Source organism: Roseococcus thiosulfatophilus (genome assembly GCF_017311575.1).
Classification (GTDB): Bacteria; Pseudomonadota; Alphaproteobacteria; order Acetobacterales; family Acetobacteraceae; genus Roseococcus; species Roseococcus thiosulfatophilus.
Genome location: NZ_JAFFQY010000061.1, coordinates 107554 through 164830, shown reverse-complemented (window position 1 = coordinate 164830; position 57277 = coordinate 107554). Strand labels below are relative to the sequence as shown.

Here is a 57277-nt window from a genome sequence, read left to right as displayed (position 1 = left end):
CCAGCAGCGAGGCGTCGCGCGGGCCGTCCAATATGTCCAGGCTGCGGCGGGTGGCGGCGTCCAGCAGCAGCACGCCGCGCGCGCCCTCCGGCATGGGCGGGGCGAGGCGCGGCAGGGCGCCGTTCTGCACGCCGCGCACATAGTCCACGGCCATGGCGGCGGCGGCGATCTCGGCCGGGCTGAATTGGCCGAAGCCTTCGAGCGAAGCGACGCCCAGCGCCTCGGCCAGCCGTCCGGGGGCGTCCTTGGGCACGAGGCACGGGGTGGCGCCTTCGAGCTCCAGCCCTTCCTCCGCCAGGATTTCGGCGGGGGCGAGGCGCGCGACCAGCGCCGCCACCTCCGGCGCGTCCTGCGTGTGGAAGGCGCCGGTCGAGACATCGAGCCAGGCGGCGCCCCCGCGGACCAGGGCCAGCAGCCAGGCGGGGCGGGCGGCGTCCAGCAGGGCCTCCTCGGTCGCGGTGCCGGGGGTGATGATGCGGACCACCTCCCGCCGCAGCGTGGCCGATTTGCGGGCCTTGGCTTCCTCGGGCGTCTCCATCTGTTCGCAGATCGCGACGCGAAAACCCCGGCGGATCAGGCGGGCCAGGTAGGATTCGTGGCTGTGGTGCGGCACGCCGCACATGGGAATGGGGTGGCCCTGGTGTTCGCCCCGATGGGTCAGCGCGAGGCCGAGCGCTTCGGCCGCCGCTTCGGCATCCTCGAAGAAGAGTTCGTAGAAATCCCCCATGCGGAAGAAGACCAGGGCGCTGCCCGCCTGCTCCTTCGCGGCGAACCATTGGGCCATGGCGGGCGTGGCGCCCGCAGCTGTCACGCGATGCTGCACCCCGCAGCTTTAGCGGGGCGGGCTGGGCCCGCGAAGGGGTCGCTTCGCAGCGCCGCCCTGCGGGGTTACAAGAATGACAACCAGACCGACCAAGGAACAGAAACGCATGTCCGACACGCGCCCCACACCCCCCAAGGACACCCGCACGGCGCGCGTCACGGGCGAGGAGGCGCTGGCCATGCACGCCGCCGGGCGCCCGGGCAAGCTGGAAACCCGCCTGACCAAGCCGCTGGTCACGGCGCGGGACCTCAGCCTGGCCTACAGCCCCGGCGTGGCCGAGCCCTGCCTGCACATCCACCGCAGCCCGAACCTGGCTTATGACTACACCTCCAAGGGCAATTTCGTGGCCGTGGTGTCCAACGGCACGGCGGTGCTGGGCCTGGGCAATCTGGGCGCGCTGGCGTCGAAGCCGGTGATGGAGGGCAAGGTGGCCCTCTTCAAGCGCTTCGCCGATGTGGACGGCATGGACCTCTGCCTCGACACCGAGGATGTGGACGAGTTCGTGAACTGCGTGCGCTTCCTGGGCCCCTCCTTCGGCGGCATCAACCTGGAAGACATCAAGGCGCCCGAATGCTTCGTCATCGAGCAGCGGCTGCGCGAGTTGATGGACATCCCCGTCTTCCATGACGACCAGCATGGCACCGCCATCGTCGCCGCGGCGGGGCTGATCAATGCCGCGCACCTGACGGGCCGTGACCTCGCCACCACGCGCCTCGTCATCAATGGCGCGGGTGCTGCCTCCATCGCCTGCGCGGAACTCCTGCGCGCGATGGGGATGCGGCCCGAGAACATCACCATGTGCGACACCAAGGGCGTGCTCTATCGCGGCCGCACGGAGGGCATGAACCAGTGGAAGTCGGCCCATGCGGTCGAGACCAAGGCCCGCACCCTGTCCCAGGCGCTGGAGGGGGCGGACGTGTTCTTCGGCCTCTCGGTGAAGGGCGCACTGACGGCCGAGATGATGCAGGCCATGGCCGACAAGCCCATCATCTTCGCCATGGCCAATCCCGACCCCGAGATCACGCCCGAGGAAGCCAAGGCCGCCCGGCCGGACTGCATCATCGCCACGGGAAGGTCGGACTATCCCAACCAGGTCAATAATGTCCTGGGCTTCCCCTTCATCTTCCGTGGCGCGCTGGACGTGCGCGCCAGCACCATCAACGACGCCATGAAGGTGGCCGCCGCGCAGGCGCTGGCGGAGCTGGCGCGCGAGCCGGTGCCGGAGGAGGTGGCGCGCTCCGGCGCGGGCAAGCGCCTCGTCTTCGGGCCGGAATACATCATCCCCAATGCCTTCGACCCGCGCCTGATCAGCCGCGTGCCGGTGGCGGTGGCCGATGCCGCCGTGCGCTCGGGCATGGCGCGCAAGCCGCTGGTGGACCCGGCCCGCTACGCGCGCGAACTGACCAACCGCCTCGACGCCGCCGCGAATGCGCTGGAAGCCATCCATGAGCAGGTGCGCGCCAACCCCCGCCGCGTCGTCTTCGCCGAGGGCGAGGAGGAGGCGGTCATCCGCGCCGCCATCGCGTTCGTGAACGCGGGCTACGGCACCCCCATCCTGGTGGGGCGCGAGGAACGCATCCATGCGACGGTCGCCGGCATCGGCGTGCGGCTGCCGGAAGGGATCGAGGTGCACAATGCGCGCCTCTCCTCCTCCAATTCGCGCTATGCCGACTGGCTCTACGCCAAGCGCCAGCGCGACGGCTTCCTCTACCGCGACATCCAGCGCCTGGTGAACAACGACCGCAACGTCTTCGCCGCCTGCATGGTGGGGATGGGCGATGCGGACGCGCTGATCACCGGCGAGACGCGCAGCTATTCCGTGGCGCTGGAAGGCGTGCGGATGGCGCTGGACGCGGAGGGCGTGCTGTTCGGCATGACCATGATGATCGCGCGGCGCTCGGGCACCGTGCTGGTGGCGGACACCGCCATCCATGAACGGCCCGATGCCGCCACGCTGGCCGCCATCGCGACGCGCTCGGCCGGGGTGGCGCGGCGGCTGGGGCTGGTGCCGCGCGTGGCCTTCCTCTCCTTCTCCACCTTCGGCGACCCGAAGGGCAGCATCCCGGGCAGCATCCGGGACGCGGTGAAGCTGCTGGACGCGGAGGGCGTGGACTTCGAATATGATGGCGAGATGGGGGCCGATGTGGCGCTGGATGCGAACCTCCGCGCCAGCCTCTATCCCTTCTGCCGTCTGACCGGGCCGGCCAATGTGCTGGTGATGCCCGGCCTGCACGCCGCGCATATCCTGACCAAGGCGGTGCCGCATTTGACCAGCGCCTCCACCATCGGCCCGGTGCTGATGGGGTTGTCGCACCCGGCGCAGATCGTGCCCACCGGCTCGGGCGTGAACCAGTTGCTGGATATGGCCGCACTCGCGGCCTACCAGGCCATCAGCCGCTAGCCCGGCTTGTTCAACTCCTGGAGGAGGGCTTCCACACGCTCCTCCGGCAGGTCGCGGATGCGGCGGGCCAACTGGTTCGCCAGCTCCGTGGCGCGCGGGCTGAGGCCCGATGTGTCCACCACCACCCGCGGGTGGGAGATGCGCGCGAGGCGGACCAGCTCCTCCGCCTCGTCCCAGATCAGGCCGAAGAACTCATTCACCTGGTGCACCAGCCCCGCCGAGGGGCGGCCGCGCTTGCCGTGTTCCAGCGCGGAGAGATAGGCGGGCGAGACATGCACCGCCGCCGCCAATTCGCTGAGGGTGACGCCGTGCTGGTCGCGCAGCGCGCGCAGGCGCAGGCCGAAGGGGGTCATGTTTCCGCCCTCAGGCGCCGGGCGCGGCCTCCGGCCGCTGGGCTTGCGCGCCGCGCGCTGGGGCGCCCAGCGCAGCAGCGGGTCTGGGCGCGGCGGCCGCCCTGCGGCCGCATCCTGGGAGGGAGGTGCCACGCCTCACGGGTCGCGCTGCTTGCAGCGGCAGGCTCGGAAGGCAGCGCGTGCGCGGTGTTGTCGCGCCGCTCGCACGGAGCCTGGCTCACCTGGCCCTTCGCAGCAGCAGGTGCACCGCGCCCGCATTCGCCCGGTGCGGGTGGGCGGCGCCGAGGATGACGGCGCGCAAATCGGGCGCATTCAGCCAATGCGGCAATTCGCGGCGCAGCACCCCGCCCTCCGTGCTGCTGCCCTTGCCGGTGACGATGCACACCACCCGCGCGCCATCCATCTGCGCGGCGCGCAGGAAGGTGCGGACGGCGGAGTGGGCGCGTTCGGCGGTCATGCCGTGCAGGTCCAGCTTGCGCTCGGGCCGCAGCGTGCCGCGCCGCAGGTCCCGCCAGCGTTTCGCATCGAGCCCGTCGGGCTGCACGCCGACATTCAGCTCGGGCGGCGGGCGGCGGGGCGGGGGTGGCGCGGGCGGCGCCGGGGCGCGCGGCGGCGGCGTGATGGTGACGCTGGGCGGGGCTGGGGGCGCTTCCGGTTCGGCCAGCGCCTTGCCGGGCAGGGGGGTGATGGTGCGCGCCACCGCCGCCCAGGCCGCGCGGTCCTCGGGCGAGAGCCCGCGGCGGCGCTTCACGACGCGGGGAGGGACGCGGGGTCGGCATCCAGAAGCAGGATGTGAAGCCGGCGCGGCCCCCTGCCCGCGGAGCGGGCCTCAGCTTCAAGCATGGGCCGCGGCCTCGCGTTCGTCATCCAGAAGCAGGATGTGAAGCCGGCGCGGCCCATGCGCGCCCAGTTCCAGCGTCTGCTCGATGTCGGCGCTGCGCGAGGGGCCGGTCACGAACATCACGTTGCGGGGCATGAAGCCGCCGGTGCGGGCGTCCTGGTTCTCGGCGCGCAGCAGGTCCCAGGCCTCCTCATAGGCGCCCACGATGCGGCTGGCGCGGAGGAACACCATCTCGGTGTCGGGCAGCAGGTTCAGCGTGGTGGGGCGCTGGGGCGAGGAGGGCAGCATCAGCGTGCCCGTCTCCGCGATGCCGGCGAAGCCGTGCTGGAGGCTGACGGAATCCTCGGGGTCGCCGCGCCGCGCCTCGACCTGGAGCATGGGGCGCGAGGCCCAGTCCAGCCCCTGCAATTCCGGATGCGGCGCGATGGCGATGCGCTGGGGCAGGTTCTGGGCCGCCAGGTATTCGGCGATGGCGGCGGGGATTTCGGCGGCGTCGGCCACGCGGCGCACCGTGCCGAACTCCTTTTCCACATTGCGGATGAACAGCGCCACCTGCTCCGGCCGCGCCACACGGGAGCGCGCGGGGATGAGGTGGCGCGGATGCGTGGCCAAGCGCCCGCCCAGCATGGCCTGCTGGTCGGCGGGCAGGGGGCCGCGGCGCAGGCCGCGCCGGATGGCGGTGAGGATGGCGTCCTTGCTCATCGGTTCCGCATCCGCTTCGCGTATTGCGCCATGAAAGTGCCGCCCTGCGGCACGGGCAAATCCCGCCCCGCCGTCCAGCCGCCGGCCAGCGGCAGCGACTTGAACGCGCCCTTGCCGCGGCCCAGCAGCCCCATCAGCGCCACGCCCAGCCGGGATGCGAAACGGTAGGCGCCCGGCCGTTGCGCGAACCAAGCCCAGAGGCCGAGCCCGCTGCGGACCCCCTGCGGCGAGAGGTGCCGCTCGAACTCGCGCTCGCGCCAATGGCGCATCATCTTGGGCAGCGGGATCTTCACGGGGCAGACGCTCTCGCACTTGCCGCAGAAGGTGCTGGCATTCGGCAGGTGCCCCGCCTTCTCCACCCCGATCAGCGAGGGCGTCAGCACCGAGCCCATCGGCCCCGGATAGACCCAGCCATAGGCGTGCCCGCCCACCGCGCCATAGACGGGGCAGTGGTTCATGCAGGCGGCGCAGCGGATGCAGCGCAGCATCTCCTGGAACTCGGTGCCGACCATGCTGGAACGGCCATTGTCCACCAGAACCACATGGTATTCCTGCGGCCCGTCAATTTCGGCCTCGCGCCGGGCGCCGGTGCTGAAGGTGGTATAGACGGAGAAATCCTGCCCCGTGGCCGAACGCGCGAGCAGGCGCAGCAGGCTCACGCAATCCTCCAGCGTGGGCACCACCTTCTCGATGCTGGCCAGGGCGATGTGCACGCGCGGCAGGGTCTGGGTCAGGTCGCCATTGCCCTCATTGGTGACGATGACGGAACTGCCTGTCTCGGCCACCAAGAAGTTGGCGCCGGTGATGCCGACATCGGCCGCCAGGAATTTCTGGCGCAGCCGGGTGCGCGCCTCGGTCAGGATGTCGCGGCGTTCGTGGAAGACGCGATCGGGGTCGAGGTCCGTGTGGGCGCGGCGGAAATCCGCCTCCCAATCCTCACGGTTCAAATGGAAGGCCGGCGCGATGATGTGGGACGGCGTCTCGCGCCGCAGCTGGATGATGTATTCGCCGAGGTCCGTCTCCACGGGCTCGATCCCGTGCTTCTCCAGGTGGTCGTTGATCCCGAGCTCCTCGGAGATCATGGACTTGCCCTTGGTGACGGTGCGCGCGCCGGCCTTGCGGCAGATGTCCAGCACGGCGGCCCGCGCCTCCTCGGCGGTGGAGCACCAATGCACATGCCCCCCCGCGCGCTCCACATTGGCGGCGAAGGTTTCCAGGTAGAAATCGAGGTTCGCCAGCGTGTGGTTCTTGATGTCACGGCCGATGTCGCGCAGCGCCTCGAATTCCGGCAGGCGGGAGACGGCCTCGGCGCGGCGTTGCAGGAAGGCGCCCTTCGCCTTGCCCAGCGCCTTCTGCAGCCCGGCATCGTCCAGGGCGCGCGCGGCATTGTCCTTGAAGGCGGGGGAGGTGGTGAGCATGCCCCCAGCATAGCGCAGCCCCGCCGCGACCGGAATGCTGCGCGCGCGGCCCCCTGGTGCTAAGCCGGGCCGCATGGAAACGGAATGGCAGCGCCTGAACCGCGCGAATTGGGATGAGAGGGTCGGGGTGCATCTCGGCCCGCGTGGCTATGACCTGACCTCGCACCGGGCCGGGCGGGGGCGGCTCGACGCGATCGTGACGGGGGTGCTGGGGCCGTTGGCGGGGCTCAGGGTGGCGCATCTGCAATGCCATATCGGCCATGACAGCATCGCCATCGCCCAGGCCGGCGCTGTGGAGGTGCTGGGCGTGGATTTCAGCCCCGCCGCCCTCGACGCGGCCCGCGCGCTTGCCGCGGAATGCGGCGCCTCCGCCTGCCGCTTCGCCCTGTCCGACGCCCAGGCCTGCGCCGAGACCCTGCCCGCCGAGGCGGGGCGCTTCGACCTGGCCTTCGCCTCCTGGGGCACCATCACCTGGCTGCCCGATGTCCGGGCCTGGGGGCGCAGCATGGCGCATTTCCTGCGGCCGGGCGGCCGCCTGGCCTTTGCCGACGCCCATCCCTCGGCCCTGGTCTTCGACGGGTGGGAGGGCAGCCACCCCCGCTGGTCCTACCCCTATTTCGCCCGCGCGCCGCTGCCCTTCGACAGCACCGAGGACTATGCGGACCCGGAGGCGCGCCTCTCCCACTCCCGCACCATCGAATTCCAGCACCCGCTCTCGGACATATTGGGCGCGCTGCTGGAGGCGGGCTTCCGCCTGGACCGCTTCGAGGAGCATGACGCCCTGCCCTGGGCGCTGTTTCCCGGCCTGCCGCGCGGCCCCGACGGCTTCTGGCGCTGGCCGGACAAGGCCTGGCTGCCGCTTTCCCTTTCCCTGCGCGCCACGCGCATCGGATAGGCCGCGGACGGGGGCCTGACGCGGGCCGCGACAGGGCCTATCGTGACCGGCGAAGGAGCCCCCTGCCATGAACGAGATCTCGGTCCCGCGTCCGAACAACCTCGACGCGTTCTGGATGCCCTACTCGGACAACAAGTATTTCAAGGGCACCCCGCGGCTGCTCGCCCGGGCGGAGGGCATGAACTACTACACGCCCGAGGGCCGCGAGGTGCTGGACGGCACGGCGGGCCTCTGGTGCTGCAATGCCGGCCATGGGCGGCGCGAGATCGTGGAGGCCATCCAGAAGCAGGCCGCCATCCTGGACTTTGCGCCCACCTTCCAGCTCGGCCACCCCATCGCCTTCGAGGCGGCGGCGCGCGTGGCGGACCTGACGCCGGACGGGCTGGACCGGGTCTTCTTCACCAATTCGGGCAGCGAGAGCGCCGACACGGCCCTCAAGATCGCGCTGGCCTACCAGCGGGCGCGCGGCCAGGCGCAGCGGGTGCGCCTGGTGGGGCGCGAGCGCGGCTATCACGGCGTGGGCTTCGGCGGCATGTCGGTCGGCGGCATCGGCCCCAACCGCAAGCAGTTCGGCGCCATGCTGCCTTACGTGGACCACCTGCCGCACACCCATCTGCCGGCGCAGAACGCCTTCGCCAAGGGCCAGCCCGAGCACGGCGCCCATCTGGCGGACCATCTGGAATCGCTGGTGGCGCTGCATGGCGACACCATCGCGGCCGTGATGGTCGAGCCGGTGGCGGGCTCCACCGGCGTGCTGGTGCCGCCCAAGGGGTATCTGGAGCGGCTGCGGGCGCTCTGCGACAAGCATGGCATCCTGCTCATCTTCGACGAGGTCATCACCGGCTTTGGCCGCATCGGCACGCATTTCGGCGCCGAGCGCCTGGGTGTCACGCCGGACATCATGACCATGGCCAAGGGCCTGACCAACGCCGCCGTGCCCATGGGCGCGGTGGCCGTCCGCAACGAGATCTACCAGACCATCGTGGACGGCACCCAGGCGGGCATCGAGTTCTTCCACGGCTACACCTATTCGGGCCATCCGCTGGCGGCCGCCGCCGCCATCGCCGCCATCGACATCCATGTGCGCGAGGATTTGCCCGGCCGGGTGCGCGCCATCGAGGGTTATTGGGAAGAGGCGACGCATGCCATGCGCTCCGCGCCCAACGTCATTGACACGCGCAACCACGGGCTGATCGCGGGGGTGGAGCTGGCGCCGCGCGAAGGGGCGCCCGGCGACCGCGCCATGCGCGTCTTCCGCCGCTGCTTCGACGAGGGCGTGCTGATCCGGGTGACGGGCGACATCATCGCCCTCTCGCCCCCGCTCATCATCGAGAAGCCGCAGGTGGACCGCATCTTCGGCACGCTGGCCGACGCGATCCACAAGGAAGCCGCGTAAGCGGAGCAGCGCCCGGGGGGCTCAGTGCGGCTCCCCATGGCGGTGCGCATGCGCCTTGCGCGCCGCCTCCTTGCGGATGCGCTGCTGTTCCGCCGCGTCGCTGAAGGCCGCGGCGAGGATGCCCGTCGGAATGGCGATCAGCCCGATGCCCAGCGCCGCGATGAAGCCCGCGCAGACACGGCCCAGCCAGGTGATGGGCGCCACATCGCCGTAGCCTACCGTGGTGAGCGTCGCGATGGCCCACCACATGGACCTGGGAATGGAGCCGAAGGCCTCCGGCTGGGCATCGCCCTCCACCACGTAGAGCAGCGTCGCCGAGAGCACGAGCAGCCCGCTCGCCACGCAGAGGCCCAGGAACAGCTCGTGCCGGCGTGAGGCGATCGCCTCCTTCAGGAAGGCGAAGGCGCCGGAGAACTGCCCAAGCCGCGCGAAGCGCAGGATGCGCAGCATGCGCGCCAGGCGCAGCAGGAAGGCCTGCGGCCCCATGTCCTCCAGCAGCAGCGGGCTCAGCGCCAGCAGGTCCAGGATGCCGGCGGGCGAGGTGATGAAGCGCAGCCGTGCCCGCCAGGCGGGGCCGTCCGGGTCGGCCTCCGGCGCCACCCAGATGCGGGTGAGATATTCCCCGAGGAAGATGCCGCCCAGGATGATTTCCAGCCAGGAGAAGATCGCCTCATTGCCCTCATAGATGGTGATCTCGCTCTCCAGCGTCGCGACCGCCACCGAGAACAGGATCAGCGCGCCGATCGCCTTGTTGGCCGGGGACATGCCCTCGGCCGGCCATTGCCGCGGGCTGAGCTGCACGAAAAGGCGGCGACGGAGGGAGGGGCGTTCGGGGGCCAAGACGAGCCTTCCAGTGGGGTCGGTTCAAGGGCGCAACCCTGTCTCTACCGCTCCATGGCCCGGCCGTCACGCGCCTGGGGCGGGGCATGGGTTTCCCATTCGGGCAGACGCTGCTAAATATTCCGACAATCCATCAGGTCATGCGGGACGGATTTCCTGAGAATCCGCCCCCGCGCGGCCCAAGGCCGACCAGTTGTCGAATCGGAACGACGGTCAACCTGCCGTCGAGAAATTCGCCCCTGATTCGATGCATCTGTTGTTGTTGGTCGTGCGTTGGGCTCCGGAAGCATGGTGTTTCGGTCGCTTCATCTGGGGTTGATTTTTGTCCGCGGATGATACTGGGCGTCCCACCGTGCTGCCCGATCCTGGTTCCCCGACCCAAAGGGAGCCGCCGTCATGCCGGCCCCGCCGGCGCGGCGAAACTGCGCGAATGGAGGTCCGGATGGCGGAAGCCCGCCCGAGCAAGTCGAAGACGGCCCAACCGAAAACCCGTGCCGCGGGGCAAGCACCGGCGCGCGCCAAGGTGGCGCCCAAGCCACGTCCCGTCGAAGCTGTCGCTCGCGCGCCTTCGCCTCCCGCCCAGCCCGCGCCTCGGCTCTATCTGCTCCATCCCCTGCTCGTGGGCGGGCTGCCGGCCTGGGATGCGGCGTTGGACCGTGCCGCGGCGCTCGGCTTCAACGGCGTGCTTGTGCCGCCTCCCGTGGCACCCGGCGGGGCGGGCAACCTGTATCAGATGGGCGACCCCGATGCCGCCCACCCTGTGCTGGACGCCACGGGCGACAGTGCCGCCGCGCTGGGTCAGCTCGCGGAGAAGGCGCGGGCGCGCGGCCTCGACCTCTACATGGACCTGGTGCTGGACCGCGTGGCGGCCGATGGGCGCCTGGCCCATGACCATGCCGCCTGGTTCGAGGCGCCCGGTGAGGATGCGCTCCCGGACCCGCGCCTGCCGCCCCCCGACCGCGCCATCGCGCTCGCCCGGTGGAAGGACGAAGCTTCCTCGGAGGCGCTGGGCGCCTGGTGGGAAGAGCGCCTGCGCCGCTTCGTCCAGGTGGGCGTGGCGGGTTTCCGCTGCGACGCGCCGGCTTCCGTGCCGGCCGGCATCTGGCGCCGGCTGATGGCCGCCGTTCCGCAGGCGCGCTTCCTGGCCTGGACGCCCGGCCTGCCGGCCGAGGCCGTGCCGGGCCTCGCGGGCCTCGGCTTCGCCGGCGCCTTCAACAGCTTGGCCTGGTGGGATCTGCGCGGCGGCTGGCTGGCGGAGGAGGCGCAGCGCCTTGCCGCCCTGGGCCCCACGCTCGCCACGGTCGAGGCGCCCTTCGGGCCGCGGCTCGCGGCGCAGGAGGCCGACCCCGGCCTCGCCCGGCTGGCCGCGCTGCGCCATCTGCGCCTCGCCGCCGGCATGGGGGCGGGGCTGCTGGTGCCGATGGGCTTCGAATTCGGCGCCCGCCGCCCGCTGGACGCCGCGCGCGACCGCCCTGGCGATTGGGAATGGCTGCGCCGCAATGCCGGCTTCGACCTGGAAGACGAATTGCGCGCCACGAACGCCGCCCTGCAGGGCCAGGCGCTGGCGGCGGGCGAGTTGCGGCCGCTGACCGGTCCAGGTGCGCCGGTGGCCGCGCTGCTGCGTGCCCATGGGACGGATGCGCGGGGGGCGGAGGGAGCGACCCTTGTTCTCGCCAATACCGACCTGCACCAGGCGGCCAGCGTGAGCGCGGCCGCGCTGCTGCCCGCCACGGGGGGCGTCTTCACCCGCTTCACGCCCTCCTGCCCGGAAGAGGGCGCGCCCCTGCTGCCGGGTGGGGAAGTGACGCTGCGTGGCGGCGAGACCCGAATCTATCGCGCCGACGCGTCGGCGCCGATCCGTGGCGCGGCCCTGCCCGCCGCGACCGAGGCGCCGCGCCTGGGCATCGAGGCCATCACCCCGAGCGTGGAGGATGGCCGCTTCGCCGTGAAGCGCATCGTGGGCGAGGTGGTCGAGGTCACCTGCGACATCATCTGTGACGGGCATGACAAGCTGGGCGCCGCCCTGCTCTGGCGCGCGGTGGACGAGGCGGAATGGCGCGAGGTGCGCCTCACGCCACTCGGCAACGACGCCTGGACGGCGCGCTTCCCGCTGGAGCGCATGGGGCGCTACGTCTTCGTGATCGAGGCTTGGCGCGACGCCTTCGCGAGCTTCCATGACGAGCTCCAGAAGAAGCACGCCGCCGGTGTCGCCATCGGCGTGGAGCTGGAAGAGGGCCGCCGCCTGGTCGAGGCCGCGAGCCAGCGCGCGGGCGGGGAGGTGGCGGCGCTGGCCGCGCGCATCACCGCGGCGGGCGAGGCGGAGAAACTGGCCCTCTTGCTGGCGCCCGATACGGCCCGGCTGATGGCGGCCGCCGATGACCGCCCCTTCAAGCTGCGCTCGGCCGAGATGCCGGTGGAGGCGGAACGCACCGGCGCGGGCTTCGCCAGCTGGTACGAAATCTTCCCCCGCAGCCAGTCCGGCAGCGAGACGCGGCACGGCACCTTCGACGACGTGATCCGCCAATTGCCGCGCATCCGCGGCATGGGCTTCGACGTGCTGTACTTCCCGCCCATCCACCCGATCGGCACGAAGAACCGCAAGGGCCGCAACAACAGCCTGACGCCGGGGCCCGATGATCCGGGCAGCCCCTATGCCATCGGCTCCGAGGCGGGCGGGCATGACGCGCTGCACCCGGAACTCGGCACGCTGGAGGACTTCCTGCGGCTGGTGCGCGCGGCGCGCGAACACGGGCTGGAGCTGGCGCTGGACTTCGCCATCCAGTGCAGCCCCGACCACCCCTGGCTGCGTGACCACAAGGACTGGTTCGAGTGGCGGCCCGATGGCTCCATCCGCTACGCCGAGAACCCGCCCAAGAAATACGAAGACATCGTCAACGTCGATTTCTACGCGAAGGGCGCCAAGCCCGCGCTGTGGAACGCGCTGCGCGACGTGGTGCGGTTCTGGTGCGAGCAGGGTGTCAGGCTGTTCCGCGTGGACAACCCGCACACCAAGCCCTTCCCCTTCTGGGAGTGGCTGATCGCGGACATCCGCGCGGAATTCCCCGACGCGGTGTTCCTGTCCGAGGCCTTCACCCGGCCCAAGGTGATGTATCGCCTGGCCAAGGTCGGCTACAGCCAGAGCTACACCTACTTCACTTGGCGCAACGACAAGGCCGGGCTGACGGAATACCTGACGGAGCTGACCACGACGGCGCCGAAGGATTTCTTCCGCCCGCACTTCTTCGTGAACACGCCGGACATCAATCCGAAATTCCTGCAGCAATCGGGGCGGCCGGGCTTCCTGATCCGCGCGGCGCTGGCGACCACGCTGTCGGGGCTCTGGGGCCTCTACCAGGGCTTCGAGTATTGCGAGGCGCGGGCGATGCCGGGCAAGGAGGAGTATCTCGACAGCGAGAAATACCAGCTCCGCGTCTGGCCCGACCGCGCGCCGGGCGACATCATTGACGAGGTGACGCGGCTGAACGCCATCCGCCGCGGCAACCCGGCGCTGCACAGCCATCTGGGCCTCGCCTTCCACCACGCCTTCAACGACCAGGTGCTGTGGTACCGCAAGCAGAGCGCGGACCGCAGCAATGTGCTGCTGGTCGCGGTCAGCCTCGACCCGCATGCGGTGCAGCAGGCCTCGGTGGAGGTGCCCTTGTGGGAATGGGGCCTGCCCGACCACGCGACGCTGGAGGTCGAGGACCTCATGCGCGGACACAGCTTCACATGGAGCGGAAAAGTGCAGCAGATCACGCTTGATCCTCACGAGTTGCCCTTCGGCATCTGGCGCGTGCGCCCGGCGGGGGGCATCTGAGCCATGGCGCAGGACCCGCACTGGTACCGCGACGCGGTCATCTACCAGCTTCACGTCAAGAGCTTCTTCGACGGCAATGACGACGGCATCGGCGACTTCGCCGGGCTGATGCAGAAGCTGGACTACATCTCGGAACTCGGCGTGGACACGTTGTGGCTGCTGCCCTTCTACCCGAGCCCGCTGCGCGACGATGGCTATGACATCGCGGACTACCGCGGCGTGAACCCGAGCTACGGCAACCTGCGCGACGCCAAGCGCTTCGTGCGCGAGGCGCATGCGCGCGGGCTGCGCGTCATCACGGAGCTGGTGATCAACCACACCAGCGACCAGCACCCGTGGTTCCAGAAGGCGCGCGAATCCAAGCCCGGCTCGCCCGCGCGGGATTTCTACGTGTGGTCCGACACCGACGAGAAGTATGACGGCACGCGCGTCATCTTCTGCGACACCGAGAAGTCCAATTGGACCTGGGATGAGAAGGCCAAGGCCTATTTCTGGCACCGCTTCTACAGCCACCAGCCCGACCTGAACTTCGACAATCCGCGCGTGATGACCGAAGTGCTGGGGGCCATGAAGTTCTGGCTCGACATCGGGGTGGATGGGCTGCGTCTCGACGCCGTGCCCTACCTGGTGGAGCGCGAGGGCACCAACAATGAAAACCTGGAAGAGACCCACGCCATCCTGAAGCGCATCCGCGCCAAGCTGGACCAGGACTTCCCGGACAAGATGCTGCTGGCCGAGGCGAACCAGTGGCCCGAGGACACGCAGGTCTATTTCGGCGAGGGCGATGAATGCCACATGGCGTTCCACTTCCCGCTGATGCCGCGCATGTACATGTCCATCGCGCAGGAGGACCGCTTCCCCATCACGGACATCCTGCGCCAGACGCCGGACATTCCCGAGGGCTGCCAATGGGCCATCTTCCTGCGGAACCATGATGAGCTGACGCTCGAAATGGTGACCGACAAGGAGCGTGACTACCTCTGGAGCACCTATGCCGCGGACAACCGTGCGCGCATCAACCTCGGCATCCGCCGGCGCCTGGCACCGCTGCTGCAGCGCGACCGCCGGCGCATCGAGCTGATGAACGGGTTGCTGCTCTCCATGCCCGGCACGCCCGTCATCTATTATGGCGACGAGATCGGCATGGGGGACAACATCTTCCTGCGCGACCGTGATGGCGTGCGCACGCCCATGCAATGGTCGCCCGACCGCAATGGCGGCTTCTCCCGCGCCGACCCCGCCGCACTCGTGCTGCCGCCGCTGCAGGACCCGATGTACGGCTTCCAGGCCGTGAACGTGGAGATGCAGGCGCGCGACCCGCATTCGCTGCTGAACTGGATGCGTCGCATGCTGGCGGTCCGCAAGCGCAGCCAGGCCTTCGGGCGCGGCGGCATGCGGCTGCTCTACCCCGCCAACCGCAAGGTGCTGGCCTATGTGCGCGAGCATGAGGAGGACACGATCCTCTGCGTGTTCAACCTCTCGCGCTCGGCCCAGGCGGTGGAGCTGGATCTCTCGGCGCTCGCCGGCCGCGTGCCGGTCGAGATGCTGGGCGGCACGAGCTTCCCGCCCGTGGGTCAGCTCCCCTATCTGCTGACGCTGCCGCCCTACGGCTTCTACTGGTTCGTGCTGGCGGCAGACCAGGCGCTGCCGGCCTGGCACACGCCCTCGCCCGAGCCGTTGCCGGACCTTCGCACGCTGGTGCTGCGCGCCAATGTGAAGGAGATGCTGGGCGCGACCACACGTGCCGAACTGGAACAGCAGGTGCTGCCCGAATACCTGCCCAAGCGGCGCTGGTTCGCCTCGAAGGGCGAGAAGCTGGGCGCCCTGAGCCTGACCGCCATCGCGACCCTGCCCGAGACGCAGGGGGCCGTGGTGATGGCCGAGGTGGAGGTGAACCTGCCCGGCCGCGCCGAGCGCTACGCCCTGCCATTGGCCGGCGTGGAGGATATGGAGGGCAGCGGGCCGCTCTCCTCGCAGCTGGCGCTGGCGCGGCTGCGCCAGGGGCGGCGCGTGGGCTACCTGACGGACGCCTTCGCGGACGACCGCATGCCGGCCGCCGTGCTGGCGGCCCTGCGCGGTGGGCTGCGGCTGAACAGCGATGCGGGGGAAATCCGCTTCAACGCCACCTCGCGCCTCGCGGATGTCGTGATGCCGGAGGGCGCCGAGGTGCGACGGCTCTCCGCGGAGCAGTCCAACTCCTCCCTCATCTATGGCGAGGAGGTGGTGCTGAAGATCATCCGCCGCATCAACCCGGGCATCCACCCGGAGGCGGAGATGACGCGCCACCTCACCGAGGCGGGCTTCGCCAACATCGCGCCCCTGATGGGCGAGGTGGTGCGCGTGGCCCCCGACGGCACGCCGCACACCCTGATGCTGGTGCAGGGCTTTGTCCGCAACCAGGGCGATGGCTGGGGCTGGACGCTGGACTGGCTCGGCCGCGCCATTGACGACGCGGCGCTGCATGACGAGACGCCGGAGGATGTCTTCGCGGGCTACCAGGGCTTTGCCGCGCTGCTGGGCCGCCGCCTGGGCGAGCTCCACGCCACCCTGGCCTCGGCCAGCCGCGACGAGGCCTTCGCACCCGAAACAGCCACCGAAGCCGACCGCGCGGCCTGGGCGAAGGGCGTACTGGAACAGCTTGACCCCGCCCTGGACCTGCTGGCGCGGGCGGAACTGGACGAGGCGGATGCCGAGCGCGCCCGCTTCGTGATCGAAAGGCGCAAGTCCTTGCATGAGGCGGCCAAGCGCCTCGCGCAATCGGCCGAGGGCGCGCTCAAGACCCGCGTGCATGGCGACTTCCACCTGGGCCAGGTGCTGGTGGCCCAGGGCGATGCCGTGATCGTGGATTTCGAGGGCGAGCCCGCGCGCACGCTCGAGGAACGCCGCGCCAAGGGCAGCCCGCTGCGCGACGTGGCGGGGCTTCTCCGCAGCCTCGACTACGCGGCGCATGTGGGCGAGGGGAACGACACCGTGGCCGCGGCCCCGGCCGATCGCCGCGCCGCCCTCTTCGCGCGCTGGAAGCAGGAGACGGCTGCGGTGTTCCTCGACGCCTACCGCGAGGTGCACGCCGCGGCACCCGAGCCCTGGGTACCGGCGGGGGCGGAGGCCGCGCTGCTGGACCTCTTCCTGCTGGAGAAGGCCGCCTACGAAATACGTTACGAGGCCGCCAACCGTCCGGCCTGGATCGGCGTTCCCTTGCGCGGCCTCGTAGAGCTTGCCGAAAGGATGACGTCATGATCGCAGGATTGGAGGAGCTGGTTGCCGGGCATCACGGAGACCCCTTCGCCGTCCTGGGCCGCCAGGGCGGGGAGGTCCGTACCTTCCAGCCCGGCGCGCGCGGCGTGACGCTGCTGGCGCGCGAGGGCGGGCAGGAGATGGGGCGGCTGGAACCCGTGCATCCGGGTGGCCTCTTCGCCGGTCCGGCACGGGACGGGGCCTACCGGCTGCGGATCGAATGGCCCGGCTCCGTGCAGGAAACCGAGGACCCCTATGATTTCGGCCTGCTGTTGGGGCCGCTCGACCTGCACCTGCTGGCGGAAGGCCGGCATTTCGAGATGGGCCGCGTCTTCGGCGCGCAGCCCATGGAGATCGAGGGCGTTCCTGGCGTGCGCTTCGCCGTCTGGGCGCCCAATGCGCGCCGCGTCTCGGTGGTGGGCGACTTCAACGGCTGGGATGGCCGCCGCCACCCCATGCGGCTGCGGCGCGAGGCGGGCGTGTGGGAGCTGTTCATCCCGCGCCTCGCCCCCGGCGCCGCCTACAGCTATGAAATGCTGGCGGCGGATGGCTCCGTGCTGCCGCTGAAGGCGGATCCGGTGGCGCTCTCCACCGAGGCGCCGCCCGCCACCGCCTCACGCGTGCCGGACGCCGCACCCTTCCACTGGACGGACGAGGCCTGGATGGCCGGGCGCGAGGCGCGCCAGGCGCTGGATGCGCCGATCTCCATCTACGAGGTCCATCCCGGTTCCTGGTGGCGCGATGCGGAAGGCGAGGCGCCCGACTGGGACCGCCTAGCCGACCGGCTGATCCCCTACGCGCAGGGGCTGGGCTTCACCCATCTCGAATTCCTGCCCATCACGGAGCACCCTTTCGGCGGTTCCTGGGGCTACCAGCCGCTGTCGCTTTTCGCGCCGAGCGCGCGCTTCGGCGATGCGGCGGGCTTCGCTCGCTTCGTGGACCGCGCCCACGCGGCGGGCCTTGGCGTGCTGCTCGACTGGGTGCCGGCGCATTTCCCGACCGACCCGCACGGGCTATATCGCTTCGACGGCAGCCCCCTCTATGAGCACGCCGACGCGCGCGAGGGTTTCCACCGCGACTGGAACACCGCCATCTACAATTTCGGGCGGAACGAGGTGCGGTCCTTCCTGATCTCCTCGGCGCTGCATTGGCTGGAACGCTTCCATGTGGACGGGCTGCGCGTGGATGCGGTCGCCTCCATGCTCTACCGCGACTATTCGCGGCCGCAGGGTGAATGGATCCCGAACCGCCATGGCGGCCGCGAGAACCTGGAGGCCGTGGCCTTCCTGCGCGAACTCAACACCATCGTGCGCGAGCGCTGCCCCGGTGCCGTCATGATCGCGGAGGAAAGCACCGCCTGGCCCGGCGTGACCAAGGCGGTGGAGGAAGGCGGCCTGGGCTTCCACTACAAGTGGAACATGGGCTGGATGAACGACACGCTCGGCTACATGCACCAGGAGCCGATCCATCGCCGCCACCACCATGGCGCCATGACCTTCGGCCTGGTCTATGCGTGGAGCGAGCACTTCATCCTGCCCATCAGCCATGACGAGGTGGTGCATGGGAAGGGCTCGCTGCTGGGCAAGATGCCGGGCGATACGTGGCAGAAGCTGGCCAATCTGCGCGCGTATCTGGCCTTCATGTGGGCGCATCCGGGCCGCAAGCTGCTCTTCATGGGCAATGAACTGGCGCAGCCCGCCGAATGGAACCACGACGCCGCCCTGGCCTGGCACCTGCTGGACCAGCCGGCGCATCGCGGCGTGCAGCATCTGCTGCGGGACCTCAATGCTCTCTACCGCGCGCAGCCCGCCTTGCATCGTGCCGATGCTCGGCCGGAGGGCTTCCGCTGGATCATCGCCGACGATGCCGATCACAGCGTGCTGGCCTGGCTCAGGCTGGGCGCGGAAGGAGACGAACCCGTGCTGGTTGCGTGCAACATGACACCCGTGCCTCGGCACGGCTATCGCCTGGGCGTCCCCGCCACGGGCGAATGGGCCGAGCTGCTCAACACCGATGCCGGCCTCTATGGCGGCGGGAACATGGGCAATGGCGGCGCCGTGCGGGCCGAGCCCATCGGCGCGCATGGCTTCGCGCAGTCGGTGGCGCTCACGCTGCCGCCGCTGGCCACCCTGGTCCTGGGGCGGCGCGCCTAGAATGGCCCCCCTTCCGGACCGGCTGCTGCCTGGCCGCGCGGACCCGCTCGGCGCCCATTGGGATGGGCTCGGCGTGAATTTCGCGGTGTTCTCGGCGCATGCCGAGCGCATTGACCTGTGCCTCTTCGACCCGGCGGGCCGCCGCGAGATCGCCCGCCTGCCCCTGCCCGAATGCACCGACGAGGTGTGGCACGGCTACCTGCCCGAGGCACGCCCGGGCATGCTCTACGGCTACCGCGCGCATGGTCCCTACGACCCGCGCCATGGCCACCGCTTCAACCCCAACAAGCTGCTGCTCGACCCCTATGCGCGGCAGCTCTCGGGCGAGGTGCGCTGGTCCGATGCGCTGTTCGGCTACCGCCTCGGCGCGGGCCGTGGCGACCTCACCTTCGACCGGCGCGACAGCGCGCCCGCCATGCCCAAGGGTGTGGTGGTGGATGAAAGCTTCCACTGGGGCGACGACCGCCCGCCCGAGATCCCGTGGGACCGCACGGTCATCTACGAGGCGCATGTCCGCGGCCTGACCAAGCTGCGCGAAGACATTGCCCCGCGGGAGCGCGGCACCTTCGCCGCGCTGGCCGATCCGGGCATGATCGAGCACCTGAAGCGCATCGGCGTGACGGCGGTGGAACTGCTGCCCATCCATGCCTTCCTGCAGGACCGCTTCCTGGTGGAGAAGGGGCTGCGGAACTACTGGGGCTATTCCACCCTGTCCTTCTTCGCGCCCGAGCCGCGCTACCTCATCGAGCCCTGGATGCGGAACGAGCTGAAGGTGGCCGTCCGCCGCCTGCACGCGGCGGGCATCGAGGTGATCCTGGATGTGGTGTACAACCACACCTGCGAGGGCAGCGAACTCGGCCCCACGCTCTCCTGGCGCGGCCTCGACAACGCGTCCTACTACCGGCTCCTGCCCGACAACCCGCGCCACCTCATCAACGACACGGGCACGGGCAACACGCTGAACATCAGCCATCCGCGCGTGCTGCAGATGGTGATGGACAGCCTGCGCTACTGGGTGCAGCACTTCCACATCGACGGCTTCCGCTTCGACCTCGGCACCATACTCGGGCGCGAGGCGCATGGCTTCGACCCGGGCAGCGGCTTCTTCGACGCCATCCGCCAGGACCCCGTGCTGGCGCGGGTGAAGCTGATTTCGGAACCCTGGGACATCGGGCCGGGCGGCTACCAGGTGGGCAACCACCCGCCCGGCTTCGCGGAATGGAATGACCGCTACCGTGACGGCGTGCGCCGCTTCTGGCGGGGTGATTCCGGCATGCGGAGCGACCTGGCCGCGCGCCTGACGGGGTCCGCCGAACTCTTCGACAAGCGCCGCCGTCGCCCCTGGGCCAGCGTCAACTTCCTGGCGAGCCATGACGGCTACACCCTCTACGACCTCACGGCCTATGAGCAGCGCCACAACGAGGCCAATGGCGAGGACAACCGCGACGGCCATTCCGACAACCACAGCCGCAACTGGGGCCATGAGGGCGAGACGGAGGATGCGGGCATCCGCGCGACCCGTGCCCGCGTGGCCCGCGCCATGCTGGCCACGCTGTTTGCCTCGGCCGGAACGCCCATGCTGCTGGGCGGCGACGAGATGGCGCGCAGCCAGGGCGGCAACAACAACGCCTATTGCCAGGACAACGACATCTCCTGGTTCGACTGGGAACACGCGGAGACGGAGGAGGCGCAATCCCTCCAGCGATTCACCGCGCGCCTCGCTGGCCTGCGCCAGCAATTGCCGCCGCTGCGACCGGCCGTCTACGAGCATGGCGAGGCGGAACCGCGCCCCGGCCTGTCCGCCATCGGCTGGTTCGACCAGCACGGCCAGGGCATGACGCCCGAGGCCTGGGCCGAACCGGAGGCGCGCACGCTGATCCTGCGCCGGGCGGTGGTGGCGCCGGAGGGCCATGTGGATGCGGTGCTGCTGCTGCTGAACGCGGATTCCGACGGCCACCGCTTCACCCTGCCCGAGCCCGGGATGGACTGGACCATGATGCTGGACAGCGCCCATCCGGACCTGGCCGAACATCCGGCGGCGGGGCGCTCCGTGCTGGTGGCGGCGCATTCGGTGGTCCTGATGGCGACACGGCTGCCGCCCGCATGACCACGCTCTGGGGGCCGGTCTCGCGGGCCGGCGGCACCCGCTTCCGCCTCTGGGCGCCCGACAGCGATGCGGTGCTGCTGGAGGTGGAGGGCCGCGCCCCCATTCCCATGGCGGCGCAGGGTCAGGGATGGTTCACGCTGGACGCGCCGGTGGGCGAGGGGGCGCGCTATCGCTTCCGCGTGGCGCCCGGGCTCGTCGTGCCAGACCCGGCTTCGCGCGCCCAGGCGGGCGGGGTGCATGGGGCCTCGGTGCTGACCGACCTTGCCGCTTATCCCTGGCGCCACGCCGACTGGCGCGGCCGGCCCTGGCATGAGGCCGTGATCTATGAAGTCCATGCCGGCGCCATGGGCGGCTTCGGCGGCGTGCGCGAGGCCCTGCCGAGGTTGAAGGCGCTGGGTGTCACCGCCATCGAGCTCATGCCCGTGGCGGAGGCGCCGGGCGCGCGCGGCTGGGGCTATGACGGCGTGCTGCCCTTCGCGCCGCATGCGGCGCTGGGCGCGCCGCAGGAATTGCAGGCGCTGGTGGACGCGGCGCATGGCGAGGGGCTGATGGTCTTGCTCGACGTGGTGTTCAACCATTTCGGGCCGGATGGCGCCTATCTGCACGCCTATGCGAAGCGCTTCTTCGACGAGGGCGTGCACACCCCCTGGGGTGCGGCCATCAACTTCGCCGAATCCGCGGTGCGCGCCTATTTCGAGGAATGCGCGTTGCATTGGCTGCGCGACTACCGCTTCGACGGGCTGCGCCTCGATGCCGTCCACGCCATCCCGGACCCCGATTGGCTGGACCACCTGGCCCGCCGCATCCGTGCGGAGCTTCCCGGCCGCCACATCCACCTGGTGCTGGAGAACGAGCACAACGCCGCGCGGCACCTGGCGCCCGATGGACCCTTCGACGCGCAGTGGAATGATGACGGCCACAACATCCTGCACCCGCTGCTGACCGGCGAGCGCGAGGGCTATTACGAGGACTTCGCGGAGGATGGCGCGGCCAAGCTCGCCACCGTGCTGGGGCAGGGCTTTCTCTTCCAGGGGCAGCATTCCGCCCATCTGGGCGCGCCGCGGGGGGAGCCCTCGGCGCACCTGCCGCCCACCGCCTTCGTGCTCTTCCTGCAGAACCATGACCAGGTGGGCAACCGGGCCTTCGGCGAAAGGCTGCCCGCCTTGGCCGACCCCGACGCGCTGGCGGCGGCCACCGCGCTGCTGCTGCTCTGCCCGCAAATCCCTTTGCTCTTCATGGGCGAGGAATGGGGGGCCACGGCCCCCTTCCTGTTCTTCACCGACCACAATGCGGAGCTGGCGCCGCTGGTGCGCGAGGGGCGCCGTCGGGAATTCGCGCGCTTCGCCGCCTTCGCCGACCCCGCCATGCGCGCCCGCATCCCCGACCCGAACGAGGCCACGACCTTCACCGCCTCCATCCCGGATGTGGAGGAGGCCGCGCGCGAGCCCCATGCGACGGTGCTGGCCCTCTACACGCAGATGCTCGCGCTCCGCCACGCGCGCATCATCCCGCATCTGCCCGGCGCGGTGGCGCTGGGTGCCGAGGCGGTGGGCGAGAAGGCCGTGCTGGCGCGTTGGCGCCTGTCCAACCAGGAGGAACTGACTCTGGCCTGCAATCTGGGAGAGGCGCCCGCCGCCTGCACGGCGCGGGGCGCGCTGCTGTTCGAAGGGCGCGAGGGGGCCGCCGCCGCGCTCGCCGCCGGCACGCTTCCCGCGCGCACCACCGTGGCGCTGCTCGGCTCATGATGCCGCGCGCCACCGCCCGGCTGCAATTCCATGCGGGCTTCACGCTGGATGACGCGGTGCCACTGGTGCCCTATCTCGCGCGGCTGGGCATCAGCCATCTCTATGCCTCGCCCATCCTGAAGGCGCGGCCGGGCTCCACCCATGGCTATGACATCGTGGACCATGGCGCCATCAACCCGGAGCTGGGCGGCGAGGAGGCGTTGCTCCGCCTGGTTGCCGCGTTGAAGGCGGAAGGGCTGGGCCTCATCCTCGACATCGTGCCCAACCACATGGGCGTGGGCGGTGCCGACAACGCCTGGTGGCTGGATGTGCTGGAGTGGGGCCGCCACAGCCCCTATGCCAGCTTCTTCGACATTGACTGGGAGCCCCCCGACCCCGCCCTGCGCCACAAGCTGCTGGCGCCGTTCCTGGGCGCGCCCTATGGCGAGGCCCTGGCCTCGGGCGACCTGCGCCTGCATTTCGATGCGGCGCTGGGCAAGTTCCACGCCCAGTATTTCGAACACCGCTTCCCCATCGCGGCCCCGCACCACGCGGCGCTGCTGCGCGGCCAGGGCCCGGCCGCGGCCTTCGCGGCGCTGCGCCCCTCGAGCCGCGCGGCGGCGCAGGCCGCGCACCTGGCGCTGGCCGAGCACGCCGCCACGCCGGAGGGCGAGGCGCTCATCGCCATGGTGCTGGGCGCGCATGATCCGACCACCGAGGAAGGCCGCGCCGCCCTGCACGCGCTGCTGGAACGCCAGCACTACCGCCTGGCCTGGTGGCGCGCGGCGGCGGATGAGATCAACTGGCGCCGCTTCTTCGACATCACCTCGCTGGCCGGGCTGCGCGCCGAGGACCCGGCGGTGTTCGACGCCACGCATGAACTCGTGCTGCGCCTCTATGCCGAGGGCGCCATTGACGGGCTGCGCATAGACCATGTGGACGGGCTGGCCGATCCACGCGCCTATTGCCGCAAGCTCTACCGCCGCATGCAGACGCTCAGGCCCGGGCAGGAGCCGCTGATCTGGGTGGAGAAGATCCTCGCCCCCTTCGAGGCGCTGCGCCCCGACTGGCAGGTGCAGGGCACCACCGGCTACGACTTCATGGACGAGGTGGGCGGCCTGCTGCACGACCCGGCGGGCGAGGAGCCGCTGACCCGGATCTGGACCGAGCGCACCGGCCGCCCCGCCCATTTCGAGGAGGAGGCGCAGGAAGCCCGCCGCCAGATCCTGCGCGACAACCTGGCCTCCGAGCTCAACGCCACGGCGGCGGCGCTGAAGCGCGTGGCCAACCAGGACATCGCCACGCGCGATCATTCGCTGACCGCGCTGCGGCGTGCGCTGGCCGAGGTGCTGGTGCATTTTCCGCTCTATCGCCTCTACATCTCGAAGGGCGGGCGCAGCGAGGAGGACCGGCGCATCCTGGACTGGGCCATCGCCGGCGCGCGGCGCACCTTGCGCCCCACCAGCCGCCACCTGCTGCCGCTGCTCGATGATTGGCTGGGCGGCGAGCCGCCGCGCAGCCTGCCCCCCGCGCAGCGGCGCGAGAGGCTGGTGGCGGCGGTGCGCTTCCAGCAGCTCTCGGCGCCCGTGGCGGCGAAGAGCGTGGAGGACACGGCCTTCTACCGCTATGGCCGCATGCTCTCGCGCAACGAGGTGGGCTCCGAGCCGGGGCGCTTCGCCGTCTCGCCCGCCGCCTTCCATGGCACGGCGCGCACGCGCGCCAAGCGTTTCCCGGGCGCCATGCTCGCCACCGCCACCCATGACCACAAGCGCGGCGAGGACACGCGCGCGCGGCTCGCGGTGCTGTCCGAAATCCCGGGCGAGTGGGAGGCGGCGGTGGACCGCTGGACGCGGCTCAACGCGCCGCTGCGCCGCGACCTGCCCGACGGCCCGGCGCCGGGGATGAGCGCCCAGCTCATGCTCTACCAGATGCTGGTGGGCGCCTGGCCGCTCGAACTGTCGCCGGAGGATGAGGCGGGTGTCGCCGCCTTCGCCACGCGCGTGGCGGACTGGCAACGCAAGGCCCTGCGCGAGGCCAAGCGCCGCACGGAATGGGCGGTGGAGAACGCGGATTACGAAGCCGCCTGCCAGGATTTCCTGCACACGGCGCTGGCCGCCGACCGCGCCAGCCGCTGGCGCGAGGAGGTGGCGGGCTTCGCCATGCGCCTTGCCCCGGCCGGCGCGGTGAATGGGCTGGCGCAGGCGCTGCTGCGCTGCACGGCGCCGGGCATCCCGGATCTCTACCAGGGCACGGAGTTCTGGGATTTCTCCCTGGTGGACCCCGACAACCGCCGCCCGGTGGATTTTTCCGCACGCATGTCCGCGCTGGAGCAGGGCGTGCCGCCAGCCGAGCTGCTGGGTCATTGGCGTGATGGCAGGGTGAAGCAGGCCATCATCGCCCGCGCCCTGGAGCTGCGCCGCGCGCGGCCGGAGGTCTTCGCGGCGGGCGACCACCTGGCGCTCCAGGCCGAGGGCCCCGCCGCGCAGCACGCCCTGGCCTTCGCGCGCCCGCACCGCACGGGCACGGTGCTGGCCATCACCACGCGACTGCCGGCGGCGCTGCTGGGCGCGGCCGAGGCGCCGCTGGTGCCGGGGGCGGCCTGGACAGAGACGCATCTCGTCCTGCCCGCGCGCCTGGCCGCCGCGACCTGGCGGGACGTGCTGACGGGCCAGACCTTGCGCGCCCGCGGCGGACGCCTGCGGCTGAACGAAGCCCTGTCTCAGCTTCCCGTGGCGCTGCTCGAGATGGAATGAGCGAGCGCCGCATGGGCCCGCGCGCTGGCGCGGCCCAGGCGGATCAGGGCGGGCAATTCCCAGGGCCGGCGGGCCAACCCGGCCAGCACGGGGCCCAGCGCGGGGCGGCCATCGGGCGTCAACGCCTTGCGGGCGGCGCGGGGCAGGGCTTCCTCCGGTCCATCGGCCACGGCGCGCAGCACGGCGAAGGGCAGGCCGCGCGCCGTGGCGAAGCGGGCCACCGCCCCGCTTTCCATGTCCACGGCCTCCGCACCCGTGGCCGCGTGCAGGGCGCGCTTGGCTTCGGCATCGGCGAGGAGGGTATCGCTGGCCGCGAGCGGCACCACGCGCGCCCGGGTGCGGGCGGCCAGCGCCGTCGTCCACGCCGCGTCTGGCGCGAAGGTCCGGCCCGCGTGCAGCGTGCCGGCCAGCAGCACGTCGCCGGTGCGGACGCCGGGCGCCAAGCCGCCTGCGATGCCAAAGGAGAGCACGCAGGTCACATCGTCGGGCAGCGCGTCAAGCATCGTGGCCAGCCGCCCTGCATCCCCGCCCGAGACCAGCACGCGCGTGCCGGCGGGCAGCAGCGCGGCCTCGCTGGCCAGCCCCACCGCGACGACGGCACCTTCCGGGATCAGCAAGGGGGCGCGTAGTCCTTCCAGGGGGCCGCGCGTTCATAGCCGTGGGCGGCGCGCAGCAGCAGCGCCTCCGCATGGGCGGGCGCGGCCAGTTGCAGCGAGAGCGGCAGGCCTTTCGAGGACAATCCGCTCATCAGCGTGATGGCGGGCTGGCCGGTCACGTTGAAGGGGGTGCGGGCCTGGCGGGGATAGGTGCGCTCCACCTCCGGCTCGTCGTCAATGAGGGCGGCCTCGTCCATGCTGCTCGCGGTCAGCAGCAGGTCCACGTCCGCGAAGACCTCGTTCACCCGGGCCAGCAACTGCGTGCGGCGGCGGGCGGCGTGCATATAGTCCACCGCCGGCAGGAACAGGCCCGGCAGCAGGCGGCGGCGCGTCACCGCCGCGTAGTCCTGCGGGCGGGTCTTGAGCCATTCCTCATGGACCACGCTGCTCTCAGCGGCCAGGATGGTGCGGTTGACGGCGGAGAACTCGTCGAGGCTCGGCAGGGTCACGTCCATGACGATGGCGCCCTCGGCCGCCAGCAGGCGCGCGGCCTCGTCCAGCGCGGCCGCCATCTCGGCCGAGGCCGGCTGGTCCTTCTCGTGGAAGTGCCGGACATAGCCGATGCGCAGGCCGCGCAGCCCATCCGTCAGGCCGCGCGTGTAGTCCTGCCCGCCATCGGCCATCACGTTCAGCATCAGCGCCGCGTCGCGCACCGTGCGCGTCAGCGGCCCCACATGGTCCAGCGAGAAGGCCAGCGGGAACACGCCCGCGCGCGGCACCAGCTCATAGGTGGGCTTGAGGCCCACGATGCCGCAATGGCTGGCCGGGTGCCGCACCGAGCCGCCGGTGTCCGTGCCCAGCGCCGCCGGCACCATGCGCGCCGCCACCGCCGCCCCCGAGCCGGAGGAGGAGCCGCCCGGATGATGCGCCCTGTTCCACGGGTTGCGGGCGGGCGGGAAGGGCAGGTCGAAGGCCGGGCCGCCGATGGCGAATTCATGCGTGGCGAGCTTGCCCGGGAACACCGCGCCCGCCGCGCGCAGCCGCGCCACCACCGCCGCATCCGCCTCCGCCATATGGTCCAGCCGCTGCTTCGAATGGCAGGTGGTGGGGTGGCCCTTGAGGTCAATGATGTCCTTCAGCCCCACCGGGATGCCGTGCAGGGGTGAGCGCGGGCCGTGGCGGGTGATCTCGGCCTCGGCCTCGCGCGCCGCTTCCTCGGCTTCGGCGACGTTCATCCGGATGAAGGCGTCGAGCCGCGGCTGCACGGCGGCGATGCGCGCCAGGCAATCCTCCAGCAGCTCAACCGGCGAGAGCTTGCGGGCGGCGATGAGGGCGGCGGCCTCGGCGAGGGTGAGAAGATGCGGGCTCATGGACGGGGCGCCACGTAGGCAGGCGTGGGTTCCAGCGTGGGGTCGCTGCTGCGGGGCAGCTGCCCCTTGTGGCGCGCCAGCTGCGCCAGCGCCGCCCGCACATCGGCCGGGTAGCGCGCGGCGGTGTCCTCCAGCCCCGCGGCCTTCACGAGGGCGGCGATCTCTTCATCGGTCATGGCGGGCACCCCTGCTGTCCGGGCACAGCTTGGGCCAAGCGGGAGGGGGCGAAAAGCAGGGGGCGGCCGCATTCGGGGGGGAGATGGCGCGACCGCCCCCTGAAGTTGGGCTCCCTGGCGGCGAGGCGCCGCCCCGGGAGGTCCGGGAGAGACGGGTGTGCTCGGGGGGAGAACACATCCCATGCCGCAATGTGGGGAGGGCGCGTTACGGAAGTGTTGCCGGCACCGCACGAATTGTCGCGGGCGGCCACCGGGTCTATGCCGGGGGGCTGATCTGGGAAGGATGACGGATGCTGCCGCTCACGGGCCTCAAGGTGGTGGAACTCGGGCACTACATCGCCGCCCCCTTCTGCACGCGGCTGCTGGCCGACCTGGGCGCCGAGGTCATCAAGGTGGAACCGCCCGGCGGCGACCCCTTCCGCGGCTGGGGCGCCAAGCATAACGGGCATTCCGTGTGGTTCAGCGTGCATGGGCGCAACAAGCTCTCGGTCACGCTCGACCTGAAGAGCGAGGAAGGGAAGCGCCGCGTGAAGGCGCTGTGCGCGCGGGCCGATGCGGTGGTGGAGAATTTCCGCCCGGGCTACCTGGAGCGCATCGGCCTCGGCCCCGCCGCGCTGCATGCGGAGAACCCCAACCTCATCATCGCGCGGATCAGTGGCTACGGGCAGGACGGGCCCTATCGCGACAAGCCCGCCTTCGGCGCCATCGGCGAGGCGATGGGGGGCCTGCGGCACCTGACGGCCAATCCGGGCCAGAGCGAGTATCCGCCGCCACGCTGCGGCGTCTCCATCAGCGATGACCTGGCGGGGATGTATGCGGCGCTCGCCATCGCTTCCGCCTGCTGGGGGCGGGAGCGGGGGAACAATGCGGGCAAGGTGCTGGACCTGGACTTGGTGTCCTCGGTGTTCTCGCTGATGGAGGGCATGCTGCCCGAGCACGGCCTCTTCGGCTGGGTGCGCCAGCCCGCCGGCGCGGCCATCCCGACCGCCGCGCCCACCAACACCTATCCCTGCGCGGATGGGAAATGGCTGTGCGTCGCCGGCAATTCGGATTTGATCTTCGCGCGATTGATGGCGCTGATCGGCCGGCCGGACCTGGCCGCCGACCCGCGCATGGCGACCAATGGCGGCCGCTGCGAACACGCGGCGGAGCTGGACGCCGCCATCGCCGACTGGACGCGCACCCTGCCCGCCAAGGAGGCCGAGGCGCTGCTGGAAGGGGCGGAGGTGCCGTGCTCGCGCCTCTATGACATCGCGGATTGCGCGACCGACCCGCATTTCCTCGCGCGCGGCATGGTGCAGAAGGTGGCCGACCCGCTGCTGGGCGAGGTGCTGCACCCGGCACCTCCCTTCCGCTTCGACGGCATCGCCCCCGCCGAGATGATCCGCTGGCCCGGCCGCGCGGCGGGCGCGGACAATGACCATGTGTTCCACGAATTGCTGGGAGAAGCCCGATGAACGTCACCCTCTCCGAAGTCTCCCCGCGCGACGGGCTGCAGCCCATCAAGGAATGGGTGCCGACCGAGACCAAGGTGGCGCTGGTGCGCGCCCTGCACGCGGCCGGCGTCACGCGCATGGAGGTGGGCAGCTTCGTCAGCCCCAAGGCCATCCCGCAGATGGCCGATACGGGCGAGGTGCTGAAGGCGGCCAAGCAGCTCGACGGGCTGGAATGCACGGTGCTGGTGCCCAACCGGCGCGGCTTCGACACCGCGGTGCAGGCCGGCGCCGATCGCCTCGGCTTCTTCATGTCGGTGACGGAGAGCCACAACAAGGCGAACCTCAACCGCACCCGCATGGAGAGCTTCGCGGAACTCGCCAAGCTGGTGCAGGAGACGCCGAAGGGCACGAAGATCCGGTTCAACCTCTCCTGTTCCTTCCACTGCCCCTTCGAAGGCGTGGTGCCGGAGAGCGAGGCGCTGGACTGGATCGAACGCGCCCAGGCGCTGGACGCCGACATGGAGGTGGCCATCGCCGACACCACCGGCAATGCGGCGCCGGACCAGGTGCGCCGCGTCTTTACCCACGCGATCGAGAGCTGGGGCAACCGCTTCGCCTTCCACGGGCATGACACCTACGGGCTGGGGCTCGCCAACATGCTGGCCGCCTGGGAGGCGGGGTGCCGGGTGTTCGACGCGGGCTCGGGCGGGATCGGCGGCTGCCCCTATGCGCCGGGTGCGACGGGCAACACCGCCATGGAGGATGCCGCCTGGATGTTCGAGCGCATGGGTGTCTCGACCGGGCTGAACTGGCCGAAGCTGCTGGAAGCGGCCGATATGGCCGCCGCCATCCCGGGCGCCATGCCGGGCGGGCGGGTGCGCGGCGTGCCGGGGGCGCGCGGGTAGAGCCGTGCCTGGGGCGCGCGGATAGAGCCGTGCCTGGGGCGCGCGGGTCGAGCCTTGCCTGAGGCGCGCGCCGCCTGACGGGCAGGGCGACGCGGCCCGGCCGAAACGAAATCTTCAAGACTTCCTGGCATATCTCGCGCCATGCGGGACCAGGAAGCTTCCAGCCACATCTCCGTCCTGGCCCTGCTCGGGGCCAGCTGTGTGTTCCTGCTCCTGGCCATCTTGTGGCCGCGCGCGGGACAGCCGGTTCTCCTGACGCTCCCCGCGGCCGCGTCGCCCTCCGTGCCGGGCGTTGTCGGCTGGCGCGTGACCGGCTGGCGTGACCTGGGCCCGCTTCGCCTTCTCCACCTCCAGCCCGATGACCCGCAGGCCAGCCCGCTCGCGCTGCTGCGGCAGACGGGCGGCTGGCTGGCCATCAACTCCACCCGTTCGGGCGGGTGCCTCTAGGGGCCTCAACATGGATCTCACGCATTTCCGCGCCCAGACGGGCCGCTTCCTCCTGTGCCTCATGGCGGGGATGGTCCTGCTGACGCCCCTGGTGGGGCTTTCCTCGGGCGCGTCCGGCGAGGATCTACTCCTTGGCACGCTCGGCGTGGTGCTGCTGGCCCTGGCCGCGGGCCTCGCGGCACGGCGGGGCGCGGGCAGCCCGGTGGCCGGGCAGATCATGGCGGTGGCGCTGATGGCGGCCATCTCCTTCCAGGTCTGGCTGGCGCCCGCCGCCTGGACCCTGGATGCGCACATGGCGTATTTCGCGGGCCTCGCGCTGCTGGCCGGCTATTGCGACTGGCGGACGATCCTGGTGGCCACCGTCACCGTCGCGCTGCACCACCTGGTGCTGAGCTACCTGGCCCCCATGGCCGTGTTCGGCGTGCCGGACGGCAATCTCGGCCGGGTGCTGCTGCATGCCGTCATCCTGCTGGTGGAGGCGGGCGGGCTGTTGCTGCTGGTCCGTGGCCTGCCGCGCGCGGCGGCCGCGGCCGATGCCGCGCTGGCCGAGGCCCGCGCCGCCCGCGCGGCCGAGGCGGCCGAGGCGCAGCGCCGCCTGGCCAGCGAGGCCGAATCCCAGGCCGCCAGCCGCCGCACCCGCGCCGCCACCGCGGACAGCGTGGAGCATGCCCTGGGCGGCGTGGCCCGCGAGGTGGACACGGCATCGGCCGCGCTGGACGAGGCCGCGCGCCGCATCAGCGGCGAGGCCAACGCCGCGGCGGAACAGGCCGAGGCCGCGCGCAGCGCCATGACCGAAGCCGCGAGCGGGGTGCAGACGGTGGCGGCGGCCTCCGAGGAACTGGCCGCGGCGGTCAGCGAGATCACCCGGCGGGTGGCCCAGGCCAGTGAGGTCGCGGGCCGCGCCGCCGCCCAGACCGAGAGCACGGGCGCCATCGTCAATGGCCTGTCGGACAGCGCGCAGCGCATCGGTGACGTGCTGCGCCTCATCAGCGACATCGCGGGGCAGACGAACCTGCTGGCGCTGAACGCCACCATCGAGGCCGCCCGCGCCGGCGAGGCCGGCAAGGGCTTCGCCGTCGTAGCGAGCGAGGTGAAGAACCTGGCCGGGCAGACGGCGAAGGCGACGGAGGAGATCGGCCAGCAGATCGCCGCGATCCGCGCCGCCACCGGTGACGCCGTGGCCGCCATCCAGGCCATCAGCCAGGTGGTGGGCGAGGTGAACGAGGTGGCCGGCACCATCGCCTCGGCCGTGGCGGAGCAGGGCACGGCCACGCGCGAGATCGCGGGCGCAAGCGCCACCGTGGCCCAGGGCACCGAGGCCGCCGCGGCGTCGGTGAACCGGGCGGTGGACCGCATGAGGCGCACGGCCGAGGCCATGTCGGAGCTGGAAAGCATGGCCGACGCCCTGCGGAACGAGGCCGTGATCCTGCGCGACACCTTGCAGGAAACCACACAGGGCCTGCGCGCCGCCTGAGACCTTGCCGGCGGCGCCGGCATCGCCTACACCCCCCGCCAGGGCGGCACCCCTGGAGGCCGCCTGCTTCCGTTCGGGCATCTGTCCGGACAGGGGCGAAACATACCCGCAGCAAGGAGTTTCTGGCATGGTCCAGACCATTCGGATCGAGGCCGAGGCGCGCGGGCGTGCCGGTAAGGGGGCGGCGCGCGCGACCCGGCGTGAGGGGCTTGTCCCCGGCGTTGTCTATGGGGCGAAGCGGGAGGCCACGCTGGTCGCCTTCGACCCCCGCGACATCATGAAGGAGCTGCACAAGGGCTCCTGGCAGTCGCACGTCTATGACGTGGTGGTGAAGGACGGCCCGACCGAGCGGGCCCTGCTGCGCGAGGTGCAGTTCCACCCCGTGACCGACCGCCCCATCCACATCGATTTCCAGCGCCTGGCGCCGGGTGCGCGCATCCGCATCAAGGTGCCGGTCGTGTTCAAGCACGAGGACAGCTGCCCCGGCCTGAAGGCGGGCGGCGTGCTGAACCTGGTGCGGCGTGAGGTGGAGGTGCTGGTGGACCCCGAGGCGGTGCCCGAGACCTTCCACATTGACCTGGCCGAGGCCAAGATCGGCGACAGCATCCGCTGGTCCGCCATCATGGACAAGGCGGACGCCAAGCCCGTGATCACCGGCCGTGACTTCGTGGTGGCCACCATCGCCCCGCCGACCGTGGTCGAGGAGGTGGCCGCCCCGGCCCCCGCCGCCGAGCCCGCGAAGAAGGGCGGCAAGGGCGCGGCCAAGCCGGCCGCCGCCGCTGCCGCCGCCGCCCCGGCGAAGAAGAAGTAAGCCGGGAGGTTCGTGGTGCGGCTTTGGGTGGGCCTCGGCAATCCGGGGTCCGAACATGCGAAGCAGCGCCACAACATCGGCTTCATGGCGCTCGACGCCATCGCACGCCGCCACGGCTTCGCGCCGTGGCGGTCCAAGTTCAAGGGCGAGGTCTGCGACGGCAGCGTGGGCGGGCAACGCCTGCTGCTGCTCAAGCCCATGACCTACATGAATTTGAGCGGCGAGGCGGTGCAGGCCGCCTGCGCCTTCCACAAGATCCCGCCCGCCGACATCTGGGCCTGGCATGACGAGCTGGACCTCGCCCCCGGCAAGGTCCGGGTGAAGAAGGGTGGCGGCACCGCCGGCCATAACGGGCTGCGCGACATGCAGCGGGCGCTGGCCACGCCCGATTTCGGGCGCGTGCGGCTCGGCATCGGCCATCCGGGCCACAAGGACCGCGTGACCGGCCATGTGCTGGGCAACTTCGCCAAGGCCGACACCTGGGTGGAGCCCCTGCTGGACGCGCTGGCCGATGCGGCCCCCTTGCTCGCCACCGGCAAGGCAGAGGAATTCATGACCCGCGTGGCCTATCTGACCCAGGAGACACCCTGACATGGAGCCCATGGTCGTGGAGGAATTCTTCGGCGGGCCCGGTCCCGAGGACATGGCCAACGCCGCCGCCGCCATCGCCCAGGCGCTGCGGCAATTCGCGGCCACCGAGGCGCAGGCGGCCGCCGGGCTACGCGCCTGCCTGCCCACGCCGACCGAGGCCGGCCCCATCTCCGACGTGCGGCGCCTGCGCGCCGTCTCGGCCGCGGCCGGGGAGGCCGCAATCCGCGCCGCCCTGCTGCTGGAGGCCGCCGACATCATCGCGCCTGGCGGGCCGGCGCCCGAACTCGGTGCCGCGCTGGCCGCCGCCACCAAGCGCGTGGGCCTGCCGCCCGCCGTGCTGGTGCCGCTGCTGCGCGCCGCCGCCCTCAGCCTGCCCACGGATGACGCCTCGGCCCGCATCGCCGCGGCCATCCGCGTGCAGGACCTCGCCGCCGCGATCGCCGGCTGACACACCCCTTACCGCCAAGGCCAATTCCATGGGTTTCAACTGCGGCATCGTGGGCCTGCCCAATGTGGGCAAATCCACCCTCTTCAACGCGCTGACGCAGACGGTGGCGGCCCAGGCGGCCAACTATCCCTTCTGCACCATCGAGCCCAATGTGGGCCGCGTGGCGGTGCCGGACCCGCGCCTTGGCCAGCTTGCGGCCATCGCCAAGAGCCTGAAGATCGTGCCCACCAGCCTCGAATTCGTGGACATCGCGGGCCTGGTCCGCGGCGCCTCGCGCGGGGAGGGGCTGGGCAACCAGTTTCTCGGCAATATCCGGGAGGTGGACGCCATCGTCCATGTGCTCCGCTGCTTCGAGGATGGCGACGTCACCCATGTGGATGGCAGCGTGGACCCGCTGCGCGACGCCGAGACGGTCGAGACAGAGCTCATGCTGGCCGACCTCGACAGCCTGGAGAAGCGCGTGCCGCAGCTCCAGAAGAAGGCGCGCGGCAATGACAAGGAAGCGGCCGCGCAGCTGGCGCTGATGGAGGCGCTGATCCCGGCCCTCTCCGCCGGCCGCCCCGCCCGCACCGCCGTCCCCAAGGGCGAGGAGGAGGCCGCACGCCGCCTGGGCCTCATGACCACCAAGCCCGTGCTCTATGTCTGCAATGTCGAGGAGGGCTCCGCCGCCACCGGCAACGCGCACAGCGAGACGGTGATGGCCCGCGCCAAGGCCGAGGGCGCGCGCGCCGTCGTCGTCTCCGCGGCCATCGAGGCCGAGATCGCGCAGATGGCCGAGGCCGATCGCGGTGAGTTCCTGGAAACCCTGGGCCTCAACGACAGCGGCCTCGATCGCGTCATCCGCGCGGGCTACGAGCTGCTGGGCCTCGTCACCTATTTCACCTGCGGCCCCAAGGAAACCCGCGCCTGGACCATCACCCAGGGCATGACCGCACCCCAGGCCGCCGGCGTCATCCATGGCGATTTCGAACGCGGCTTCATCGCGGCCGAGACCATCGCCTTCGAGGACTACGTCAAGCTCGGCGGCGAACAGGGCGCCAAGGAAGCGGGCAAGATGCGGGTGGAAGGCAAGACCTACATCGTCCGCGACGGCGACGTGATGCTGTTCCGGTTCAACGTCTGAGGGGCGTCGCGGGGGACGCTGTCCCCCGCACCCCCTGCCAGAGGCCCTCGGCCTCTGGCAGGTGGGGTGTGGGGAGGACGGCGTCCTCCCCACGGCGCCCCTCAGAAATCGCTGACCCGGCCCTTGCGTTCCCAGTCGTTGTAGCGGGTCGGTTCAGGGCCGGTGGGGCCGCCATCCTCGCTTTCAGGGCGTGCGGGCGGGTGTTTCGGGCGGTCGATCTTGGTCAGCGGGGGGGCGGTGCGGGGTTTGCCACCTGGGATGGCATCGGTCGGCTTGTCTGGCGCGTTCATGCACACGATCTGGGGGTTTGGAAGGAGTTTCGGAAGATGGTGAAGACCTTCATCCTGCTGGCGGGCATGACGGCCTTGTTTCTGGCGGTCGGCTTCCTGGTGGGGGGGCAGGCGGGGGCGATGATCGCGCTGCTGGTGGCGGGCGGCATGAACCTCTTCGCCTGGTGGGGCAGCGACGGGATGGTGCTGCGGATGCACAACGCCCAGCCCGTGACGCCGCAGGAGGCGCCGCAACTCTACGCCATGACCGAGCGCTTGGCGCAGCGGGCCGGCATCCCCATGCCCGCGCTCTACATCATCCATGAGGACCAGCCCAACGCCTTCGCCACCGGCCGCAGCCCGGAGAAGGGCGTGGTGGCGCTGAACACCGGCCTGCTGAACATGATGAGCGAGCAGGAGGTGGCCGGCGTCATCGCGCACGAGATGGCGCACATCAAGAACCGTGACACGCTGATCATGGCCGTGACGGCCAGCATCGCGGGCGCCATCGGCTTCCTCGCGCAGTTCGGCTTCATGATGGGCGGCAACCGCGACAGCCGCGGCAGCCCCTTCGGCCTGATCGGGATGATCCTGCTGATGATCCTGGGCCCCATCGCGGCCATGGTGGTGCAGATGGCCATCAGCCGTTCGCGCGAATACGAGGCCGACGCGGAAGGCGCGCGCATCTGCGGCGACCCGGCCTGGTTGGCGAACGGGCTTGCGCAGCTCGAGCGCTACAAGCAGGGGCGGGTGAACCAAGCGGCGGAGGCCAATCCGGCCACGGCGCATATGTTCATCATCAACCCGCTCTCGGGCTTCCGCATTGACGGGCTGTTCTCCACCCACCCGCCGACGGAGGAGCGCATCGCGCGCCTCATGGCCATGCGGGGCAGCGGCGGCGGTGCGGGCGTGGCGCCGGGCGGCTGGGCCAAGCCCGCCTCGGTGGGCGGTTCGCCCTGGGGCCAGGCGCCGCAGCGGCGGAACCCCTGGGCGCGCTGACACCGCCTGCCCCCTGAATGGGCCACACCCTGCCGCTTTGTCGGGCAGGGTGGGATTTGTCCGGATGGTTTGCGGGGGCGAAAGGGTTGTTCCCTGGGCGGTGCGTGCGAAGTTGCGCGCGAACCTCGACCCACCAGGGAGAAACCCGTCCATGCTGAAGCGCGCCCTGCTCGCCTGCGGCCTTGCCTTCGCCGCCATCGCCCCCGCGGCCGCCCAATCCTTCGAGCGGCCCATCCGCATCATCGTGCCCATCGCGCCCGGAGGTGGCACGGACGTCTTCGCGCGGCTGCTGGCGGAGCTGCTGGGGAACTCGCTCGGCCAGCCCATCGCGGTGGAAAACCGGCCCGGCGCCTCCTCCACCATCGGCACGCAGTTCGTGGTGGACCAGCGGCCCGATGGCCACACGCTGATGTTCACCGCCAACTCGCCCATCACTGCCGCGCCGCATGTGATGAACGTGCGCTACACGGTGGACCAGCTGGAGCCGATGTTCATGGTGGGCCATGTGGGCTTCACCCTCTGCGTGCGGAATGACAGCCCCCACCAGGACGCACGGAGCCTGATCGCGGCCATGCGCGCCGACCCGGGCGGCTACACCTATGGCACCGACGGCGTGGGCGGGAACATGCACCTGGCGGCCGAACGCGTGTTCCGCCGGCTGGGCGTGGAGGGGACCATGGTGCCCTTCCAGGGCGCCGCGCAGACGCTGACGGCCTTCAGCGGCGGGCATATCCAGCTTTATGGCGGCTCCATCGCCGTCGCCATGCCGGCCATTCGCGACGGGCGCGCCCGCTGCCTGATCCTGACGCAGCGTGACCAGCACCCGGCGGTGCCCACGGGCAGCGGCCTGGACGCGCTGGGCATCCCGGAGGAGGAGACGCTGATCTGGTGGGGCATGCTGGCCCCGCGCGGCCTGCCCGCCGACCGTCGCGCCGCGCTGATGACGGCCTTCGAGGCCGCTTGGCGCACCGAGCGCTTTCAGCAGCAGCTGGCGCGCAGCGGTGTGACGCCCCAGTTCCGCGGCCCCGAGGAATCCGCCCGCCTGATCGCGGCGGAAAGCGAGGCGCTGGGCCGGGTCGTGCGTGCCATCGGGATCGAGCGCACGCGCTGAGCCGCCCCGCGGATTGACCGGGCGGCCCCCCCGCGCGACCCTCCTTCCCGTCAGGAAGGGGGGAAGCGGATGGAAGGGGCCGAATGGCTCGCCCGGTCATTGCGAGGGTCGGGCGTCTCGCATTTCTTCTTCGTGGATGCGGTGCTGCGGCGGACGCTGCTGGCGCTGGAACGGGTGGGGGTGCAGCCCGTCCTCGCCCATGCCGAGAAATCCGCCGCCTATATGGCCGATGGCTATGCGCGCATCGCCGGCCGCCCGGGTGTCGTGGCGGCGCAGGCGGTCGGGGCGGCGAACCTCGCGGCCGGGTTGCAGGATGCCTATCTCGGCCGCGCGCCGGTGCTGGCGCTGACCGGGCGCAAGCCGCTCGGCCATCAGCACCGCAACGCCTATCAGGAATTGCCGCATGGGCCGCTCTTCCAGGCGGTGACGAAGCACGCGGCCCTGGTGGAACGCGCGGAGGATTTCCCGCGCGCGCTGCGCCAGGCCTGGTCCGCCATGCTGGCGCCGCCGCCGCGTCCGGCGCATCTCGATTTGCACGGGCTGATGGGCGAGGTGATCGAACGCGGCGACATTCCCGACGCGCCGCTGGAACTGGCGGATTGGCGCACCCCGCGCCACCGCTCCATCGCCGATGGGCTGGACCGCGCGGCGGCGCTGCTGCTGGGGGCGAAGCGCGTGGCGCTGGTGGTGGGTGAGGGCGCGCTGCTGTCGGGCTGCGGGCCGGAGTTGCTGGCGCTGGCCGAGGCCTTGCAGGCGCCGATCGCGCTTTCCCTCGGCGCGCGGGGCATCGTGCCGACGCGCCACCCGCTGCACCTGGGCGTGCTGGGTGCCTATGCCGGGCCACCGGCGAACGCGGTGGTGGATGAGGCGGAGCTGGTCTTCTTCATCGGCGCCGACACCTCGGACATGCTGACCAATTACTGGCGCACGCCGCGCCTGGGCCGGCGCTGCCTCCAGCTCGACGCCGACCCGCTGGAATTCGAGCGCAGCTACGCGCTGGAACATGCGCTGTGCGGCGACCCGAAGCTGAGCCTGGCCGCGCTCAACACGCTGATCGGCCGGCCGGAGCGTGATGGCGGCTACGCGCTGCGCGCCGCGACCGCCATGCGCGAATGGCGCGCGGCGATGGCGCCGCGCATGGCCTCCAATGACGCGCCCATAGACCCGGCCCGGCTCTGCGCCGAGATCAGCGCGGCCCTGCCCGAGGACGGCATTCTGGTCGCCGACACCGGCTATTCGGGCATCTGGACCGGCAACCTGGTGGAGCTGAACGGGGCGGGGCAGAGCTACCTGCGCGCGGCGGGTTCGCTGGGCTGGTCCTTCCCGGCGGCGCTGGGGGCGAAATGCGCCGCACCCCATCGGAAGGTGGTGTGCTTCTCGGGCGATGGCGCCCTCTACTATCACCTGACCGAGCTGGAGACGGCGCGGCGGCGTGGCATCGGCGTCGTGCTGGTGGTGAACAACAATTCGGGCTTCGGCCAGGGCTGGCCCAACTACCTCAAGCAGGCCGGCAACCGGCCTGTGGCGGCCGAGCAGGTGCTGCGCTTCGGCCCTACCAATTTCGCCCGCGTGGCGGAGGAATTCGGCGTCACCGGCATCCGCGTCGAGACGCCGGAGGCCATCGGCCCCGCGCTGCGACGCGCTCTCGCCATGGAGGCGCCGGTGGTGGTGGATGTCGCCACCGGCATTGATTTCCGCGCCCCCGAACCCTGGACCCCCCCCCCTCTTGAATCGCGGAGAACTGAAATGAGCCGACAGATGCGCGTGGCGGTGCTGGGCGCCGGCACGATGGGCCATGCGCTGGCCCTGGTCTTCGCCATGTGCGGGCACAGCGTGCGCCTGACCGATTCCCACCCGGAGACGCTCGCCCGCGCGCCGGAGCTGATGGCCAAGGCGCTGACCACCCTGACCGCCATGGGCGAGGCCCCGGCGGGCATGGGGCCGGAACAGCTGGCGCAAATCTGCACCTGCCATACGGACCTCGGGGAGACGGTGGAGGGCGCGGAGCTGATCATCGAGGCCATCGTGGAGAACCCGGAGGCCAAGCGGACGCTCTACGCGCAGCTCGACGCCTGCGCGCCGCCGGACGCCATCTGGGCCAGCAACACCAGCTACCTCGACGTGTTTCCGCTGATGCCGCCGCACCGGCTGCGCCGTGCCCTCATCGCCCACTGGTACACGCCGCCCTACCTGGTGGATCTGGTGGACCTCGTCGCCAGCCCCGAATGCGAGCCGGAGGCGATGGCGACCGTGAAGGAGGCCATCGAGGCCATGGGCAAGGTGCCCATTGTCCTGAAGAAGTTCATCCCCGGCTATATCGCGAACCGCATCCAGGCCGCCTTCCAGAACGAGGTGCAGTTCCTCATTGATGAGGGCTATGCCACCGCGCAGGACATTGACGACAGCGCCATCCACGGCATCGCGCTGCGCTTCATGATCATCGGCATCATGGCCAAGGCCGACTTCACCGGCCTGCCGCTGCTGCAGCACACCTTCCGCAACAAGATGTACACGCCCCCGCCCGAGACCGACCACAGCCGCAGCATGGATGCGCTGATCGCGCGCGGGGATACGGGTGTCATGGGCGGGCGCGGCTATTACGACTGGGGCGGGCGCGCGCCCGCGGAACTGTTCGAGGAACGCGATGCCAAGCTCATCGCGCTCAAGAAGGCCATGCGGCAGATCGGCTTCATGGCGGGACGTGGCATGAAAGCGAATGACGCATGATCACCTATGACCTCAAGGGCAAGGCAGCGCTGGTGACGGGGGGCGCCTCGGGCATCGGCCTCGCCACCGTGCGGATGCTGGCGAAGAATGGCTGCAAGGTCGCCATCAACCACCTGGCCGATGACCCGCGCGGGCCGGAGGTGGTGGAGGCGCTGCGGGCCGAGGGCATGGACGTGCTCTCCGCCCCCGGCAATGTGGGCGATGCGGCCGATGGCCCGCGCATGGTGGAACAGGCGGTGGCCGATCTCGGGCGCCTCGATTACCTCGTGAACAATGCCGGCACGCCCGGCACCCGCGCCTCCATCCCGCCCACGAAGCTCGATCTCATCACCGAGGAATTGTGGGAGGCGGTGATCGAGGTGAACCTTCTCGGCGTCTTCCGCTGTTCCAAGGCGGCCGCGCCGCACCTGAAGAAGACGGGCGGGGCCATCGTCTCGGTGGCGTCCATCGCCGGCATCAATTCGCCCGGTTCGTCCATGGCCTATGGCGCGACCAAAGCGGGGGTGATCTCGCTGACCAAGAACCTGGCGCGCGGCCTGGGGCCGGAGGTGCGGGTGAACGCCATCGCCCCCGGTGCCGTGAACTCCACCTGGCAGATCGAGTGGACGAACGAGCAGCGCGCCACCTCCATCGACAAGGCCGTGCTGAAGCGCCGCTGCGAGCCGGAGGACCTGGCGGAGGTCATGGTGTTCCTGCTGGCCGGCGCCGCGATGGTGACGGGCCAGACGGTGGTGGTGGATGGCGGGCTGACGCTGTAGCGCGTCAGCCTGGCAGGCGGTGGCCGTAATCCACGGGATGGACCGAGACCATCTCGGCCGCCGCCCAGAAGGCCAGCAGGATGAAGACCATCTCGACGCGGATGGCGCCCGCCAGCCGCGCGCCGGCGCCCGCTTCACCGCGTGCCAGGGCCGGTGTGTGGCGCAGACGGTTCCAACCGGCCAGCGCCAGCGCCGCCAGCACCGCCAGCGTCTTGGCCAGCAGCGCCCAGCCATGCCAGGCGTCCAGGATGCGGTCGAGGCGAAGGGTCAGATACCAGGTCAGCAGCATGCCGGTGACGAGCATGGCCAGCACGGCCAGGGTCGCGGCCCGGCTCCAATCCCGCACGAGCACGGCGGCCGCCGCGCCATCCGGTCGCCCTGCCACCCAGAGCAGCACCGGCAGCGAGCCCACCCAGAAGGCCACCACCGCGAGGTGCAGCACCAGCAGCGCCACGATCTCCTGACGCGGCCCGTAGAGGGTGGAATGGCCCATCGCGGCATAGGACCCCACGACCAGCGCCACCCCCACCGCCGCGACCACCGGACCCACCCGCCAAGGCAAGGCCACCGCCGCGAGCAGCACCAGCCCCGCGCCGCGCAGCCAGAAGGCATCGCCAATCCGGGATCGAAGCACGGCCGCCCAGACATCGGGGTCGGTGGCGCTGGCCCCCGCGGTCAGCACGAGCACCCGCAGGACCAGCGCCAGCACCGATAGCGCGAGGCCGGCCCCGATGGCCGCCAGCACCGTGCGCCGCAGCCGCGCGGCTTCCGTCACATCCAGCCGATGGCCGAAGCCCATGGCAAAGAGGGCGAGCCCCGCCGCGCCCAGAACAGCCACATGCTGCACGCCGCGCAGCATCACCGTCGCCCCGTCCAGCAGCGAGGGGTCGGGCTGGAGGTATTCCAGGATCATGGCTGGCGCGTCCCCGCCACCCGGAAGCGAATGACCCCGCCGACCGGATGCCCGTCGGCCGAGATGATGCGCCATTCGGCGCGATACTCGCCGGGTTCAAGTGGCGGCAAGGCGATGATCTCGGTGCGCTCCGGCCGGATGGGGCGGCGCGGCAGGGAAATCTCGGTGCCGTCGGCGTGGCGCAGGCGCAGGGCCGTCAGTTGCACACGCTCGCTGAAGTGCAGCTCGAGCCGCTCGGGCGCGCGGTCGAGCACGGCGCCCGCCGCCGGCACGCTGCGACGGAGTTCGGAATGGGCCGCGGCCGGGCCGGCCCAGGGCGCGGCGCAGAGGACGAACAGGGCCGCACGGCGCGCCCACCTGCCTTGATCGTGAAAGGACATCATGCCCGAAGCGTCGCACTTCCCACCATGGGAAGATCAAGAGGCCTCACCCCACCGCCACGATCGCCTCGATCTCCAGCAGGAAATCCGGCACCGGGAGTGCCGCCACCACGCTGGTGGTGCGCGCCGGCAGGTGGGCCGCGTCGAAGGCCGCGGCGTAGAGGCGGTTCATCTCCGGCACGTCCGTCGCGCGCACCAGCAGCACGCTGGTCTTGAGCACGCGCGTGATGTCGGTGCCCGCCTCGGCCAGGATGGCGTGCAGGTTGCGGATCACCTGGTCGAACTGCGCCGCGAAATCCCCGCGCGCGATGTTTCCCTGGCCGTCCACCGGCCCCAGGCCGGAGACATACAGCGTGCCTCCATGCCGCACGGCCATGGAGAACGGCGGATAGGCACGCCCGCCCAAAGGCGTGGCAAAACGGGTGATCTCGGACATGTCGCCCCCCTCGCGGCCCATTGCCGCCCTCGCATCATGGCCTATCCTCGCCCGCTTCGCGAAAGGGGTGCGGCATGGCGCAGGTGGATACGGAACGGTTCCTCAAGGACCTGAACGAGCTTCGGAAGATCGGGGCCTACAAGACCGGCGTGCACCGCCCGACCTTCTCGCCCGAGGACATGGAAAGCCGCCGTTGGCTGATGGACCGCATGCGCGAGGTGGGGCTGGAGCCCAGCATGGACGGCATCGGCAATGTCTTCGGCCGCCACCCCGGCCCGGGACCGCATCTGCTGGTGGGCAGCCATATCGAAAGCCAGAACCAGGCCGGCTGGCTCGACGGCGCGCTGGGCGTGATGGCGGGTGTCGCGCTTGCCCGCGCCGGGCTGCCGGTGGATGTCGTCGCCTTCGCCGATGAGGAGGGCCACTACGGCAGCTTCATCGGCAGCCGCTCGCTGCTCGGCATCCTGGAAGACAGCGAGATCGACGGCCTGAAGAACCGCTACCACGGCAAGCCCCTGCGCGAGGCGCTGCGCGAGGCGGGGCTGGAGGGCCTGCCGCGCCCCAAGCTGGACCCGTCCCGCTACAAGGGCTTCTTCGAGATGCATATCGAGCAGGGAACCCAGCTCGAGTCCCAGGGGCTGCGCGCGGGCGTGGTGACGGGCATCGTCGCCATCTGGCAGTTCCGCCTCGTCATCGAGGGCATGCAGGACCATGCCGGCGGCACCACCATGGCCGAACGCAAGGATGCCGGCCTGACCGCGGTGCGGCTGCTGGCGCGGGTGGACCGGGAATTCCCCTTGATCTGCGGCCCGCGTACCGTCTGGACCTGTGGGCGCATCGCGCTGGACCCCGGCGCGCCCTCCATCATCCCGGGCCGGGCCGAAGTGCTCTTCCAGTTCCGCGACATTGACGTGCCGACGCTGGAGCGGCTGGAGGAATGCCTCACCCGCATCGTGCAGGAGATGAACCGCACCGAGCGCACCACCACCACGCTGGAGGCGATGAGCCGTTCCAAGCCCGCCCCCTGCGACCCCGCCATGCAGGCGGCGCTCGCCGAGGCCGCGACCAAGCACGCCAACGGCCAATGGCAGCACATGCCCTCCGGGGCGGGCCATGACGCGCAATACATGGCGCGCATCATGCCGGCCGCCATGCTGTTCACACCCTCCATCGGCGGCATCAGCCACCATTGGTCCGAGGACACGAAGGAGGAGGATCTGGCGCTGAACATCCGCATCATGGCCGACGCGGCGGAGGCCTATCTCCGTGGCTGAACCCGATACCGCGCGCTTCCTGGCCGACCTGCATGAGCTGCGCCAGATCGGCAAGTTCAAGACCGGCGTCCACCGCCCGACCTACACGCCGCAGGACATGGAAAGCCGCCACTGGCTGATGGACCGCATGCGGCAGGTGGGGCTGGAACCCGAGATGGACGGGCTCGGCAACGTGCTGGGCCGCCACCCCGGGCCGGGGAAAAAGCTGCTGGCCGGCAGCCATATCGAGACGCAGAACGAGGCCGGCTGGCTGGACGGCGCCTTGGGCGTGCTGGCGGGCCTGGCGCTGGCCCGCGCGGGCATGCCCGTGGACGTGGTCGCCTTCGCCGATGAGGAAGGCCATTACGGCAGCTTCCTCGGCAGCCGCTCCATGGTGGGCGAGGTGACGGAGGCCGAGATTGATGCCGCCCGCCACGCCACCGAAGGCAAGCCGCTCCGCCAGGCGCTGCGCGAGGCCGGGCTGGAAGGCCTGCCGCGGATGCGCCTCGACCCCGCGCGTTATCGCGGCTTCCTGGAACTGCACATCGAGCAGGGCACGCAGCTGGAGCAGGCGGGGCTGCGCAGCGGCGTCGTCACCGGCATCTTCGGCATCCGCTACTTCAAGATCACCGCCGTGGGCCAGCAGGACCACACCGGCGGCACCACCATGGCCGAGCGCAAGGATGCGGCCGTGGCCGCCATGCGCGTGCTGGCGCTGATCGACGAGCGCTTCCCGATGCATATCGGCGAACGCACGGTCTGGACCTGCGGCCGCGTGGTGCTGGAGCCCAACGCGCCGCACATCATCGCCGGCCGTGCGGAGCTGATCTTCCAGTTCCGCGATCTCTCGGAGGAGGTGCTGGACCGGCTGGAAACCCTGCTGCACCGCATCGTGCAGGAGGTGGACGGGCGCGACCGCTGCACCCTCAGCATCGAACGGCTGGGCCGTTCGGCGCCCGCCATCGCGGACCCCGTGTTGCATGGCGCGCTCTGCGAGGCCGCCACCCGCCACGCCAATGGGCAATGGCAGCCCATGCCCTCGGGCGCCATCCATGACGCGCAGCACGTGGCGAAGATCATGCCCATGGCCATGCTGTTCACCCCCTCCATCGGCGGCATCAGCCACCATTGGGCCGAGGACACGAAGGAGGAGGACCTCGTCCTGGCGCTCCGCATCCTGGCCGATGCGGCGGAGAAAGCGCTGGGGAGTTGATCGCGCGGCCGATTCACGCCCCAGGCCCGGGGCCTGGGGCGATCGGACGCTGAGGTGATGCCGCTACTCGCTCTGGCCTTCCTGGCCTTCATCGGGCTGGGTTTGCCGGACCCTTTACCCGGCAGCCTTTGGCCCGAATTGCAGCCGCATTTCGGCGTGGCCAATGCCAGGCTTGGCCTGGTGCTGGCCGCCAATGCGGCGGGCTACATCACGGCCGGGCTGCTGGCGGCGCGGCTCATCGCGGGCCTGGGCATCGGGCTGCTGCTGTCGCTGAGCCTGGCGGCCACCGCGACGGCCGCGCTGGGCCAAGGCCTGGCGCCGCCCTGGTGGGGCTTCGTGGCGCTGGCCGTGCTGGCGGGTGTGGGAGGCGGCGCGGTGGACGCCGCGCTGAACCTCTTCGCCGCCCACCGCTTCCGCCCGCGCCACCTCAACTGGCTGCACGGATGCTGGGGCATTGGCGCCACGCTGGGGCCGCTGGCGGCGGCACTGTTGCTGGCGGGTGGCTTCGGCTGGCAGGCAGGCTACCTTGTGGTGGGCGCCGTGCTGGCCGCGCTGTCACTGGCCTTCGGGCTGACGCGCAGGCGCTGGGATGCGGGCGGGCACCAGGGCGGGGGCGCGGATCTCTCGGCTCTGGCCGTGCTGCGCCACCCGGTGGCGCGGCTGCAGATTCTGCTCTTCTTCCTCTACACCGGCGTCGAGGCCGGGGCGGGACAGTGGGCCGCCACCATCCTCACCGCCGCGCGCGGCGCCACACCGGCCGAGGGCGCGGCCGCCGCCACCACCTTCTTCGCCGCGCTGACGGCGGGGCGCATCGGCCTCGGCTTCGTGGTGGACCGGGTGGGGGCGGACCTTCTGCTGCGCCTCCTCACCCCCGTCACCGTGCTGGCGGCGCTGCTGCTGGCCACTGGCTGGGCGGATTTCGCGGCACTCGGGTTGATGGCGCTGGCCCTCGCCCCGATCTATCCGACGGTGATGGCCCGGACGCCCTCACGCCTCGGCACCCAGGCGGCGGCGCAGGCGGTGGGGTTCCAGGTCTCGGCCGCCATGCTGGGCGTGGCGGTGGTGCCGGCCCTACTCGGGCTGGCGGCCGACCTGGCCGGGGCGCGCATCCTGCCCTGGCTGCTGGCGTTGGGCTGCGTGGGCCTCTCCGCGCTGGTCTGGCGCCTGCCCGCCGCGAAGGAGTGAACGCCCATGGGCCTGCTGATCAACGGCGTCTGGCACGCCGAGACCCCCCTCGTCGCCACCAAGGACGGCGCCTTCGTCCGCAACGAAAGCCCCTTCCGCAACTGGGTCACGGCGGATGGCGCGCCCGGGCCCACGGGCGAGGGCGGCTTCAAGGCGGAGCATGGGCGCTACCACCTCTATGTCTCGCTGGCCTGCCCCTGGGCGCACCGCACGCTGATCTTCCGCGCGCTGAACGGGCTGCAGGATTCCATCGGCCTCTCGGTCGTGAACTGGCTGATGCTCGACCATGGCTGGACCTTCGTGGAGGGCGAGGGCGTGGTGCCCGACCCCATCCAGGACGCCCGCTTCCTGCACCAGGTCTACACCGCCGCCGACCCGCGCTTCACCGGCAAGGTCACGGTGCCCGTGCTGTGGGACAAGGTGCGCGGCACCATCGTGAGCAATGAGAGCTCCGAGATCATCCGCATGCTGGACACCGCCTGGGGCGGCGGCGGGCGCCATTACCCGGAGGCCCTGCGCGAGGAGATAGATGCGCTGAACGCGCGCATCTACGACACGCTGAACAACGGGGTCTACAAGGCCGGCTTCGCCACCACCCAGGCGGCCTATGAGGCGGCGGTGCACCCGCTGTTCGAGACGCTGGACTGGCTGGAGGCGCGGCTCGCCACCCGCCGCTACCTCTGCGGCGATGTGATCACCGAGGCGGATTGGCGCCTCTTTCCCACGCTGCTGCGCTTCGACGCCGTCTATGCCGGGCATTTCAAGTGCGACCGGCGGCGCATCGCGGACTATCCGGCGCTGTCAGGCTATCTGCGCGAACTCTACCAATGGCCGGGGGTGCGGGAGACGGTGAACTTCTCCCATATCCGCCGCCACTACTACGAAAGCCACCGGGACCTGAACCCGCACGGCATCGTGCCGGTGGGGCCGGTGCTGGATCTGGACCGGCCGCATGGGCGCAGCGGCGGCGGGATCGGCGTCGCCTGATCCACGCCCGTGGGCCTTCGCCCCGTGGCGATCACCCCCGCGCCGCCAGATGCGCCCGCCAGCCGCCCAGCGCGGTGATGTCCGGCGCGCTGGCGACACCTTCCGCCTCGGCCAGGAAGCCCAGGATGCGGCTGCCATCTTCCAGCGCCACCTGGCCGAAGCCCAGCGGCGGCGGGATTTCGGCGAGGAAAGGCCCGATGCTGGCGGCGGGCAGGGCCCAGACCTCGCCCGCGATCATGCCGCCGCCCGCGGCCACCCGCACCATGCCGGGCCGGTTGCCGAGGTCGTGCAGGCGATAGGCCGGCGCGGTGCGGGCCGCGCGCAGGAAGCGCCCGCCATGGCCCAGCAATTGCCGGTTCAAGGGCAGGCCGGCCATGTGCGCGCCGATGGCAAACAGCGCGAGCTCGTGCGGCGCCAGCGGTGCGGGTGTGGGCGGCCGGGGCCCGATGCCGGCGGCATGATGGATGGCGGCGCCCATCCCGCAGAGCCGCCCCTCGCTGTGCGCGGGTCCGACCAGCGTGACGCCCGCCGGTGCGCCATCGGCCCTGAAGCCCGCCGGCACGGCCAGTGCGGCGAGGTCGCAGAGATTCACGAAATTCGTATAGGTGCCCAGCCGCGAATTGGCCGCGATCGGGGCCGCCTCCATGGCGGCCAGCGTCGGGATGCCGGGGCAGGTGGGCAGCAGCAGCGCGTCCACCTCGGCGAAGAGGTGCCGGGCCAGCAGCCGCGCCCCCGCGGCCGCGTGGAAATCGTCAAAGGCGTCCATGGTGCGGCGGTCCAGCCCGCCTTCCAGGATGGCGCGCGTGACCGGGTGCAGGGATTGCGGGCGGCGCACCACCCATTCGCGCAACGCCGCCGTGCGCTCGGCCACCCAGGCGCCGTCATAGAGGCGCCGCGCTACCTCCAGCAGGGGGGCGATGTCCACGCGGCGGATCGTGGCGCCCATGGCCTCGGCACGGGCAAGGGTGGCGTGGAACACCGCCGCATCGCCCGGCGTGTCGAACACCAGCTGTTCCTCCAGCGGCGCGGCCAGGCTGGGGGCCGCGGGCGGCGCGTCGAGCGCGCGCCAGGTGGCGGGGGCGGGGCGGCTGTAGGGGTCCTCCGCGTCCGGCCCGGCGGCCACGTCCAGTACGGCGGCCGCATCGGCCACCGAATGCGCGAAGATGGAGACGACGTCGAGCGAACGGCAGGCCGGCACCACGCCGCGCGTGGGGATCAGCCCCAGGGAGGGCTTCAGCCCCACGATGTTCTGCGCCGCCGCCGGCACGCGGCCCGAGCCCGCGGTGTCCGTCCCCAGGCTGAAGGCCGCGATGCCGGCGGCAACAGCCGTCGCCGAACCCGAAGAAGACCCGCCCGGGATCAGCTCCGCCCGGACGGCGTTGCGCGGGGTGCCATAGGGGCTGCGCGTGCCGTTCAGGCCGGTGGCGAACTGGTCCAGGTTCACCTTGCCCAGCAGCAGCGCGCCCGCCGCGCGCAGCCGCGCCACGGCCGGCGCATCGGCCTTGGCGACATGGGCGAAGTCCGGACAGGCGGCGGTGGTGGGCATTCCCGCCACGTCGATGTTGTCCTTCACCACGAAGGGAATGCCGTGCAGCTTGCCCTGCGGCAGGCGCGCCGCCTCGGCCATGATGTCGGCCTCGGGGCGCAGGTGCAGGAACAGCGCGGGGTCGTTGAATTCCGCGATGCGGGCCAGCGCCTCGGCCGCGATGGTGGTGGCCGGCGTGCCGGCGGCGAGGCGGGCGCGCAGCCCGTCCAGCGTCACGATCATCGCAGCATCTCCGCCGCCACGCGCAGCAGCACCCCGTCGGGCCGGCGCAGCGCCTCCAGCACGCGGAAGTGATCGGCGCCGGGCACGGGCCAGAGCGGCCCGGGCGCCTGGGCGGCGGCGCGCCGCGCGTGGAAGTCGCGGGACTGGCGGCACAGCTCGGGCAGTTCCGCCCCGCCATGCACGATGGCCATGGGCTTCATCACCACCGGCCGCCGCATCGGCGAAAGCTCCGTGATCTCGTCATCGGTCAGCTTCAGCGCCGCGTTCAGGTAGGTGTCGCGGATCGGCCCCAGCTCGAAGATGCCGGAGATGGCGACCGCCGCCGAAACGGCCGGATGCTCCGCGCCCAGCGCCGTCAGGTGCCCGCCCGCGCTCCAGCCCGAGAGCACCAGCGGCCCGCCCATGCCATGCTCGGCGCCATGGGCGGAGAGCCAGTCCAGCGCCGCGTTCACCTGCCAGACGATGCGCGTCAGCGTGGCCTCGGGCGCCAGGCTGTAGCCGCAGAGGGCCACGCCCCAGCCCATGGCCAGCGCGCCCTCGGCCACGCAGGCGAAATCCTGCCGGCGGTTCCATTGCCAGTAGCCGCCATGGATGAAGACGAGCACGGGTGCGGCGGGGTCGCGGCCCGGAAACAGATCCCAGGCTTCACGCTCGCCCGAGCCATAGGCGAGGTTCAGGTGGCCGGGATGGGCGGCGCGGAAGGCTTCGGAGGCCTGGTTGCGTTCCTCGGTCAGCGCGGGGCTGTCGGCGACGGCCTTGCGGTTGTCGTAGGCGTCGTCGCGTTCGCGCTGCGTGAGGCTTGCCCAATCCAGACCATTCGCCAGCTTCATCCGTGCCACCTCGGGGTTTTGCGGCGCAGCACACACCGCCGCGCCGCGCCTGTCCACCTTTCCCGGCGGCTCAGCCCGTGATGATGCGGATGGGGCTGCCCGCCTCATAGGCCTGGATGGCCTCCACCGCGCCCGCGAAATAGCTGCGGTAGTTCTCCTGCGCCACATAGCCCAGATGCGGCGTCAGCACCGTGTTGGGCGCGGAGAGCAGCGGGTGGTCCATGGGCAGCGGCTCGATGTCAAAGACGTCTATGCCCGCGCCCGCGATGCGCCCTTCCGTCAGGGCCGCGATCAGCGCCGCCTGGTCAATGATGGGCCCGCGCGAGGTGTTCACCACGAAGGCGGTGGGCTTCATCAGCGCCAGTTCCGGCGCACCCACCAGCCCGCGCGACCGGTCGGAGAGGATGAGGTGGACGGACAGCACATCGGCGCCCGCGAACAGCTCCGCCTTCTCCACGCGCGTCACGCCATGCGCCTCGGCCGCGGCGGCGGTGAGGTTCTGGCTCCAGGCGATGGTCTTCATCCCGAAGGCTTGGCCCACCTTTGCCACCTTCTGGCCGAGCTTGCCCAGGCCGAGCAGGCCCAGCGTGCGCCCCTGCAGTTCCATGCCCACCGCGGTCTGCCAGCGGCCGGCGCGCAGCGCCTCCTGCTGGGCCGGGATGCCGCGGGCGAGGGAGATGATCAGCCCCCAGGTCACGTCCACCGTGGGCGCGCCGAAGCTCGGGGTGCCGCAGAAGGTGATGCCGCGCGCGGCGCAGGCGGCGGCGTCAATGCCGCGATTGCGCTCGCCGGTGGTGATCAGCAGCTTCAGGTTCGGCAGGCGTTCCAGCAGCGCCGCGGGGAAGGGCGTGCGCTCGCGCATGGCGAGGATGGCGTCGAACGGGGCGAGGCGCGCCACCAGCGCATCCTGGTCGTGCAGCGTGTCGCGGAAGACGGTGGTCTCGATGTGGGGCAGCTTCTCCCAGGGGCCCATGGCGAGGGTGACGCCCTGGTAGTCGTCCAGGATGGCGAGGCGCATAAGCTTTGGCATGGAATTTCCCCTTGGTGGTCAGGCTCTCAGCGCACGTAGGGCATTGAGAATCACCGCCACGTCAATCGCCTCCTGCAACAAGGCGCCCTGCACGGGCGTGAGGTAGCCCGCCGCCGCCGCGACCATGCCGAGGGTGGAGAGGCCGATCCCCGCCACCACGCTCTGCCGCGCGATGGCGCGGGCGCGGGTGGCGGCGGCCAGCACCTCCGCGAGCCGCCCCAGGCCATCGCCCAGCAGCACCGCATCGGCGGCCTGGGCGGCGGCGGCCCCGCGCACGCCGACCGCCACGCCCACATCGGCGGCCGCCAGGGCCGGCGCGTCGTTCAAGCCATCGCCCAGCATCATCACGGGGCCATGGGTGCGGGCGGCGCGCAGCAGGGCGACCTTGCCCGATGGGTCCAGCCGCGCGCTGGCCGCATCGGCGCCCACGGCGCGGCCGATGGCCGAGACCCGCGCCTCGGTGTCGCCCGAGGCCAGTTCCACCCGCGCTACCCCCTGGCGGCGAAGGGCCGCGACCAGGGCGGGCGCCTCGGGGCGCAGCCGGTCGGCGAAGAGCAGCACGCCGGCCACGTGCCCCTCGACGGCCACAAGGGAACGGGTGGCGCCCGCCAGCCCTTCCTCCGCGTCCAGCGGCGGCGGGGCGCCTTCAGCGTGCGCCTGCACGAAGGCCGCGCCACCCACCAGGACGCGCCGGCCTTCCACCAGGCCTTCCAACCCTTCGCCCGGGGTTTCGCGCACCGATTCGGGCGTCGCCAGCGCCAGTCCACGGGCGCGCGCCGCCCCCACCAGCGCGCGCGATGGGGTGGGTGGAGGCCTGGTCCAGGCTGGCCGCCAGCCGCAGCACCTCATCTCCACCCGCATGGGCCACAAGCTCCGCCTGGCCGCGCGTCAGGGTACCGGTCTTGTCCATGATGACGACGCGGATGCGCGACATGGCCTCCAGCGCCGCCGCCGACTTCACCAGCACGCCCAGCTTCGCCGCGCGTGAGAGCCCCGCCATCAGCGCCACCGGCACGGCCAGGATCAGCGGGCAGGGGGTGGCCACCACCAGCACGGCCAGCGCCCGCGTGGCCTCGCCTATCGCGGCCCAGGCGCCGCCGGCCAGCGCCAGGGTCAGCGCCAGGAAGCCCAACGCCCAGCGGTCCGCCAGCCGCGCCATGGGCGCCCGGCTCTCCTGCGCGGCCCGCACCAGGCGCAGGATGCCGCCATAGGTGCTGGCCTCGGCATCGGTGGTGGCCAGCAGGTCAAAGGCCTCGCCGGCATTGGCGCAGCCCGAGAGCAGCGCCTCGCCGCGCGCGGCGCGCTGCGGCAAGGGCTCGCCCGTCACGGCGGCCGTGTCCAGCAGGGCCGATTCGCCCTCCAGCAGGCCATCCACCGGCAGCACCGCCCCGCGCGGGATCAGCAGCCGGTCGCCAGGGCGGAGCGTCGTGAGGGGCACCTCCTCCAGGCCCCCTGGGCCGTGGCGCAGCGCCGTGCGGGGCTGGCGGGCGAGCAGCGCGGTCATCTCCGCGCTGGCGCGGTGGCGGGCGTGGTCGTCCAGGAACTGCCCGCCGGCATACATCAGCGCGACCACATTGGCGGCGAGGTTCTCGTCCATCACCAGCGCGAAGCCGATGGCCAGCGCCGCGATCAGGTCCAGACCGAAATCGCCCCCGCGCAGGCTGCGCGCCATCTCGGCCAGCAGCACGGCCAGCACGGGCAGGGCGCCCATGGCGAAGGTGGCGCCGGGCGCATGGCCCAGCGCCCAGAGCACCAACCCTGCCAGCAGGCCGAGCAGCGGCGGGGCCAGCAGCGCCCGCCGGTCGGCCAAGGGGGTCATGGGTGGGGTGTCATGTCAGCAGGGCCTCGGCGGCACGGCGCAGCGCCTCGGGCACCGGCACCGTGCGGGACTGCTCGGCGCGGTCCACATAGACATGGGTGAAATGGCCCTCGGCCGCGGCCTGGTCCTCGTCGTTGCGGAACAGCGCCAGTTCATAGGTGATGGAGGAACCGCCCAGCCGCCGCAGGCGCAGCCCGCCTGTGACCTCATCGGGAAAGGCCATGGGGGCGTGGTAGCGGCAGCCCGTCTCGACCACGAGGCCCACATGCGGGCTGCGCGCCAGGTCCAGCACGCCATGCGCCAGCAGGAAGCGGGCCACCAGCGTGTCGAAGAGGCTGTAGTGCTGGACGTTGTTCATGTGGCCGTAGATGTCGTTGTCCATCCAGCGGGTGGCCATGGGGCAGAACCATCTGTAGTCGGCGCGGCGGCCGGGCGGTGCTCTCACGCGGGGGGTCCTTTCGGGCGGATCGGACGCAGGATGTCGCGGTTCATCCCCGCTTTCCACCGGGCAAAAGGCGGGAAGGGCTTCGCTCCGGCGCGCGGGGCGGCTATGCAGGCGCGTTGCAGCCTGGATGACACAAAGCCCCATGTCCGTCGCCGCGAGGCCCTCCCCCATGCCGGAAAGCTTCCGCCTGCGCGCGAGCAATTACAGCCTGCTGACGCTCCGCCTGCTGACGGGCCGCATCGAGGAGGTGCTGCCCGCGCTGGGCGACCAGTTCCAGAAGGCGCCGGGCTTCCTGCGCTTCGCGCCCATCGCCATCGGCCTCGACGAGCTGGGCGATGACCGGGTGGATTTCCCCGCGCTGATCCAGGGGCTGCGGGCCCTGGAAATCCTGCCCATCGGCGTCACGGGCGGCACGCAGATGCAGCGCGCGGCCGCCGCCGGCGCGGGCCTGCCCACCCTGCGCCCCGCCGGCCAGAAGGAGACGGAGGTGCAGGCCCCGGCCCCCGTGGCCGCACCCCCCGTCGCCATGAACCCGCCGCCCGCTGCCCCCGCGCCCACGCCGGCCCCGCTGGCCGCCGCCGCGCGCACGCTGGTGGTGGAGCAGAACATCCGCGCCGGGCAGCGCGTCCATGCCCAGGGGGCGGACCTCGTCGTCATCGGCACCGTCAATGCCGGGGCCGAGGTCATCGCGGACGGCAATGTCCACATCTATGGCGCGCTGCGCGGCCGGGCCGTGGCGGGCGCCGGCGATGACGGCGAGGCGCGCATCTTCGCACAGATCTTCGACCCGGAACTCGTCGCCATCGCCGGCTTCTATGCCGTGCGGGACGGGCTTTCGGGCACACCCATCGGCCGCGGCGCGATCGTCCGGCTGGAGGGCGAACAGCTTCGGTTCAGCCCGATCGGCTGAGCCGACCCAACCGGGAGGGATTTTCTTCATGGCGCAGGTGATCGTCGTCACATCGGGCAAGGGGGGCGTGGGCAAGACCACCAGCTCCGCCGCCTTCGCCACCGGCCTCGCGCAGCGGGGCAAGAAGACCGTCGTCATTGATTTCGACGTGGGGCTGCGCAACCTCGACCTCATCATGGGGGTCGAGCGGCGGGTGGTGTTCGACATCGTGAACGTCATCCAGGGCGAGGCGAAGCTCAACCAGGCCCTGATCCGCGACAAGCGGGTGGATGGGCTGTCCATCCTTCCCGCCAGCCAGACGCGCGACAAGGACGCGCTGACGCGCGAGGGCGTGCAGGGCATCATCGAGGAGCTGTCGAAGGAATTCGACTACATCCTCTGCGACAGCCCGGCCGGCATCGAGAAGGGCGCCCTGCTGGCGCTGTATTTCGCCGACGCCGCGGTGGTGGTGACCAACCCCGAGGTCAGCTCGGTGCGCGACAGCGACCGCATCCTGGGCGTGCTGCAATCCAAGTCCAAGCGCGCCGAGGAAGGCAAGGAGCCGGTGAAGCAGCATCTGCTCCTCACCCGCTACGATCCCGCCCGCGTGGAGCGCGGCGAGATGCTGAAGCTGGACGACGTGCTGGAAATCCTGGCCATCCCGCTGCTGGGCGTCATCCCGGAGAGCGAGAGCGTGCTCAAGGCCAGCAACAGCGGCAACCCCGTGATCCTGGACAGCGACAGCCCCGCCGGCCAGGCCTATGCCGACGCCGTGGCGCGCTTCCTGGGCGAGGAGAAGCCGCACCGCTTCATCGAGGCCGAGAAGAAGAAGGGCTTCTTCGGGCGTCTCTTCGGCGGGAGGGCCGCATGAGCTGGCTGAACTTCTTCCGCACGCGGCGCGACGAGGCGGCCGCCGCCACCAACGCGAACCTGGCCAAGGACCGGTTGCAGGTCATCATCAGCCATGAGCGCGTCTCCCGCACGCGGGAGGACTTCCTGCCCAAGATGCAGCAGGAATTGGTCGCCGTGGTCACGCGCTATGTGGCGGTGGACCCCGAGAAGGTGCAGGTGAACCTGGAGCGCGGCGCGGACCTCTCCACGCTCGCCATCGAGATCGAGCTGCCGGGCCCCAAGGGCAAGCTGACGTGAGTTTCCAGGAGGCGGTGGCGCACGCCCAGGCGCACGAAACCCCCTGGCCGCGCGACATCCTGGCGCATCTGGAAAGCGGCTTCTTCGAGCCCGCGCCGGACAATGCGGTGCTGGGCCCCACGGCCCCGCGCGGCGGCCCGGCCGGCATCCTCTTCCAGCGCGGGCAGCGCGTGGCCGAATGGGGTGACACGAACCGCGCGGACATGACCTTCAGCGTGGCCAAGTCCTACCTGGCCATGCTGGCGGGGCTGGCCGTGCAGGATGGGTTGTTGCCGGACCTGGATGAGGAGGTGCGCCGCCGCGCCGCCCACCCCGCCTTCGAGGGCGCGCAGAATGGCCGCATCACCTGGCGGCACCTGCTGACCAACACCTCCGAATGGGAAGGCACGCTCTTCGGCAAGAGCGACCTGATCGACCGCGGCCGCAACCTGGGCGTGGAGGGGCAGGGCAAGAAGCGCAGCACGCGCCCGCTCCAGGCACCGGGCGCCTACTGGGAATACAATGATGTGCGCGTGAACGCGCTCTCGCTCGGCCTGCTGCTGCTGTTCCGGCGCGCGCTGCCCGATGTGTGGCGCGAGCGCATCATGGACCCGATCGGCGCCAGCGCGGATTGGCATTGGCATGGCTATTCGACCTCGGGCGTCGAGGTGGATGGGCAGGTCATCGAAAGCGTCTCGGGCGGCGGGCATTGGGGCGGGGGCATCTTCATCTCGGCCGAGGACCAGGCGCGGGTCGGCCTGCTGGTGGCGGCGGATGGCGAATGGAACGGCCGGCGCCTGATCTCCAAGGAGTGGCTGGACCTCTGCCGCACCCCCTGCGCGCTGAACCCCCATTACGGCTTCCTCTTCTGGCTCAACACCGGCCGCACGAAGTGGCCGAGTGCGAGCGAGGGCGCGGTCTGCTTCTCCGGCGCCGGCGGCAACACGACCTGGATGGAGCCGGAAGGCGGCATCATGAGCGTGACGCGCTGGCTCGATCCCGCGCAGCTGGATGGCTACATGGCGAGGGTGCGCGCCGCCGCATGAGCCTCGCGCGTGTGGCCACCTTCGCCTTCGCCGGCATCGAGGCGGTGCCGGTGGAGGTGCAGGTGCAACTCGCCTCCGGCCTGCCGGCCTTCCTGATGGTGGGCCTGGCCGACAAGGCGGTGGGCGAATCGCGTGAACGGGTGCGGGCGGCGCTGACCGGGCTGGGGCTTTCGTTGCCGCCCAAGCGCATCCTGGTGAATTTGGCGCCCGCCGACCTCGCCAAGGAGGGCAGCCATTACGACCTGCCCATCGCCCTGGCCCTGCTCGCCGCCATGGACGTGCTGCCGCGCGAGGAACTGGCCGGTTTCGCGGCGCTGGGTGAACTCGGGCTGGATGGCGCGCTGCTGCCGGTGGCGGGGGTGCTGCCGGCGGCCCTTGGTGCTTCGCAACGCAATCTCGGGCTGATCTGCCCCGCGGCGCAGGGCGCCGAGGCCGCCTGGGCCGGGCGCGGCCAGGTGCTGGCGCCGGCCGACCTACCGGCCCTGCTCAACCATTTCCGGGGTGTGCAGGTGCTGGCGCCGCCCGCGCCGCCGCACCTCGCCCCCGAGCCCTGGCGCGGCCCCTGCCTCTCCGAGGTGAAGGGGCAGGAGACGGCCAAGCGCGCGCTGGAAATCGCCGCCGCCGGGGGGCACAACCTGCTGCTGGTGGGTCCGCCCGGTGCGGGCAAATCCATGCTGGCCCAGCGCCTGCCCGGCCTGCTGCCGGACCTCTCGCCGGAGGAGGCGCTGGAACTCTCCCTGGTGCATTCTGTCGCCGGGCTGCTGCGCGACGGGCGCCTGCTGACGCGCCCACCCTTCCGCGACCCCCACCATTCCGCGAGCCAGGCGGCCCTCATCGGCGGCGGCAACAAGGGGCGCCCGGGCGAGATCAGCCTGGCCCACCACGGCGTGCTGTTCCTGGATGAATGGCCGGAATTCCCGCGCCCCGCGCTGGAATCGCTGCGCCAGCCCATGGAGAGCGGCCGCGCCGTCATCGCGCGGGCAAACGCGCATGTCACCTGGCCCGCGCGCTTCCAGCTCATCGCGGCCATGAACCCCTGCCGCTGCGGCTTCCTGGGTGAGCCGGGACGCGAATGCTCGCGCGCGCCCCGCTGCGGCGAGGAATACACGGATCGGCTCAGCGGCCCCTTGCTGGACCGCATGGACCTCACGGTGGAGGTGCAGCCCGTGCCCGCCGCCGAACTCTCCCGCGCGCCGGCGGGCGAGCCCACCTCCGCCGTCGCCGCCCGCGTGGCCCGCGCCCGCGCCGCCCAGCGCG

General features: G+C 71.3%; 49 protein-coding genes (2 of these 49 running past the window's edge). 30 read left to right on the top strand and 19 right to left on the bottom strand.

Annotated elements, in window-relative coordinates:
• Positions 1–784, bottom strand: the start of a protein-coding gene (gene mutS, locus JTN19_RS16610) for a DNA mismatch repair protein MutS (protein WP_206935031.1). Its footprint begins 1763 nt before the window's first position; the window shows 784 of its 2547 coding nt (coding positions 1–784); its start codon is at positions 782–784; the stop codon falls past the left edge of the window.
• A 145-nt stretch (positions 785–929) separates the two neighbouring features.
• Here mutS and JTN19_RS16605 point away from each other — a divergent pair, with 145 nt between their 5' ends.
• Positions 930–3224 carry an NADP-dependent malic enzyme gene (locus JTN19_RS16605; RefSeq protein WP_206934895.1) on the top strand — a complete coding sequence of 765 codons (2295 nt, stop codon included), beginning with the start codon at positions 930–932 and terminating at the stop codon, positions 3222–3224.
• Here JTN19_RS16605 and JTN19_RS16600 read toward each other — a convergent pair.
• The 4 genes from JTN19_RS16600 to JTN19_RS16585 form a co-directional block, all read right to left on the bottom strand.
• Complete coding sequence (locus JTN19_RS16600; protein WP_206934893.1) at positions 3221–3577, bottom strand: helix-turn-helix domain-containing protein; 357 nt, start codon at positions 3575–3577, stop codon at positions 3221–3223. The two genes, JTN19_RS16605 and JTN19_RS16600, sit on opposite strands and share 4 nt — an antisense overlap.
• A gap of 217 nt (positions 3578–3794) precedes the next feature.
• Positions 3795–4328, bottom strand: coding sequence for a Smr/MutS family protein (locus tag JTN19_RS20555; RefSeq protein WP_206934890.1), 534 nt, complete (start codon positions 4326–4328; stop codon positions 3795–3797).
• 84 nt (positions 4329–4412) lie between these two features.
• Positions 4413–5120, bottom strand: coding sequence for a LutC/YkgG family protein (locus JTN19_RS16590; RefSeq protein ID WP_206934886.1), 708 nt, complete (start codon positions 5118–5120; stop codon positions 4413–4415).
• Positions 5117–6538 (bottom strand): LutB/LldF family L-lactate oxidation iron-sulfur protein, encoded by a 1422-nt coding sequence (locus JTN19_RS16585; RefSeq protein ID WP_206934883.1) that lies wholly within the window; start codon positions 6536–6538, stop codon positions 5117–5119. The genes JTN19_RS16590 and JTN19_RS16585 overlap by 4 nt, the downstream gene beginning before the upstream one ends.
• A gap of 73 nt (positions 6539–6611) precedes the next feature.
• Here JTN19_RS16585 and JTN19_RS16580 point away from each other — a divergent pair, with 73 nt between their 5' ends.
• Positions 6612–7433 carry a class I SAM-dependent methyltransferase gene (locus JTN19_RS16580; RefSeq protein ID WP_206934880.1) on the top strand — a complete coding sequence of 274 codons (822 nt, stop codon included), beginning with the start codon at positions 6612–6614 and terminating at the stop codon, positions 7431–7433.
• A 67-nt stretch (positions 7434–7500) separates the two neighbouring features.
• Complete coding sequence (locus JTN19_RS16575; RefSeq protein WP_206934877.1) at positions 7501–8829, top strand: aspartate aminotransferase family protein; 1329 nt, start codon at positions 7501–7503, stop codon at positions 8827–8829.
• Between the two features lie 21 nt (positions 8830–8850).
• On the opposite strand, the gene JTN19_RS16570 is transcribed toward JTN19_RS16575, so the two are convergent.
• Complete coding sequence (locus JTN19_RS16570; RefSeq protein ID WP_206934875.1) at positions 8851–9669, bottom strand: potassium channel family protein; 819 nt, start codon at positions 9667–9669, stop codon at positions 8851–8853.
• A 619-nt stretch (positions 9670–10288) separates the two neighbouring features.
• Here JTN19_RS16570 and JTN19_RS16565 point away from each other — a divergent pair.
• The 6 genes from JTN19_RS16565 to treY are packed head-to-tail and all read left to right on the top strand — an operon-like array spanning position 10289 to position 25457.
• Complete coding sequence (locus JTN19_RS16565; RefSeq protein WP_340643352.1) at positions 10289–13486, top strand: alpha-1,4-glucan--maltose-1-phosphate maltosyltransferase; 3198 nt, start codon at positions 10289–10291, stop codon at positions 13484–13486.
• A 3-nt stretch (positions 13487–13489) separates the two neighbouring features.
• Positions 13490–16723: a maltose alpha-D-glucosyltransferase gene (gene treS / locus JTN19_RS16560; RefSeq protein WP_206934868.1), complete on the top strand. Its 3234-nt coding sequence runs from the start codon at positions 13490–13492 to the stop codon at positions 16721–16723.
• The gene (glgB, locus tag JTN19_RS16555; RefSeq protein WP_206934865.1) at positions 16720–18873 is read left to right on the top strand and encodes a 1,4-alpha-glucan branching protein GlgB; all 2154 of its coding nucleotides are present in this window, start codon (positions 16720–16722) and stop codon (positions 18871–18873) included. Before treS ends, glgB begins: the two co-directional genes overlap by 4 nt.
• A 1-nt stretch (position 18874) precedes the next feature.
• On the top strand, positions 18875–20980 hold the full coding sequence (glgX, locus tag JTN19_RS16550; protein ID WP_206934863.1) for a glycogen debranching protein GlgX: 2106 nt from the start codon (positions 18875–18877) through the stop codon (positions 20978–20980).
• Positions 20977–22725 carry a malto-oligosyltrehalose trehalohydrolase gene (treZ, locus tag JTN19_RS16545; protein ID WP_206934861.1) on the top strand — a complete coding sequence of 583 codons (1749 nt, stop codon included), beginning with the start codon at positions 20977–20979 and terminating at the stop codon, positions 22723–22725. The genes glgX and treZ overlap by 4 nt, the downstream gene beginning before the upstream one ends.
• Positions 22722–25457 (top strand): malto-oligosyltrehalose synthase, encoded by a 2736-nt coding sequence (gene treY / locus JTN19_RS16540; RefSeq protein WP_206934859.1) that lies wholly within the window; start codon positions 22722–22724, stop codon positions 25455–25457. Before treZ ends, treY begins: the two co-directional genes overlap by 4 nt.
• On the opposite strand, the gene JTN19_RS16535 is transcribed toward treY, so the two are convergent.
• Genes JTN19_RS16535 through JTN19_RS16525 form a run of 3 tightly spaced genes read right to left on the bottom strand, consistent with a single transcriptional unit; the run spans position 25424 to position 27599 of the window.
• Positions 25424–26074, bottom strand: coding sequence for a phosphorylase family protein (locus JTN19_RS16535; RefSeq protein WP_206934857.1), 651 nt, complete (start codon positions 26072–26074; stop codon positions 25424–25426). The two genes, treY and JTN19_RS16535, sit on opposite strands and share 34 nt — an antisense overlap.
• Complete coding sequence (locus tag JTN19_RS16530; protein ID WP_206934854.1) at positions 26068–27423, bottom strand: amidase; 1356 nt, start codon at positions 27421–27423, stop codon at positions 26068–26070. The genes JTN19_RS16535 and JTN19_RS16530 overlap by 7 nt, the downstream gene beginning before the upstream one ends.
• Positions 27420–27599 carry a hypothetical protein gene (locus JTN19_RS16525; protein WP_206934851.1) on the bottom strand — a complete coding sequence of 60 codons (180 nt, stop codon included), beginning with the start codon at positions 27597–27599 and terminating at the stop codon, positions 27420–27422. The genes JTN19_RS16530 and JTN19_RS16525 overlap by 4 nt, the downstream gene beginning before the upstream one ends.
• Positions 27600–27889: 290 nt before the next feature.
• Between JTN19_RS16525 and JTN19_RS16520 the strand changes: the two genes are divergently transcribed.
• The 8 genes from JTN19_RS16520 to ychF all read left to right on the top strand — a co-directional run bounded on the left by JTN19_RS16520 (position 27890) and on the right by ychF (position 34834).
• Entirely contained in the window at positions 27890–29056 is a 1167-nt protein-coding gene (locus JTN19_RS16520) for a CaiB/BaiF CoA transferase family protein (RefSeq protein WP_206934849.1), read from the top strand.
• Entirely contained in the window at positions 29053–29940 is an 888-nt protein-coding gene (locus JTN19_RS16515) for a hydroxymethylglutaryl-CoA lyase (RefSeq protein WP_206934847.1), read from the top strand. The genes JTN19_RS16520 and JTN19_RS16515 overlap by 4 nt, the downstream gene beginning before the upstream one ends.
• Positions 29941–30081: 141 nt before the next feature.
• A complete protein-coding gene (locus tag JTN19_RS16510; protein ID WP_206934845.1) occupies positions 30082–30387 on the top strand; it encodes a hypothetical protein in 306 nt (101 codons plus the stop codon).
• 10 nt (positions 30388–30397) lie between these two features.
• Complete coding sequence (locus JTN19_RS16505) at positions 30398–31861, top strand: methyl-accepting chemotaxis protein (protein WP_242531214.1); 1464 nt, start codon at positions 30398–30400, stop codon at positions 31859–31861.
• Between the two features lie 127 nt (positions 31862–31988).
• Positions 31989–32672 carry a 50S ribosomal protein L25/general stress protein Ctc gene (locus JTN19_RS16500; protein ID WP_206934844.1) on the top strand — a complete coding sequence of 228 codons (684 nt, stop codon included), beginning with the start codon at positions 31989–31991 and terminating at the stop codon, positions 32670–32672.
• A gap of 15 nt (positions 32673–32687) precedes the next feature.
• Complete coding sequence (pth, locus tag JTN19_RS16495) at positions 32688–33263, top strand: aminoacyl-tRNA hydrolase (RefSeq protein WP_191085779.1); 576 nt, start codon at positions 32688–32690, stop codon at positions 33261–33263.
• 1 nt (position 33264) lies between these two features.
• Positions 33265–33711: a hypothetical protein gene (locus JTN19_RS16490; protein WP_206934842.1), complete on the top strand. Its 447-nt coding sequence runs from the start codon at positions 33265–33267 to the stop codon at positions 33709–33711.
• A gap of 28 nt (positions 33712–33739) precedes the next feature.
• Positions 33740–34834 carry a redox-regulated ATPase YchF gene (gene ychF, locus JTN19_RS16485; protein ID WP_206934840.1) on the top strand — a complete coding sequence of 365 codons (1095 nt, stop codon included), beginning with the start codon at positions 33740–33742 and terminating at the stop codon, positions 34832–34834.
• 101 nt (positions 34835–34935) lie between these two features.
• Here the strand turns inward: ychF and JTN19_RS16480 are convergent, their stop codons facing one another.
• Positions 34936–35124: a DUF1674 domain-containing protein gene (locus tag JTN19_RS16480; RefSeq protein WP_206934838.1), complete on the bottom strand. Its 189-nt coding sequence runs from the start codon at positions 35122–35124 to the stop codon at positions 34936–34938.
• A 36-nt stretch (positions 35125–35160) separates the two neighbouring features.
• Between JTN19_RS16480 and htpX the strand changes: the two genes are divergently transcribed.
• The 4 genes from htpX to JTN19_RS16460 all read left to right on the top strand — a co-directional run bounded on the left by htpX (position 35161) and on the right by JTN19_RS16460 (position 40698).
• The gene (htpX, locus tag JTN19_RS16475; protein WP_206934835.1) at positions 35161–36102 is read left to right on the top strand and encodes a zinc metalloprotease HtpX; all 942 of its coding nucleotides are present in this window, start codon (positions 35161–35163) and stop codon (positions 36100–36102) included.
• A gap of 151 nt (positions 36103–36253) precedes the next feature.
• A complete protein-coding gene (locus JTN19_RS16470; protein ID WP_206934833.1) occupies positions 36254–37213 on the top strand; it encodes a tripartite tricarboxylate transporter substrate binding protein in 960 nt (319 codons plus the stop codon).
• A 69-nt stretch (positions 37214–37282) separates the two neighbouring features.
• Positions 37283–39940, top strand: coding sequence for a 3-hydroxyacyl-CoA dehydrogenase NAD-binding domain-containing protein (locus JTN19_RS16465; protein WP_206934831.1), 2658 nt, complete (start codon positions 37283–37285; stop codon positions 39938–39940).
• Entirely contained in the window at positions 39937–40698 is a 762-nt protein-coding gene (locus JTN19_RS16460; protein ID WP_206934828.1) for an SDR family NAD(P)-dependent oxidoreductase, read from the top strand. The genes JTN19_RS16465 and JTN19_RS16460 overlap by 4 nt, the downstream gene beginning before the upstream one ends.
• Before the next feature lie 4 nt (positions 40699–40702).
• Here JTN19_RS16460 and JTN19_RS16455 read toward each other — a convergent pair whose 3' ends face one another.
• The 3 genes from JTN19_RS16455 to JTN19_RS16445 are packed head-to-tail and all read right to left on the bottom strand — an operon-like array spanning position 40703 to position 42427.
• A complete protein-coding gene (locus JTN19_RS16455) occupies positions 40703–41611 on the bottom strand; it encodes a CopD family protein (protein ID WP_206934825.1) in 909 nt (302 codons plus the stop codon).
• Positions 41608–41994 (bottom strand): copper resistance CopC family protein, encoded by a 387-nt coding sequence (locus JTN19_RS16450; protein WP_206934823.1) that lies wholly within the window; start codon positions 41992–41994, stop codon positions 41608–41610. The genes JTN19_RS16455 and JTN19_RS16450 overlap by 4 nt, the downstream gene beginning before the upstream one ends.
• 43 nt (positions 41995–42037) lie before the next feature.
• A complete protein-coding gene (locus JTN19_RS16445) occupies positions 42038–42427 on the bottom strand; it encodes a RidA family protein (protein WP_206934819.1) in 390 nt (129 codons plus the stop codon).
• Between the two features lie 74 nt (positions 42428–42501).
• Between JTN19_RS16445 and JTN19_RS16440 the strand changes: the two genes are divergently transcribed.
• From JTN19_RS16440 to JTN19_RS16425, 4 genes are read left to right on the top strand one after another with little or no spacing between them, the layout of a single operon-like run.
• Complete coding sequence (locus JTN19_RS16440; protein WP_206934817.1) at positions 42502–43701, top strand: Zn-dependent hydrolase; 1200 nt, start codon at positions 42502–42504, stop codon at positions 43699–43701.
• A complete protein-coding gene (locus JTN19_RS16435) occupies positions 43694–44893 on the top strand; it encodes a Zn-dependent hydrolase (RefSeq protein WP_340643351.1) in 1200 nt (399 codons plus the stop codon). The genes JTN19_RS16440 and JTN19_RS16435 overlap by 8 nt, the downstream gene beginning before the upstream one ends.
• Before the next feature lie 57 nt (positions 44894–44950).
• A complete protein-coding gene (locus JTN19_RS16430) occupies positions 44951–46078 on the top strand; it encodes an MFS transporter (protein ID WP_206934814.1) in 1128 nt (375 codons plus the stop codon).
• 6 nt (positions 46079–46084) lie between these two features.
• Positions 46085–47065, top strand: coding sequence for a glutathione S-transferase family protein (locus tag JTN19_RS16425; RefSeq protein WP_206934811.1), 981 nt, complete (start codon positions 46085–46087; stop codon positions 47063–47065).
• Between the two features lie 31 nt (positions 47066–47096).
• Here JTN19_RS16425 and atzF read toward each other — a convergent pair whose 3' ends face one another.
• The 6 genes from atzF to JTN19_RS16400 all read right to left on the bottom strand — a co-directional run bounded on the left by atzF (position 47097) and on the right by JTN19_RS16400 (position 52957).
• Positions 47097–48833 carry an allophanate hydrolase gene (atzF, locus tag JTN19_RS16420; protein ID WP_206934808.1) on the bottom strand — a complete coding sequence of 579 codons (1737 nt, stop codon included), beginning with the start codon at positions 48831–48833 and terminating at the stop codon, positions 47097–47099.
• A complete protein-coding gene (locus JTN19_RS16415; protein ID WP_206935026.1) occupies positions 48830–49663 on the bottom strand; it encodes an alpha/beta hydrolase in 834 nt (277 codons plus the stop codon). Before JTN19_RS16415 ends, atzF begins: the two co-directional genes overlap by 4 nt.
• 70 nt (positions 49664–49733) lie before the next feature.
• Positions 49734–50693, bottom strand: a complete 960-nt coding sequence (locus JTN19_RS16410) for a D-2-hydroxyacid dehydrogenase family protein (protein WP_242531213.1) — start codon at positions 50691–50693, stop codon at positions 49734–49736.
• Between the two features lie 18 nt (positions 50694–50711).
• Complete coding sequence (locus JTN19_RS20230) at positions 50712–51395, bottom strand: HAD-IC family P-type ATPase (RefSeq protein WP_340643350.1); 684 nt, start codon at positions 51393–51395, stop codon at positions 50712–50714.
• Positions 51340–52512 (bottom strand): HAD-IC family P-type ATPase, encoded by a 1173-nt coding sequence (locus JTN19_RS16405; protein ID WP_242531212.1) that lies wholly within the window; start codon positions 52510–52512, stop codon positions 51340–51342. The genes JTN19_RS20230 and JTN19_RS16405 overlap by 56 nt, the downstream gene beginning before the upstream one ends.
• A gap of 10 nt (positions 52513–52522) precedes the next feature.
• Positions 52523–52957: an acyl-CoA thioesterase gene (locus JTN19_RS16400; RefSeq protein ID WP_340643349.1), complete on the bottom strand. Its 435-nt coding sequence runs from the start codon at positions 52955–52957 to the stop codon at positions 52523–52525.
• A 142-nt stretch (positions 52958–53099) separates the two neighbouring features.
• Here JTN19_RS16400 and minC point away from each other — a divergent pair, with 142 nt between their 5' ends.
• The 5 genes in view from minC to JTN19_RS16375 are tightly spaced (at most 28 nt apart) and all read left to right on the top strand, a layout consistent with a single transcriptional unit that may run on beyond the window.
• The gene (minC, locus tag JTN19_RS16395) at positions 53100–53867 is read left to right on the top strand and encodes a septum site-determining protein MinC (protein WP_242531211.1); all 768 of its coding nucleotides are present in this window, start codon (positions 53100–53102) and stop codon (positions 53865–53867) included.
• 28 nt (positions 53868–53895) lie between these two features.
• Positions 53896–54717 (top strand): septum site-determining protein MinD, encoded by an 822-nt coding sequence (gene minD / locus JTN19_RS16390; RefSeq protein WP_206934806.1) that lies wholly within the window; start codon positions 53896–53898, stop codon positions 54715–54717.
• Positions 54714–54995 carry a cell division topological specificity factor MinE gene (minE, locus tag JTN19_RS16385; RefSeq protein ID WP_206934804.1) on the top strand — a complete coding sequence of 94 codons (282 nt, stop codon included), beginning with the start codon at positions 54714–54716 and terminating at the stop codon, positions 54993–54995. The genes minD and minE overlap by 4 nt, the downstream gene beginning before the upstream one ends.
• A complete protein-coding gene (locus tag JTN19_RS16380) occupies positions 54992–56020 on the top strand; it encodes a serine hydrolase (RefSeq protein ID WP_206934802.1) in 1029 nt (342 codons plus the stop codon). The genes minE and JTN19_RS16380 overlap by 4 nt, the downstream gene beginning before the upstream one ends.
• Positions 56017–57277 carry the 5' portion of a YifB family Mg chelatase-like AAA ATPase gene (locus tag JTN19_RS16375; protein ID WP_206934800.1) on the top strand. The gene runs 263 nt beyond the window's last position, so only the first 1261 of its 1524 coding nucleotides appear in the window; the start codon lies at positions 56017–56019; its stop codon lies beyond the right edge, outside the window. Before JTN19_RS16380 ends, JTN19_RS16375 begins: the two co-directional genes overlap by 4 nt.

Bases quoted from the DNA above. Each gene is read 5' to 3' on its own strand.
- JTN19_RS16605 (WP_206934895.1), top strand. From the start codon at position 930: ATGTCCGACACGCGCCCCACACCCCCCAAGGACACCCGCACGGCGCGC.
- JTN19_RS16600 (WP_206934893.1), bottom strand. From the start codon at position 3,577: ATGACCCCCTTCGGCCTGCGCCTGCGCGCGCTGCGCGACCAGCACGGC.
- JTN19_RS16590 (WP_206934886.1), bottom strand. From the start codon at position 5,120: ATGAGCAAGGACGCCATCCTCACCGCCATCCGGCGCGGCCTGCGCCGC.
- JTN19_RS16585 (WP_206934883.1), bottom strand. From the start codon at position 6,538: ATGCTCACCACCTCCCCCGCCTTCAAGGACAATGCCGCGCGCGCCCTG.
- JTN19_RS16580 (WP_206934880.1), top strand. From the start codon at position 6,612: ATGGAAACGGAATGGCAGCGCCTGAACCGCGCGAATTGGGATGAGAGG.
- JTN19_RS16575 (WP_206934877.1), top strand. From the start codon at position 7,501: ATGAACGAGATCTCGGTCCCGCGTCCGAACAACCTCGACGCGTTCTGG.
- treS (WP_206934868.1), top strand. From the start codon at position 13,490: ATGGCGCAGGACCCGCACTGGTACCGCGACGCGGTCATCTACCAGCTT.
- glgB (WP_206934865.1), top strand. From the start codon at position 16,720: ATGATCGCAGGATTGGAGGAGCTGGTTGCCGGGCATCACGGAGACCCC.
- glgX (WP_206934863.1), top strand. From the start codon at position 18,875: ATGGCCCCCCTTCCGGACCGGCTGCTGCCTGGCCGCGCGGACCCGCTC.
- treZ (WP_206934861.1), top strand. From the start codon at position 20,977: ATGACCACGCTCTGGGGGCCGGTCTCGCGGGCCGGCGGCACCCGCTTC.
- treY (WP_206934859.1), top strand. From the start codon at position 22,722: ATGATGCCGCGCGCCACCGCCCGGCTGCAATTCCATGCGGGCTTCACG.
- JTN19_RS16530 (WP_206934854.1), bottom strand. From the start codon at position 27,423: ATGAGCCCGCATCTTCTCACCCTCGCCGAGGCCGCCGCCCTCATCGCC.
- JTN19_RS16525 (WP_206934851.1), bottom strand. From the start codon at position 27,599: ATGACCGATGAAGAGATCGCCGCCCTCGTGAAGGCCGCGGGGCTGGAG.
- JTN19_RS16520 (WP_206934849.1), top strand. From the start codon at position 27,890: ATGCTGCCGCTCACGGGCCTCAAGGTGGTGGAACTCGGGCACTACATC.
- JTN19_RS16515 (WP_206934847.1), top strand. From the start codon at position 29,053: ATGAACGTCACCCTCTCCGAAGTCTCCCCGCGCGACGGGCTGCAGCCC.
- JTN19_RS16510 (WP_206934845.1), top strand. From the start codon at position 30,082: ATGCGGGACCAGGAAGCTTCCAGCCACATCTCCGTCCTGGCCCTGCTC.
- JTN19_RS16505 (WP_242531214.1), top strand. From the start codon at position 30,398: ATGGATCTCACGCATTTCCGCGCCCAGACGGGCCGCTTCCTCCTGTGC.
- JTN19_RS16500 (WP_206934844.1), top strand. From the start codon at position 31,989: ATGGTCCAGACCATTCGGATCGAGGCCGAGGCGCGCGGGCGTGCCGGT.
- JTN19_RS16490 (WP_206934842.1), top strand. From the start codon at position 33,265: ATGGAGCCCATGGTCGTGGAGGAATTCTTCGGCGGGCCCGGTCCCGAG.
- ychF (WP_206934840.1), top strand. From the start codon at position 33,740: ATGGGTTTCAACTGCGGCATCGTGGGCCTGCCCAATGTGGGCAAATCC.
- JTN19_RS16480 (WP_206934838.1), bottom strand. From the start codon at position 35,124: ATGAACGCGCCAGACAAGCCGACCGATGCCATCCCAGGTGGCAAACCC.
- htpX (WP_206934835.1), top strand. From the start codon at position 35,161: ATGGTGAAGACCTTCATCCTGCTGGCGGGCATGACGGCCTTGTTTCTG.
- JTN19_RS16470 (WP_206934833.1), top strand. From the start codon at position 36,254: ATGCTGAAGCGCGCCCTGCTCGCCTGCGGCCTTGCCTTCGCCGCCATC.
- JTN19_RS16465 (WP_206934831.1), top strand. From the start codon at position 37,283: ATGGAAGGGGCCGAATGGCTCGCCCGGTCATTGCGAGGGTCGGGCGTC.
- JTN19_RS16460 (WP_206934828.1), top strand. From the start codon at position 39,937: ATGATCACCTATGACCTCAAGGGCAAGGCAGCGCTGGTGACGGGGGGC.
- JTN19_RS16455 (WP_206934825.1), bottom strand. From the start codon at position 41,611: ATGATCCTGGAATACCTCCAGCCCGACCCCTCGCTGCTGGACGGGGCG.
- JTN19_RS16450 (WP_206934823.1), bottom strand. From the start codon at position 41,994: ATGATGTCCTTTCACGATCAAGGCAGGTGGGCGCGCCGTGCGGCCCTG.
- JTN19_RS16445 (WP_206934819.1), bottom strand. From the start codon at position 42,427: ATGTCCGAGATCACCCGTTTTGCCACGCCTTTGGGCGGGCGTGCCTAT.
- JTN19_RS16440 (WP_206934817.1), top strand. From the start codon at position 42,502: ATGGCGCAGGTGGATACGGAACGGTTCCTCAAGGACCTGAACGAGCTT.
- JTN19_RS16430 (WP_206934814.1), top strand. From the start codon at position 44,951: ATGCCGCTACTCGCTCTGGCCTTCCTGGCCTTCATCGGGCTGGGTTTG.
- JTN19_RS16425 (WP_206934811.1), top strand. From the start codon at position 46,085: ATGGGCCTGCTGATCAACGGCGTCTGGCACGCCGAGACCCCCCTCGTC.
- atzF (WP_206934808.1), bottom strand. From the start codon at position 48,833: ATGATCGTGACGCTGGACGGGCTGCGCGCCCGCCTCGCCGCCGGCACG.
- JTN19_RS16415 (WP_206935026.1), bottom strand. From the start codon at position 49,663: ATGAAGCTGGCGAATGGTCTGGATTGGGCAAGCCTCACGCAGCGCGAA.
- JTN19_RS16410 (WP_242531213.1), bottom strand. From the start codon at position 50,693: ATGCCAAAGCTTATGCGCCTCGCCATCCTGGACGACTACCAGGGCGTC.
- JTN19_RS16405 (WP_242531212.1), bottom strand. From the start codon at position 52,512: ATGACCCCCTTGGCCGACCGGCGGGCGCTGCTGGCCCCGCCGCTGCTC.
- minC (WP_242531211.1), top strand. From the start codon at position 53,100: ATGTCCGTCGCCGCGAGGCCCTCCCCCATGCCGGAAAGCTTCCGCCTG.
- minD (WP_206934806.1), top strand. From the start codon at position 53,896: ATGGCGCAGGTGATCGTCGTCACATCGGGCAAGGGGGGCGTGGGCAAG.
- minE (WP_206934804.1), top strand. From the start codon at position 54,714: ATGAGCTGGCTGAACTTCTTCCGCACGCGGCGCGACGAGGCGGCCGCC.